The sequence below is a fragment of the Paenibacillus paludis genome (assembly GCF_042610515.1).
Classification (GTDB): domain Bacteria; phylum Bacillota; class Bacilli; order Paenibacillales; family Paenibacillaceae; genus Paenibacillus_AQ.
In genome coordinates, this window is sequence record NZ_JBGJZP010000001.1 from 575,653 (window position 1) to 633,323 (window position 57,671).

Consider the following 57,671-nt stretch of genomic DNA (forward strand, 5'->3'; position numbering starts at 1 on the left):
GCCCCGGCCCAGCTCGTCAATAATAATAAGGCTGCGCGATGTTGCTTTCTCAGTCATGACCTGAATATCAGCCATCTCCACCATAAAGGTGCTCTGTCCGCCAATCAGGTCATCCGCCGCTCCAATCCGTGTAAAGATCCGGTCTATCAGCGGAACCTCCGCGCTTTCTGCCGGAACGAAGCAGCCGATTTGGGCTAGAATGCAGATCAGTGCCACCTGGCGCATGTAGGTGCTTTTGCCAGCCATGTTAGGGCCGGTGATGAGCAATATATTGCCTTCATTCTTGCTCAGTGTACTGCCGTTTGCTATAAATGCAGAATCTTTCAGCACCGCTTCTACTACCGGATGCCGTCCACCTGTAAGACGCAGGTCATAACCGTCGGATAGCTTGGGTTTTACAAACCGGTGCTCGGCGCTGACCGCAGCAAGACATTGATACACATCTATTTCTGCAACCTTCTCTGCCAAGGCCTGCAGCCGGGGGATTTGTGACCCGATACGGTCCCGCAGCTCGGTAAACAGGCTGTATTCGAGATCGGTCATTTTGTCCTGGGCTTCGAGAATCAGTGCTTCTTTCTCTTTCAGCTCAGGGGTAACATAACGCTCTGCATTCGCCAAAGTCTGCTTGCGTTCATATCTTCCTTCCGGCAAGGAAGCAAGATTGGAGCGGGTAATTTCTATATAATAGCCGAAAATTTTGTTGTAGCCGATCTTCAGCGACTTGATGCCTGTAACCTGGCGCTCCTTCGCCTCCAGCTCGGCGATCCAGCGTTTGCCGCTGCTGCTCGCTTCCCGCAGCTCGTCCAGGCGCTCATGATAGCCTGTCCGGATAATTCCCCCATCCCGCACAGATACCGGCGCATCCTCGGTAATTGCCCGCTCGATATCCTCACGCAGCTCTGCACATTCATCCATGGTGGAACCGATCTCTCTCAGGGTCTCTGAACCCGATGTCAGACACATATCTTTCAGGGCCGGTATTTGCGCCAGTGACTGCTTCAGGGCATTCATGTCGCGTCCGTTGGCACTGCCGAAGGCGATGCGCCCGACGAGCCGCTCCAGATCATAGATTTCTTTCAGCGCCCCGCGCAAATCCTCACGGACAATAAACTGATTATAGAGATAATCCACAGCCTCCAGACGACGCTCAATCGGGGCCCGCTGCAGGAGCGGCTTGTCGATTCTGCGGCGCAGGAGACGCCCGCCCATCGAGGTTTCGGTGCGGTCCAGCAACCAGAGCAGCGAACCTTTTTTGGAGCGCTCGCGCACCGTTTCAGTGAGTTCCAGATTGCGGCGTGTGAACGGATCCAGAATCATATAGTTGCCAGGTTCATACGGCGAAATCTGGCTTAGCTGTCCCAGGGAACGCCGCTGGGTTTCACTCAAATAGGAAATCAGCATCGCCAGACATTTGCCCCGCTCACTCTCCAGACGCACCCAGGCCGCTTCGCCGAACTGGCGGCGGGCCAATTCCTCTTCGCGTTTCTCCCAAGGAGTGTACACGACCGGCTTCGCCAGCAGTGAGGCCTCACTGCGCAAACTCTCGAGCAGGTTAGCATCTCCGATAATCTCGGCTGGCTCATAAATGCCGATCTCGTCACGCAGCCATTCCGAACCTGAAAGAACGGAAGTGACATACAGCTCACCCGTTGTCAAATCGCAGGCAGCCAGAGCCATCATCCCGTCCTGCTCGGTCACGCAAACGAGGTAGTTGTTACTTTTGTCCGTAATAATTTTGCCGTCCATTACTGTACCCGGTGTGACTACGCGGACAATATCCCGGCGCACCATGCCCTTTGTTACGGCGGGATCATCCAGCTGCTCGCAAATCGCAACCTTGTAGCCCTTTTCGATCAAACGCTGTATGTAACCTTCCGCGGCATGGTATGGCACTCCGCACATCGGAATGCGCTCTTCGCCCCCACCCTCACGGCCGGTTAAAGTAATCTCAAGCTCTTTCGAAGCCAGAACCGCATCCTCGAAGAACATTTCATAAAAATCGCCCAGCCGGAAAAAAAGGAAAGCGTCCTTTGCCCCTTCCTTTACCTTTAAATACTGTTCTATCATCGGCGTATATTTTGCCATCATTGACCTCCATACCTATCTTCTGTGTTCTCTATTATAACAGAAACCTGCAAGGCAAAGTCACCCCGGGAAGTCACAATAAGCGAACACTAAGAGAACACCAGAGCTGGAACGCTGCCTGCATCGGATGCATTACAGATATTGTTAATTATAGCCATTGAAGATCAACATGACCATATGATGTGCTTTTTCAATAATTTGCTGTAAAATTATAAAGGAATTATTATACATTACTGAAACTGAAGGAGGTACAAGCTTGATACGCAAACTGAATGAAGCCGACCGGGAGGATTTGATGGAACTGGTAGGCAAAAATCCGGCTATCAATTTATACATTATCGGAGACGTGGAAAATTTCGGGTTCGAGCAGGATTTCATGGAGCTTTGGGGAGAAAGCGACTCCGTAGACGGGCCGTTAAAGGCGGTGATACTGCGTTTCTACGGAAGTTATTTGCCATATTCAGAGGGGCCTTTTGATGCGGAGGGTTTTGCGGAACTGCTGCGCAGAAACAAAAACGCCGAAATGATCTCCGGCTCTTTAGAGGTCGTGCGGACACTCAGTAAATGGTTGAATATCCGGCAGGAAAAAGAGATGCTTTTCGCCGAGCTGACAGAGATGAATGAGGAAATCCGTACAGCGGCATCCGCTCCTGTGCCCATCCAAAAAGCCACGACACAGGATGTGGATGCCATTTGTACATTGACGGATGTTATTTCAGAGTTCACCAGCAGTCCGGAGGACGCGCGTAAAACCCTGCATAAAACGCTGGAAAGCGGAACCGGCCGCACCTACTTCGTGGAACAGAACGGGGAAGTAATTGCAACCGCGTCAACCGCGGCGGAAAATTCGCGGTCAGCGATGATAGTCGCCGTAGCCACCCATCCGGAATACAGAGGACAAAAATTAGCTTCACGGGTAGTCGCACAGCTTTGTGCCGATATTCTGGCCGAGGGAAAATCGCTATGCCTTTTCTATAACAATCCTCAAGCAGGCTTAATCTACAAAAAGCTCGGTTTCCGCGATATCGACAAATGGTCCATGACTTATCTACATAAAGAAAATCAACTTACAGGCGCAGGTGCATAAGCCTCAGGGCGACAGAATTCCCAACCCGATTACTGCTGATTCTTCATGGACTCTTTCCCGGTCCACAGCGGACGGATATCCCGCGATTCATCCCAGGTCTGTTCCGCGGAGATGCAGCGGAACAGCGGTTCTACGTAAGGGGCGGCGCGCACGTAGCCGTCCAGTGCGCGAAGCTGGGCCTGCAATGGAGCCCAGGCGGCGCGCAGCGGATCTTTGCTGCCGCTGTAATAGGCGGCATGCAGCTCTTCCCGGTCCAGCGGGCGCTGCGTCAGGTCTTCATAGCGGCTCACGATCAGGTGAGCCAGGAAGACCGCGCCTTTGGCGATGACCGGGGACACCAGGAAGCTCGGCAAGGTCCGGTATTCAAAGCCGCCATGCGGCTGAATACGGAAATCGCCGAGCACCCCGTAACGCGGACGCCGCGCTGCAGCCCGGGCGTCCTCCAGCAGCAGCAGCGGCAACGCCAGATAGTTGTCGAGCGCGCGCAGCAGCGGCGCCGTCAGCCGGACGCCGCTGAAGTGCAGGTGGCCGCCGAGGGCCCAGCCCCGCAGCGGCATGCCTCCCGCCCGCCAGCGGAGCGAGCGGTCGGATACCATCCGGTCCGCCGTGGCTGCGGCGGACATCAGCTGCGCCAGCAGTGCGCGCGGTTCCCCGCGCGGCGCAGGGCGCAGCTCGGCGACCGGGAACATGCCGCGCGTTCCCGGAGGTCCGGCGTCGCAGCCCGCGACGCCGTCTACGGGCAGGAACCGCGACGCGGGCACGACGCGGCCGGAGGTTTCCCGGAGCAGGAGAAACTCCGGGTCCATGCCCATCAGCATGCCTGGACGGCCAGGCAGCTCCCGGGCCAGGTCGCGGGCCAGCGCCAGCGACGCTGTACAGTAAGGCTCCGGCAGCGGCTTGCCGGCAGGTTCTGCGAGCGGGAGGATTTGTTCCACAAGGTATCTCCTTCCGCCCATAGCCTTTAGCCGGACTTCACCGCTGTCCAGCCCCAGGCTGTATAAAGCTCTAACAGCAATTCCCCTCACCAGTCCGGCAGTTCCGCGCCGCTCCGGGCCGGGACTGTAATGCGCCTGTTCACAGGAAATTCCGTAATCTCCGGGATTTCCAGGGTCTCCATGATCTCCATGGTTATCAATTCCACCCTCATCTAGCAAGCTAACACCGGTACCCCCGGACACACTATCCCCACCGCCCGATGCATCTGGGCGGGAATTCCCCGCTGCAGCACTCATGGCCCGGCCGGTACCCAGTGGTGTGATCTCAAGCACTGCCAAGTTGAATACTTTAACCACGTATTGCTGTTTGTGTCTGTCCATATCAGGACCCTTCTTATATGTATGGCCATTTGCAACAGCTATTCTTCCGGCTTGCCCTGCATCCCTCTCCAAGCGATTCCCGCCGGCAGACAGAGCAGCCTCCAGTCCACAGCGCCGCAGCCGGAGCTCTTGTTGCTCCGGAGTTAGCTGCAGGTACTCCTTTAACCCTTCATTCACGCTGGCTCCTCCCTAGTGGTTCGTTCCCCTAACTTTAGATCTTCCAGTTCTTGATGCTGAAAAATAAATAAAAAATAAAAAGGAGGGCATTCGCCCTCTCGCCGCCGCCCTCACTACATATAATGGATTATAACCCACCCGATATTCAGTTGGCGGCGGCGCATTCCTTCCTTACAGCTCATCATCCAGGGCGTCAGGATCCAGATCATCGAAATCAAAGCTTTCACCGTCGAAATCGTAATCCTTGTCTTCCGGATCATCCGTTTGATCAGTGACAAACACGCGAACCTTGGTCTCAGCCACCAGTTCTGCTTCGAATTCCCGCTCTACGCGAAGTGTTACACTGCCGCCGCCCGGAGAGACACCGGCTTCCACACAATTTGGTTCCTGCGTTGCCTCCGCAGAGACCTCTACCGTGGAAGCACGGTGTCTCGGATCCAGATACGACAGCGGAATGAGCTCCACGTAGGAGACCGTTTCCTTGGCTACCTCGGTCTGCTTGTTTTTGTCGTACGAATACCAGATGTTCACATCGTAAGTACCGATTACTTCGATTCCGTTTCCGGCGGCAACCGCTTCGTACTGGTGGTTAATAATCCAAGCCCCCAGAATACTTGTCGGATGATGTGGCGGAGTCACGGTATGAGTTGCGGTAGAGAACTTACGACCTTTGCCGCAAATTGCCTTCGTAATGATCTCCCTTGTTTGACGTTTATGACTTAATGACATCTTTAAACCTCCTCCATACAATCATTCACTATCAAGTGTATGCACGTTCTGGGCATTTGTTGATTGTTAGAGTAGAAATAAATTTGGGTAAGCCCTCCATGCGCCCCGTTATAAGATTCATAGTTCATTTTATTGCAATAATCCCCTGGTTATGAGTACATAGCAAAAAACGGACAGCCCACAGGCAACCGTAGACCTTCCGTCAAGTCGTAACTCCACTCCTGCTATTACAGCCCGTTATTCTTCTTACCAGAAAGGCAAAGACACCCGCAGCAACCGCCTGCGGGTGTCTTCATACGAGGTGTTATAACGGTATTACCCGCATAATCCCCAAATCTCGGTGCCTGCTGAGATCAATGAAATCCTCATCAATATTAACCAATGGCCGCAGCGGATCATGCGCGAGAATCATGATGATTTTGCCTATCCGCCCATCCGAGAGCACTACTTCATTGCCTATCATTGACTGCATCAGCTTATTGATAAAGACACTGCAAATATAAGGGTCAAGCTTGCCGTAGACATTATCCTCCATCTGCCTCAAAACCTCATATAAAGGCGAGGCCTTCCGGTAGTAGCGGTCAGAAGTCATCGCATGGAAAATATCCACCACAGCAACTATTTTACTGAAATCAGTAATCCGGTGGCCCAGAACACCAAAAGGGTATCCGCTGCCATCCATGCGTTCATGATGCTGCAGCGCAACGAGTGCCTGCATATGATTGGTGCCGACCGTGTCCCTGATCATCTCGTATCCGATAGTGGTATGCTTTTTCATCATCGCAAGCTCTTCTTCATTCAGGGGTCCGGGCTTGGACAGAATTTCAGCAGGTATCATAATTTTCCCGATATCATGAAGCGTTGCGGCAATGGTCAGCATACTTAGTTCTTCCGGTTTCAGCTTGAGCCACTTCCCCAGAAGTGTAGACAAAATTCCGACTGCAACATTATGTCTGTATGTATAATCATCCTTGGACTGCAACGCAGCCAATATTCCGTAAAAATCGTTTTTCTCACTAACCCGCTGGATAAAGGGAATGACTTCATTGCGCAGCTCAATCATGGGCAGCCGTTTGCTCTTGTTAAAACGTAGTTGCTCAAAGATACTCTCCATCGCAGACGTACACTCGTCAACCGCAATCTGATAGAAAGCTGCACTGTCCACTTGAACCACATCATGCGGCTCGAGAAAGATCTTGTGCTGACTGATCAGACGGATATGATCACTGCTTAACAAAGTCAGTGCGGGCAGAACAAACACGCCATTATGGTTGAAGAGATTCTCAACAAGCTGTTTACCGATATATTGTTCATTGCTGTTGTTCAATAGTCCTCACCTGCCTGCGCAGAAATTCACCTATGCGAACCGTCTGCAGTAATTGGAACTTTCACTGCCCCATCTTCTAATGAATAACACATTAATCCTGTTGCCTGAACAAAAACTGAACGACGGGACAATTACCAGCTCACTTTTAGTTCTTACATATCTTATCGTTATTTTACGCAGCAATGTTAATACCTCACTGACATTTACATATTATAGATTACGAGGGGCCACGGAAAGTGGCCGGTCGTTTCAACGGTTTGGCTTCAACCGGAACCTTATGGCGTTTGGCAATTTTCAGATAAAGTGCCAGCTCCCGGCAGAGCTGCAGAATCGCAGAACGGACCTCGAACTCTTCACGGGTTTCCGGCAGCTCCATCCGCTCGAACTCCTGCTCAAGCGCATCCAGCAGCCGCTCCGTCCGTCCGGTGTATTCCTCTGCCAGTACATCATTAGAAAGCTGATCGAACAATTCGGCAACCATATCTCCATGCGGCAGCTGACGGTACACCTGGGAGAGCAATTGCATCATATTCTGGATCGACTCCAGTTGCTCCTTTCGCATATAGAAATAAATATTCCAGGCCTCATCGGGATGAATCACATGATTTTCCATTTCCCTGGACGCAGCCGTAAGTCCCCGCTGCACGGCCTCGTTCGCGCCGATAAGCTCCTTACCGTCCCATACATAACCCGGGTCCCGCAGCGTCCTTGCCATTTGTACAAATATGATCGAAAAGTACTTGTCGACCTCCTTGCGGATACCCGCAATTACCCCGCCAGTCTGCGGCATATAGATCAGATTGACCAGACCCGCCGATCCCAGACCCACTACCAGCAGCTCAATCTGCTGCAGCAGAACATGAAGTGACAGCTCAGCTTGTCCGAACACGCGGAACACGATTACCGAGCTGGTAACGATGCCCTCCTTAAAGCCCGATTTAACGATCAGCGGAAAACCGAACAGTACATACAAGCCAAGTACCCAATAATGAAAGCCCAGGGTGAAAAACAGAATACAGCCTAAAAAGAGTCCCACAAGCGAGGCTGAGAAACGCGCCATTATCGTTCGGAGACTCCTTTTACGTGTAGTTTCCACTCCGAGGATTGCAAGCAGGCCCGCGCTTTGCGCGTTGGGTATACCTATAGCTGCTGCCAGCAGAATGGACAGCAGCGTTGCCGCCGCTGTTTTGATAATTCGAAATCCCATGTAAATACCTCTCCTTGGCGTTTCATCGTTCAGGTAAAGATATAAACATGGTACAAGATTTTCCGGGGAGACACAATATGACATGTTTCTCACCGCCTCGACAACAACAGCTTCTCCACATAGACGACCATCTGGTACATCGCCGTAGCCACCGCTGCAATAATCAGCAGACTGGACATGACAAGAGTGAAATTGAACACCTGAAAACCATATATGATCAGATATCCAAGCCCCGACCTTGCGACTAAAAATTCACCGACAATTACACCCACCCAGGACATGCCAACGTTTACCTTCAAGGTTGAAACAACCGTAGGAAAGGATGCCGGCAGGATAACCTTAAAGAACTCCTGTACTCTGGTCGCCCCAAACGACCTGACCACCTTCACGAGATTCGGGTCTACGCTGCAAAAGCTGTTATATACAACAAGTGTCGTAATGAGAACAGTGATGGATAAAGTAGTGATCACGATTGCGGTAAATCCGGCACCGAACATCACGATAAAGATAGGCCCCAGCGCAACCTTAGGCATACTGTTAAACACGACCATGTACGGGTCAAGCACCGCTGATAAAAAAGGCGACCACCAGATGATCACTGCCAGCAATGTTCCAAGCAGCGTTCCGAGTACAAAGCCGACCACGGTCTCCCCTACGGTAATCCCCAAATGCGGCCAGAGGCTTCCGCTGATCATGTCTTCCCAGATCTGACGGAAGACCTTCGTCGGATAGCTGAACAGCAGTTCGTCAATCCAACCCAGCCGGGCTCCTGCTTCCCATAGCAGAAAAAACAGCAGCAGCAGACTGCCCCGCACGGCCATGACTCTGCTCTGCCAGCGTCGTTTTTTCTTCCTGTAATCGCTATGCTTCTGCTCCAGCCATTGTGCGCGGGAAGCGGTTATTTCGCTTTGCTGACTTGATTTCACACGTCTTCCCTCCCAGCCGACTCCATTTCCTTCCAGACTCCATGAAAAAGCTCCGCGAAACCGGGCAAGTCCCTCGCATACAGCGGGGGTGTATTGCGGATTTCCTCCGGAACGGTAAATATTTTACGTATTCTCCCCGGGTTCCGCTGCAGCAGAATCACCCTGCTGCTGACGGCGATTGCCTCTGACAGATCATGGGTAACCAGAACCGCCGTGGTTCCGCGGCGGCGCAGTGTCTCCGATACCAGATCCTCGAGCTGCAGCTTGATCTGATAATCAAGCGCAGAGAACGGCTCATCCAGCAACAGCAGCCCCGGGTCGGTGGCCAGTGTCCGTACCAGTGCCACACGCTGGCGCATGCCGCCGGACAGCTGTGACGGATAGGCTTGCTCCTTGCCCTCCAGCCCCATATCCTTCAGCAGCTCCAGCGTCTTTTGACGTGTGTTTTCGTTCAGATTTCCGGTGAGCTCCAGTCCAAGTAGCGCGTTGTCCAGGATCGTCCGCCATGGAAAAAGGTAATCTTGCTGGAGCATATACCCTACCTCCGGGGAGGGTCCCTTGAGACTATGTCCGTTAACGAACACTTTGCCGCGGGATGGACTGAGCAGCCCGGCAATGATCGACAGCAGTGTCGTCTTGCCGCAGCCGCTAGGCCCGACGAGACTGACGAACTCCCCTTGTTCAACACTGAGGCTGAGGTCCTCAATGGCCAGAGAAGCCTCGCGGTCACCCAGATAGGCATGCGTCACTTCCTCCAATTGCACTACTGGCAGCATATCAGCCCCTCCTAACCCTTAATCAATTTGACGAAGACAACGCCTACTTGACGTTGTCTTTCGCTTTTTCCGCAAAGCTGTTGTTCACAATTTTCTCCGCCGGAACCCGCTCTTTCAGCTCTCCGGCATTATCCATCACATCCAGCAGATTGTTCCACTCTTCGTTGTCCACGACCGGATCCACGGCATAGGTGTCCTGCTCTTTATAGCGCTTGATCGCGGAGATCACAATCTCACGCTCCGTTTTATCAAAATACGGAAGTACCGCATCGGCAATCTCTTCCGGACTATGCTCTTTCACCCATAGCTGTGCACGCTGGATTGCATTGGTAAATTTTTGCATAGTATCAGTATTTTTTTTGATATAACTCCCCTTGGACATAAAAGCCGTATAAGGAAGATAACCGCTCTCCACCCCAAAGGATGCCACCACCTGGCCCCGGTCTTCACTCTCAAAAATGGAAGCCTGCGGCTCAAACAGCTGTACATAATCACCTGTCCCGGAGGCGAAGGCACCGGCAATATTGGCGAAGTCGATATTTTGAATCAGCGTGAGATCCTTTTCGGCATCAATCCCTTTGTTAAACAAAGTAAAGGCACCCGCCATTTGCGGCATTCCCCCTTTTCTTTGTCCGAGGAAGGTCGACCCCTTTACTTTATCCCAGTTAAAGTCCGCATCCGGTTTGCGGGCGAACAGGAATGTACCGTCCCGCTGGGTCAGCTGGGCAAAAGTGATAACGGGATCATCCGCTCCCTGCTGATAGACGTAAATTGAAGTTTCTGGACCAACAAGCGCCACGTCAACGGCTCCTGAGAGCAGTGCAGTCATTGTTTTGTCACCGCCGGGTATGGTCTGAAGCTCAACATCCAGCCCTTCTTCCTTGAAGAAGTTCTGGGATAATGCCACATATTCGGGCGCATAAAAGACGGATCGGGTGACTTCGCCGATCTTCACTTTTACCGCAGCCGAGTCTCCGCCGCAGCCGGCGAGCACTGAAAAACACAAGGCGAGAATCATGAGCGACAGCGACAGCTTTTTCTTGTTTTTCATTCTTCATTCTCCTTTCTTCCCGGGTCTTTTGCCCTTGCTTGCAGCATATGCGAATGCCTACGAAAAGGTTAAAGAGTATGTGTAGTATCGTTTGCGCTTCATTATAGAACTTCAAAGTGAAAGAACTGGCGAATATTTCGGTTCCTTGTATGAAATTATTTTAATGAAAGTACGATTTTCCGCATAAACACGAGATATCAGAAGAATACAAACAATAATCAATGATATATCACTATAAATCTTCATAAATCGCTTAATTCGTTAATTTTTCGTTTGTGCAAACGTTTTACCAAAATCATGCATTCGACTAAGATATCAATAAAGCGCTTATCACATCAACATACTAATGAAGCTATTTATTGGAGGGGTCCGCAACAGATGCAGCGCCAGCCTTTAACCTTGACTAACCGCCGCATGATGTGCACTTTGGCCATCGCAGGCATAACTGCTGCCCTGCTTGCCGGATGCTCTGACAACAACAGTACAAGCGCCGTCCAGCCTACCGCTTCTACGGCACCAGAACTTTCACTCGCGGCGCGTATATCGTAGGGGAGGTATGGGAGAATTCAGCTGTTTCCGTAGGGGCCTATCTGGATCAAGCATTTGATTCGGGGTTTAATTTCGGCCTGGCCGAAGCAGTGCTGAATTCTGCCAATACAGAAAAAGACAGTGGGATTGCCTTTACTCTGGAGCGAACTTATAAGCTATATTCGCAGATTTCAGGGGGAGCCTTTACAGATGCCACTTTCCTGAATAATCATGATAAGAACAGAGTTATGAGCCAGCTTGCGAACAATCCGGATCATGCCAGAATGGCCGCCGCTATTCTGCTGACCTTACCGGGCAACCCGTTTATTTATTATGGGGAAGAGATAGGAATGCTTGGAGTGAAGCCCGATGAAGGCCTCCGTGAGCCTATGAAATGGACTGCCGATGGTCAAGGAGATGGCCAGACCACCACTTGGGAGCAGGCGAAGAATAACGCCGCTAATTCCGGTGCTGATGTGGAGAGTCAGCTGCAGAACAGAGGTTCTCTGCTGGAGCATTACCGTCAGCTTATTTCCTTGCGCAATGAAGTACCTGCACTGAGAGACGGTGGAATTCGCGAATATTCTTCCGGAAACAGTGGCATTATGGCCTTCGAACGGATCACTGCCGGAAAGCAGGTATTGGTGGTTCACAATTTAACTGGCGGGACACAGAACATTCCGCTACATCCCGGCACGAACACCGTTACTTATTCTTCTATACTCAAGACGCTCCGGGGAGAAGCGGGTCTGGCGGACAGCATGCTTACACTGCCTGCTTATTCCACAATCATTCTGGAGTAAACACTGGAGATGTTTGCTGTACCCACTCATAGAGAGCAGAGCATATCTGCGCTTTCGTAACTGGAATGGCAACCATCCAGTCCTCCGCGGCTTCGCAGCTCATACGCAGCAGCCAGCCGCTGGAAGTATCTTCAATAAAAAAGGCATGCTGAAGCTTACACTCCTCTTTACTGCGTGAACACAGCTTAAGCTCTCCTTCAGCCGTTTTGTTCTTCATGACCTTCGCAAGCTGTGCGGATTGCAGCAAATCCCCTGTTTCCGCTGTCAGACATTCTGCCAAAAAACACAAGCTGTAGGTTGCGGCGCTTTCCTTTAGCTCCTCATATCTCCGTCTGGACAGATGCAGACACGGTACATCCTCTACGCTAAACTCTTCAGGCTCAAAGCAATTAAACAGATAATAACAAGCGCGCTGCACCTTCTGTGGATCGCTCAGTCTATAGACGAAGGAATCTGAGGGCTCAATGCCTGCGATCAATGTTATATCCTTATGTACCTGCAGGCAGATATCCTGCACTTGATCACCTTCACAGTATTTTAACCGGCATATTCGGTCCGCGGATGCTGCCATTTGCATCAGATCCGAAATTTCCTTCCCCGCTGGCTTATCTGGGAACAGAAAATTAGCTAAATATACCTTATCCTTTTTATTCACATTGATATATCCTTCCCGGATCCCGCTAACATTGGAATCACACTGCAATAAAAAAAGTCCCAAACTATAAAACTTGTAATCTTTATGTTATCATAAGCTAATTTTAAGGTAAAATTAAGAAACGAGGGGTATGATCTATATCATGAAATACTTGTAGCGAGGTGATTTCAAAATGAGAATGCTCATCACATTTCAGAACAAGCTTGTACCTGTGTACTTCACTACAGAAAACAAACAGCCCACCCAGAAGGTTATCCGGTTGCTGAACAGCACACTGGAGCTAAAAATCCAGAAGGGCAAAAGTGCTCTGCAGAAATGCTTAAATTCTCTGATTAGTATCGAAATTAAAGGCTCTGAAGCTATATTGCACAGTTATAGTGAAAATGATTCATTGGCGCTATCCCTCTATTAATTAGAGGGGTTGTTTTTTTGTACAGAAAAAAAGCACACCCCTTCATTAAGATGGGATGTGCTCTGCTCGCTCTATATGTTGGCCGGGTATCTGTACTTCAGCGGCATATCTTCAACTAATCCGGTGATTTCTGTTCTCTTCCTTTTCTGCCTTCTGAATCCGCAATTTGAACAACTTCACTAAGTTGCGACGAGTCTGCTCTTCGTGACAGTTGTCCAGTTTTTTAATGATAAAACGGTCGATGGACATGTCAATCGCTCCTTCTTCAATAAGTTGTATTGCCAACCTGAGGTGAGGAAATCATTTCCTTTAATCCTTGTAACACCTATATAACCGGGTCCTGTATTCCTTAAACTTTGCCCAAAAATGAAAAAAAAGCTGAGTCAAAGCGGTTTCACTACATATTGATGTTCTGCCAAAAAAACAATTCGTCCATTAAGAGATGTAGTAGCCCTGCAAAGAAAAGGCCTTTGCTGTCGAGCAAATAAAAATTTGTTTCGACTGTTATTTACAAACTAAATATTAAATGCTATATTATTGATAGTAAGTATTAAATATATATCTAAGGAGAAATCATAATGTCTAATGTACTTTTCATCAAAGCCAATAACCGCCCTGCAGATCAATCCGTAAGCGTTCAGCTTTACAACGAATTCCTGGCAAGCTACAAGGAGTCCCACCCGCAAGACGAAATCACTGAACTGGATTTGTTCGCAGAGCAACTTCCATATTATGACAACACACTGATTACCGGTGTTTATAAAGCTGCTCAAGGCTACGAAGCTACTCCTGAAGAAGCTGCCGGCGCTGCACTGGTTAAGAAATACCTGAATCAGTTCCTTGCCGCTGACAAGGTAGTATTTGCTTTCCCGCTCTGGAACATGACTGTTCCGGCTGTACTTCATACTTACATCGACTACCTGAACCAGGCAGGTACCACATTCAAATACACTGCTGAAGGTCCAGTTGGCTTGCTGACTGACAAAAAAGCTGCTGTACTCAATGCCAGAGGCGGCATCTATTCCGAAGGACCGGCAGCAAGCGCTGAAATGGCTGTTAACTTCATCATGGGCAACCTGAACTTCTGGGGCTTCAAAGATACTACTCAAGTGATTATTGAAGGCCACAACCAGAACCCTGCACAATCCGCAGAAATCATCGCGAGCGGTTTGCAACTGGCCAAGACTGCTGCTGCATCGTTCTAAGAACACACCAGTATTAAAGGTCCGGTTCTAAAGATAGACATCCGCACTTTAATTAGGTATATGCATTGCAATTAGCCGGACTTTTATTTATATATAGCAAGGGCGCAGCTTCTCTGGAGCTGCGCCTTTGCGTTACAAGAGGGTCTCCTTACAGCCATTCTAAGGCTTCAAGGGACCCTCTTGTTCAGGTTACTGTTGCTTAATTATACTGTTCCTCAATATTCCTCCAGCTCCCGGCGCCAGCCGGAATTTCTGGAACGGGAAGGCGCTGCCTTGGTCGCAGCGGCTGCTGTTTTCCGCTTCTGCTTCACCTCTTTGCTGCTCTGGTATAGCAGCTCCTTCTGGGTTTTGCGGTAATTCAGCAGCCGTTTCTCTTCCAGCGCACCGTTTGATACTGCCGCAAGAACTGCGCAGCCCTCTTCGCGTTCATGTCTGCAATCGCTAAAGCGGCAATCTGCTGCCAGACTGCTGATATCCCCGAATGCAAGATCAAGTCCGCCTTCATCCTCCCACAGCTGCAGTTCGCGCATTCCCGGGGTATCGACAATGATACCGCCGTCCGGGAGGATGAACAGTTCCCGGTGAGTGGTCGTGTGCCGCCCCCGGCTGTCCCCTTCCCTGACATCCTGAGTGAGCTGCAGGGTTGCTCCGCTAAGCCAGTTAACCAGCGTTGACTTCCCGCAGCCCGAGGAGCCGGTCAGGGCCACTGTCTGACCGCTGCCAATATAGGGCAGCAGTTTATCCCGCCCGTCTCCGAGCAAGGCGCTGACTGCGTACACGGCCACTCCGGGTGCTGCCCGCTCCATCTCTGCAATTTTGCTCTCTGCATCATCACACAAATCCGCTTTGGTCAGCAGGATTACCGGGTTTGCCCCGCTGTTCCAGGCCATGATCAAATATCTTTCCATCCGCCGGACATTAAAATCGTCATTTAACGCACTGACAAGGAATAAAGTGTCTACGTTGGAGGCCACAATCTGTTCCTCATTTGTATTTCCCGCCACCTTCCGCGAAATCACACTTTGCCGGGGCAGCACGCCATGAATAACGGCATGTTCTCCACCATCCATCATCGCCAGCGACACCCAGTCACCGATTGCCGGATAATCCCCGGAATCGGTTAAGGTATGTCTGAGCCTGCCTGCCAGCTCACCCCAGGTTTCTCCCGTTTCCGTCATAACCCTGTACTTGCTGCCGAAATCGCCGACAATTCTGCCGGGTACAAATGTTTTGTTTTCCAGACTTTGATGCAGTTCGTTCCACTTGTTCATCCAGGTTTCATTCCAGCCATATTGTACTATTGTCATCTAAATCCTCCTGATTGTTTAGTTCGTACACTCCCGGCCTGGCTTCGAAAGAAGCCGGCGGCGGAAATAAATCACTTCGTTTGACTAACGTGTATTACGGGAACACAAAAAGCCGCCGGAATCCTCATTCCGGCGGCGGACTTCACAGAAACTCTCCCCTGCACTATGGCAAGGGACAATTTCTGTGAAGTCAAGATCAGAGCATGCTATTCCTCCTCCGAAGAGGAGAACCAGCACATTTCTGAGCGTGAATCCGGTATGCACGAATACAATAACCGTATCCGTACTTACCGATCCACGCAAAAAAGCCGCCGGAACACATACGGTTCCCGGCGGCTCTAAAAGGCATCGTAGAGCTTACCCGCAAAGCTGCGTGTTACTTACACTGCAGCTGCTGTTCCCGGAAGACACGTATCCACAACAGTTGTTACCAATCGCGCAATTGCAATATAAACTGTCATATAACATCGTCTCCTTCCGAACTAATATGCTGTAATAATAAACTTGCCGGCAGCATATTGTCAACAGCAAAGCTAAAGAATTCCCTTCAACTCATCAAGCTCATGGATGGTTTTCCATGGATGCACATCCAGCTTGTCATCCCATTCATGATTACGCTTCAGCCAGATTGTTTCCATACCTGCCTTGCCTGCACCCCAGATATCGTTCACCGGATGATCGCCGATGAACAGCGTCTGTTCCGCTGTTGTGCCCAGACGCTCCAGTGCAAGACGGTAAATAGCCGGATCCGGCTTGCTGATTCCGGCTTCGCCGGAAATGACTATCGTCTTAAAGAAGCCGCGCAGTCCAAGAAGATCGATTTTGCCATATTGGATCTGTTTCTTGCCGTTCGTAACCAGACCAAGAATATACCCCTGCTCCCGGCAGTAGTTCAAAATATCTTCGGCGTACTTCATAAGCGCTCCGTGCCCGGTGTAGGTCTCATCATAATAGGCCCGGATGTCCGCAGCCGACACAGCCTTCTCCCATGGCAGCACCTCGCTGAGCTCGGCAAAAAAACCGTCCTTGTCCCGGTACCCGTCGGCATCACGCACAATAATATCCTCAACTACCCGCCGTGCTTCTTCCGGCTGCAAATGCCCGAGGAAATCACTTACAAATTGTTCGCTGAAACTGCGGAAGGTTGAATCACGGTCCATGAGCGTGTTATCCAGATCAAACAGAAGTGCTTGTACTTTGTTCATGCAATAATTCTCCTAATCTATGAATTCTTCCGGAACGTGTTACCAGAAATTCATTGTACTATGCCAGCATGAACAAAGAAAAGACCGTTCTGCTGACAGGCGCCTCAGTGCCCCTCAACTGAACAGTCTTCCTCGTGTTAAGTGTAAATCGTTCATTCATTCAAAATGCTCCGGCCGATGGGTCAGCATCATCTCTTCCTCCGTGATGTACAGGGGAAATGGCGGTGTTTCTTTCAGATAACGTTCAGTGTGCAGCAGGCGGTAATGAACCTCCGGCAGCCAGGTGTCCTCAAGCAGCGGCAGCTTGCCTGTGTCGTTGATATAATTATCCACAGCCGACTGAACCATATCAATATAATAAGGCACCATCTTGTCAGCTTCCTCAAAAATTTCGAACGTTTCCCGCGACATGTAAAACTTCTGATGAGGCACTCCGCCCAAATATCTCTTGAGCCGGATAAGGTCAATGCTCTTATCCTCCAGAATCAGTGCGGTACGGTTGATCGGAGCAGGCATATCTTCTTCAAATTGCCTAACAGCTTGCTTGATCTGCGGCAAAGTAACAGTGAGATGAACGGGAGGTGTATTTTTTTTCGCGCGTTTGAATATCATACTGAAAGTCTCCTTTCGAAGTATATGTCAGATAACGCTTACAATTCCAGTTTATTCGTTATTCGGACATTTAATCAGTCGAACCTTCAATTGTCACAAAAAATCCCCATATATTAGATCATTATTTGACATTTTCCCAGTGAGTCCACATCTCCGGCGGGTTAAGCTCGTATTTGTCATTTTCCCGGTACATAAACTGGTGCATGATGAACTCCCGGCGGATCGTGGCATAATCCTCATGGAATGGTTTGATAAACTCGTTGATTTCTTTTTCCGTATACACCACACCGGGTTCAAGCTTCTCAACCATATATTGCAGTGCGATCAGCTTCTTCTTGTATTGTGCGGGAATCTGGCGCAGCCGGCCGTCTTTGGCAAAAAAGTTGCGCAGCACTGAGTCCTTCAGACTCTTTTCTGTAGATAACTCGTCCATATCTTCTGCCCCCTTGGCAAAAATAAATTTAAGCGATGCCTCTGAACCGGCCTTGATAAACTCGGGGTTCAGCGAAAAGTAAACCGTATTCTTGTCTCTGCGCTCCTTGATCATTGCGGCCTCACGGAGCTTGGCGGCATGATGTGTTACGGTAGGCTGTGATAAATTAAGTTTCTCCGCCAGCGCCTGTCCGTGCACCTCCCCCTTGGACAGCAGCAGCAGCATGCGCAGGCGTGTCGGGTCGGATAAAGCTTTATGGTAATTCACAATTTTCTCCAGCTGCATCGGGGTCACTCTCCTATAACATTTGCAAGCAATTTTTACGATTAAACTATGTTTAGATATATATCTAATTATACTCTAATCCAATCTCCAGAGCAATAACGATTAGCTGAATATGCTGCACAGATAGCAAAAACATTAAATTTAAGGTACGATTTAGAGAAAAGAAAGTATACACCAGGAGGTTGCCATCCATATGAAAGACGTCATTATTATCGGGGCAGGTCCGTGCGGGCTTTCGGCCGCAATGGAATGCCAGCGCCAAGGGCTGTCCAGCCTGATTATTGAAAAAAACTTTATTGTCCACTCCATTTATCTGTATCCGACCAGCATGCAGTTCTTCAGCACAACCTCTTTATTGGAGATTGGCGATGTGCCTTTTACCTCACCCAATGACAAGCCTTACCGCCATGAAGCACTCGTCTATTACCGCCGCGCCGCCGAGCAGCATGGACTCGATATTGCCGCTTACGAAGAAGCGCTCTCAGTCGAACGTCTGGAGGACGGAAGTTTCGCTGTACATACGATCACTAAACGGGGGGAACAGCTAACCCATGCAGCCTCAAACGTGGTGATCTCCACTGGTTACTTCGACCAGCCCAATATGATCGGCATCCCCGGGGAGGAGCTCCCTAAGGTCACGCACTATTTCGGTGAAGCCCATCCCTATACGGGGATGAAGGTTACTGTCATCGGCGGCAGCAATTCTGCTGTGGATGCGGCACTTGAGTTAATGCGGGTGGGCGCTTCCGTAGATATGGTCTACCGGGGAGCCAGCATTTCGCAGAACATCAAACCGTGGGTACGGCCTATCTTTGAAAGCATGGTAGCTAAAGAAAAGATAACGCTCCATCTGGAATCACGGGTAACCGAAATTACACCTGGTTCAGTCATTGTTACTAAATCAAACGGTGAGACGCTTGAACTCGACAATGATTTTGTACTCGCCTTAACCGGCTTCCGCCCCAGCAGGACACTTCTGTCTTCCGCAGGGGCAATAATGGACGACGAACAGGATAAACCTGCCTATAACCCGTCCACGATGGAAACTAACATCCCGGGACTTTATGTAGCCGGTGTTATCGCCTCCGGACGCAATGCCAATGAGGTATTCATCGAAACCGGCCGGGGCCACGGGAAGTTGATTGCAGATCACATCATTTCAAAACGGCTTACTTAGAATAAGGAGTGTTTCGTTACGATGGATATCACCTCGCTCCTCCTGCTGGGCCTCGCAGCCCTCGGCATTATCAGCAGCAATTCGCCGGTAACGATCGCAATGGTTGTGCTGCTGCTGCTGAGGGTGCTTGGACTGCAGCAAGCTTTTCCGTGGCTCGAAAAGTATGGCCTGACTGTCGGGATCATCATCCTTACCATCGGCGTGATGACTCCGCTGGCGAGCGGTAAAATATCGCTGCAAATGATCTGGCATTCGTTTTACCACTGGAAATCGCTGCTTGCCATTGGGATCGGTATCCTTGTTGCCTATTTGGGTGGACGTGGAGCAGTGCTTATGGGCAGCCAGCCTACGATCGTTGCCGGCCTGCTGATAGGTACGGTTATCGGTGTGGCTTTCTTCAAGGGCGTACCCGTAGGTCCGCTGATCGCGGCAGGTATCCTCTCCCTGCTGATTGGACGTGGATAATGGTTTAAAGATGGAGACAGGCAGGCCACTCTGCTCACTGTAAGCGGAGTGGCCTGCCTGTTTGGTATGTCGGGAAGCGGATGAAGCTTATAAACCTGTTCCCTCAACCCGGTATTTTTCCTCGAGTTCTGAGCGGTAATGGGGGTCATAGCGAATGAGCTTGGGAAGTGAGCAATCGACCATTACGCTGTCGCTGCCGTCCGGATGAGTGCTCGTTGGCTCAGTTAGGGCCTGTTCTTTGACTCTTCTAATGACCTCCTCGTCTATTTCTACCGTTTCCTCATCCACACTTTCTGCATCAACAATGCTAAGCGGGACGAGCACTGTTTTACAGATCTCCATGCCACAGTGATCTATGAATGACACATGAATGCTCAAGCTGACTAAGCCGCAATCCATAGGCTGGATTGTATAGATCCCTAATAAAAGGTCATTTGGTATTTCGGGCTGCTCAATAATGACTCTGCCACTGGTATCCTGTGGATAGCCCTTTGCTTTCCCGTCCCAATGGATCCCTGATGGAAGCTGCAGTTCAAGTACCGCTTGCTTCCCTCCGCCAAGTGGCTCCAAATGGACCCAGAGGTGATTCATTCCCTCTTCATTCTCCAGCACAGACTTTGCAAGACGCACCTCGATCGTGATTGCCGCTCCAGTCATGGGGTGTTGCCTCCCTTCAGCAGCCGGTTCACCGTTTCAACCAGCTCGGACTTTAGTTCTGCAGATATGCGCGGACTAACCGTAAGCATCACATCTTCATTAATGACTAGGGTCTCATTGCGGAAAATATGCTCCGTTTGGTAGAAACGCAGACGATCGCCAATCTTAGCCACTTCCTCCGCAGGCAATCCCGCAAGCTTCTCTTGAATATCTGCCAGACTCTCCCCGCTTTTGGACAAGGTGAGGATCGCCCGCAAATATTCCAGATGCCGGTCGGTATAGACCCGTTTGTTGCCGGATAATTCCAGCGGTGGCAGAAGCCCGATTTGCGTATAGTACCGTATCGTTCTTAGATTCATATCCGGCTCTTCTCTCTGAAGAAGTTCGGCAAGCTGTTTGCCGGTATAGGTATTCATCCAACCATCCTCCCGTTCGCAAAAATGATTTAAACTTCCGACATCAGTTACACTTCACTGTTATAGTTACAGTATACTGTAACTTAAATTCAAATGCAAAGAAAAAGCGGTTCCCGAAGGAACCGCATAGCAGTAAACACTATTCAAGCATCCAGCCGTTGTACATTGAACAGCCGGGCGTAACTTCCGTCAAGCGCCATAAGCCCTTCGTGGGTCCCCCGCTCGGTGATCTCTCCATTCTCCAGCACAACAATCTGGTCTGCATGGGTAATCGTGGACAGTCTGTGGGCGACAATCAGCGTTGTGCGCTCGGATGAAAGCGACTGGAGCGCCTGCTGGATCAGATGCTCCGATTCCAGGTCCAGTGCCGAGGTAGCCTCGTCAAGAATAAGCACCTTCGGGTCCTTGAGAAATACCCGCGCAATCGCCACGCGCTGTTTCTGGCCTCCCGACAGCTTCACCCCCCGCTCTCCTACCTCAGTATCATAGCCATCAGGAAGCTGCATGATGAAATCATGCGCGTTAGCCGCCTGTGCTGCGGAGACAATTTCCGCCTCACCAGCTGCCGGATTGCCGAAGAGAATATTCTCGCGCACCGAACCGCTGAACAGGAAATTATCCTGCAGTACCATGCCGACAGTCCGCCGCAGACTCTCCTGCGTCAGCCCCCGGATATCATGCCCGTCCATTCGCAGATTGCCTTCACTGATATCATAGAACCGCGGGATCAGACTGATTAGAGAGGACTTTCCCCCGCCGCTCATCCCTACAAAGGCCACCGTCTGTCCGGGGTTTATCCGCAGATTAATATCCTTCAGCACATATTCGTTCTCATCGCCATATTTGAACCATACCTGATCGAACTCTATATCTCCTGTCGGATTGTTCAGCGGCTTTGCTCCAGGCTGATCGACGATATCGTAAGGTTCGTCCAATAGCTCCATGACCCGCTCCAGCGATGCGGATGCCTGAGTCAACACGGTGGACGAATTGATCAGCCGCCGCAGCGGGGCATACATCCGGTCCAGGTAACCGAAAAAGGCAACAAAGGTACCCAGCGTCAGATTGCCGTGTATCACCTGATATCCCCCATAACCGATCACAAGCAGCGGTGCGATGTCCGTTAAGGTATTGATAATAGCAAAAGTAACGGCGTTCCAGCGCGTTTGGGCCATCGCCTTTTCCAGAAACTTGCCGTTGATAGCCTCAAATTGCTTCTGGTCCACCCGCTCCATCGTGAAGCTGCGGATAATCGCAATGCCCTGAATCCGCTCATGCAAATAGCCTTGAATCGCTGCCAGCGCCTGGGAACGGTCCTTGGTCAGCAGCTTGAGCCGCTTATAAAGTGTGTTCACGGCAATGCCGTACAGCGGCAGGATGGCTATGGATACGAGCGCCAGCACCGGATTGAGGTAGAACATGAAACCTAGTGCAAAGACGAGCGTGAACATATCCAGCCAGACGTTCATCATCCCGACTTCCACGAGATTCTTTGACTGCTCCACATCATTGATGAATCTGGATATGGCCTCGCCTACCTTTGTATTCTGATAGTAACGCAGTGACAGGCGCTGCAAGTGGCTGTACAGCTTGTTGCGCATGTCGAACAGCACTTTACTTGTGATCAGCTGTGCAAAATACTGACGGAAATACTCAACAGGACCTCTGACAATGACAAACAGGAATAATGCGCCTCCGAGGACATACATCAGTTTCGAGACACGTTCCGCGACAGTCAGTACGGAGTTGCTCAGAAGATCATCCACCACATATTTCAGAATCAGCGGCAGTGTTAGCGGAATGCTAAATTTGATCATGCCGATAATCAGCGTCAGCACAATCCATTTCATATAAGGCCGGACAAAAACAAAATAAGATTTCCATTGTTTCACAGATGGTTACGCCCTTTCTCTTCACCTTGTTGACTGGGTACTGTTGACATTTGCGCTCCACAGTGTTTTTATATTTTTAAGTCCATAAGTACGATTGCAGTACCTGAACTTCAGGAGGATAACGATGTCTAGACAATTTGTGACAGAAGCGGTCATGATGGCAATTTATGGCCAGCTTCTCATCCCGCAAAGCCCTGTAGAATATATAGTGCCCTATACAACCATCATGGAATTGTACGAACTGCGGGACAGTGACGAGCCGTTAATGAACCGGGCGGATGATGATCAGCACGTCAAATTGAAGATCCGTGAACTGATCGCCTATTTCGAGGAACCGCTCAATTCCAAGAAGATCAACCGCTGTCTGGCTGTTCCATGGGCCAAGAGCTCCGGCATTCTGCTCGGAGGGCAGGCACAGATCACCATCATCAACAGCATTGATAATGCTACATACGGAGAGCTGTTTGATCCGATCGAAACCGAGCTGCTGCTCTCTTCCCAGCGTGAGAAAGTACCGATTCTGACCGATCAGTTCGAGCTTATTCAGCGCATCATCGAAGGCGGAGTCCCCGTCCAGGTGTATGACATTGATGACTTTGATTTCGCTATGGAGGAAGAGACCTTCCGCAGCTCGCCCTAATGACGTTTTAGGATTTATAGGCCCAACCTTATAGATTCTTGTATCCGTAAATTCTCTTTCTGAAAAAGCCCCTGCCTTTTGGCAAGGGCTTTTTCAGATAGTAACCTTTGCTGTAGCATAACCAGTCTGCACTGGGCAGAATTACTGCTGCACTCCACCGGCCACCGGCAGTAGCTCATACTGGTAGTCGATATCATCCTCAGCCTCCACATAGACAATGGATAGGCTGTATCCCTCCATATACCACAAGTCCTGCTCTTCCATATAAAAAATCAGGCCTCCCTGCTCAGTCTGCACAGCAGGACGTCCCGGCAGTTCGGTGGCTATTCCCAGTGAAAACCCGGGATGCAGTCCTCCTCCTGAACTGTAACGGGGAAATAACCGGATATGCCCCCCTGTCTGCAGATCTAATTCCCGCTTAAACCAGGCGGCGGCTTCTGGGCTGATTACCATCTTCATGTCTTTTAGCTCCTCCCGTTTCTTCTTATCATACTGAAAAAAAGTCCTCATTCCAAATTATCGCAACGTATTTTATCATACTGCTAATTCGAAATTTGTTCAAAATTATATTTGACAATTCTTAACGGCGGATGATAAACTCTGAACATAACGAAGCGTCTTCAAGTTATTACCAAAACTAAGGAAAGGGTGAGCGCGGTGTTTAACCTTGTTAAAGTTGATTTTTATACTATTGTCGGCAACTGTACACAACTGAATACCAAAGCAGCCCAAGTAGTGGAAAGCACCTGAAGAATCATGTATGTAACGCGTACATCTTGATTTCAGGTTATGCAAGTCTCTTCCATGTCTCTGTGCTGTCTTAGCACCGTGGACATGATAACTGCTGTATATCACAGGCATATCATCCGTTTTCGGATGATATGCCTTTTTGTATGCTGTTAAGAGCTGAACCACTATTCGCACCATTCCAACAGCCGGCAATCAATTCAATACGAAAGGAAGGGATTTCCCTTGTTCTCCGTTCTCCGAAATCTCGGTTGGTTCTTCCGCCGGGAGAAAAGGCGCTACACAGTAGGCCTGATTTTATTAATTGTAGTTGGTGTGCTTGAACTGCTGCCTCCTCGTCTGCTCGGCAATGCCATTGACGAGATCGTACGCGGCTCGATAACCGCCGGTTCCCTAATGAAGTATATTGGCCTGATCGTCCTCATGCTTCTAATTATTTATTGGATCACCTACATATGGATGCATAAGCTGTTCGGGGGTTCCAACCTTGTGGAGCGTCTGCTCCGCTCCCGCTTTATGAATCATCTTATGACGATGACGCCTTCCTTCTTCGAGCGCAACCGTACCGGTGACCTCATGGCCCGGGCAACCAATGATATCCGTGCCGTATCGGCAACCGTCGGCTTCGGGATGCTGACTCTGGTGGATTCAACGGTTTACCTTACCGTTGTGCTGCTGGCCATGGGCTTTCTGGTCAGCTGGAAGCTGACACTCGCGGCAGTGCTGCCGCTTCCGCTGATCGCCATCGCCATGATTTACTATGGCAAGGCCATTCATGACCGGTACAGCCTGGCACAGGATGCCTTCGGAGATATGAACGACCAGGTACTGGAATCTGTATCCGGTATTCGTGTGATCCGGGCCTACGTACAGGAACGTATGGACGAGAAACGATTCTCCGACATTACGGAGGATGTATACCGCAAAAATATGGCGGTAGCCCGTGTTGATGCCTTTTTTGAACCAACGATCCGCTTTTGTGTGGGACTAAGCTATATTATCGCGCTTACCTACGGCATTTATCTTGTATTCCGCAATCAAATTACACTTGGAGATTTGGTTTCCTTCAATATGTATCTGGGGATGATCGTGTGGCCGATGTTCGCGATCGGTGAGCTGATCAATATTATGCAGCGCGGCGGAGCATCCCTTGAACGGATTGATGAGACGCTGAATTCCCGTCCCGATGTTGAGGATATTGCTCATCCGGTTCCGGTTGAACACCCGACGCGTATTGAGCTGAAGGATGTAACGTTCCGTTACCCCACTTCGACCATCGACAATCTTAGCGGCGTCAGCTTCTCCCTCTCCCAGGGACAGACGCTCGGGGTAGTCGGACGCACAGGCAGCGGCAAATCGACCTTGCTGAAACAGCTGCTTCATGAATATCCGTCCGGTAAAGGTGACATCCTGATCTCCGGTGTGCCGATTGGGCAAATCGCCCTCGACCGCCTGCACGGCTGGATGGGTTATGTGCCGCAGGAGCAAATTCTGTTCTCCAAATCGGTTCGTGAGAACATCCAGTTCGGGTACAATAACGCCAGCGACGAACGGATTATGGAAGCCATCACGGCAGCGGCTTTCCAGAATGACCTGGGTACCTTGTCTGACGGCCTGGATACCTTAGTGGGTGAACGCGGTGTCTCTCTTTCCGGAGGCCAGAAACAACGCGTTTCGATCTCCAGAGCCTTTATCGCAAATCCCGATATTCTGATCTTGGATGATGCGCTTTCTGCCGTTGACGCACGTACAGAAGCCAAAATTATCGAGAACATCCGCTCGGAGCGTGCCGGCAAAACCACGCTGATCTCCACTCACCGTCTCTCTGCTATTGAGCATGCCGATCTGATCGTTGTACTGGATAACGGACATATAACAGAGCGGGGCACGCATCAGGAGCTGCTGAACATGAACGGCTGGTATCGTGAGCAGTTCGACCGCCAGCAGGTGGAGAACAATTTAACGAATGAATAAATGATGAGCATAGGCTTTTTGAAGCTCCCTAAAAACGTTTAGGAGGTGTCACCGTTGACACAAAGTACGGGCAAACGCCTGCTGCAGTACGCATTAACTGCCAAAAAAACATTTATCGCAGCACTACTGCTGCTTACTATCGGAGTGGCAGCCGAGCTGGCAGGGCCTTTTATCGCCAAGAGCATGATCGACAATCATCTGCTGGCCATAGAGAAGCCCTACTTCCAGACGGACTCTTCCAAGGATGCCGCTGAATATAATAATTCCTTCTACAAACGCGGTGACCGGTTTGCCGAAGGCGAAGCCAAAGGCCAGGAAATCCGCCTGCTACAGGTCGGAAAAAGCTTCTACTTCATCAATGAAGCCGTAGCGCAGCCTGCAGGCGAGCGGACCTTCCGTGACGGAGAGATGCATATCCAATACGGAGACACTCTGAGTGTATATCCTGCCGAGAAGCTCTCGGCAAATGAATTATTCGCTTTTTACAAACCTGAATTCCCCGGCATTTATAAACTGGTAGGACTGTACGCGATATTCCTGGTCATCTCGATCATAGCGGAATTCGGTAAAACCTACTGGCTGCAATCGTCGGCCAATCAGGTCATCCGCAAGCTGCGGACCGATGTGTACGCCCATATCCAGCGGCTGCCGGTTTATTTCTTCGACAATCTGCCTGCGGGTAAGGTCGTCTCCCGGGTTACGAACGATACGGAAGCGGTCAAGGATCTGTTCATAGCCGTATTATCCAACTTCAGCACAGGGATTATCAATATCATCGGCGTTTATGTCGCCCTGTTCCTGCTGGATATTCACCTCGGACTGGTCAGTCTGTTCATTGTCCCGATTGTGATCCTCTGGATCGTGCTGTACCGCAAAGTTGCCACCAAATATAATACCATCATCCGTTCGCGGCTTAGTGAGATCAACGCCATCATCAATGAATCGATTCAAGGGATGTCAATCATCCGCATTTTCCGCCGCCAGAAGCAGAGCAGTGAAGAATTCGAGCGCCTGAACGATGATTATCTGAAATATCAGAATAAAATGCTCAACCTGAATGCCTTCACTTCGCACAACCTGGTGAACTCGCTGCGCAGCCTCTCCTTTGTACTGGTATTATGGTACTTTGGATTCGGCAGCCTGGATGGCTCTACCTTTGTGTCGCTGGGTGTGCTGTACGCCTTCGTCGACGTGCTCGGACGGATGTTCCAGCCAATTACCGGGATGGTCAACCAACTGGCCAATCTGGATTCCTCGATGGTCTCTGCCGGCCGCGTATTTACACTTATGGATGAACCCGGCGAACCGGTGACCGATGGTTCCATGCCGCGTTACAAGGGAGATGTGGTGTTTAAAGACGTTTCCTTTGCTTACAAAAAAGACTTCGTCCTGCGCGACATTTCATTTGAGGCCCGCTCTGGTGAAACTGTCGCTCTGGTGGGACATACCGGCTCCGGTAAAAGCTCGATCATCAATCTCCTGTTCCGCTTCTATGATCCGCAGCGCGGAAGCATTACCATTGATGGTCAAGAAGTTAAAGATCTGCCGAAGCAGTGGCTGCGAAGCCATATGGGAATTGTGCTTCAGGATCCTTACTTGTTCACAGGGACCATCGCTTCCAATGTCAGTCTCGGGGACGAGCGGATCACACGGGAGCGGGTGGAACGGGCACTGCGGGAAGTCGGTGCGGATAAGCTGCTGTCTCATCTGCCCAAGGGCTTCGACGAACCGGTGGTGGAGAAAGGCAGCACGCTTTCGGCCGGCCAGCGTCAGCTGATTTCATTTGCCCGGGCGTTGTCCTTTGATCCGGCCATTCTTATCCTGGATGAAGCGACCTCCAACATCGATACGGAGACAGAAAGCATCATTCAGGAAGCGCTGGAGGTGCTGAAGAAAGGCCGCACCACCTTCATCATCGCTCACCGCTTATCCACGATCCGCAGTGCGGATCAGATTCTTGTTCTGCATCACGGTGAAATCGTTGAGCGCGGCAGCCATGATGAGCTCATGGCGCTGGGTGGTCGCTACTTCCGCATGTACCAGCTTCAACTTGGTGCCGGTGCGGAAAACGGAGCTGCGGCCGGCTCGGCTTCCGCATCTTCTTCTGCCTCGGCCGCAGCCCTGCAGCCTTCGTTCAAGCAGGGCTAGTGATTCAACTGCTTCTCCCCAAAAAGAGACAGTTCCTCATATATTGAGGAGCCTGTCTCTTTTTAATTTACTTAATAGTAATACTTCCTGATTTACTTTTGACTTGCAGTAAATTCTCCCCATTGCCAATAGTTCCATCTACATTCTTGTCTGTATTCTTCGTGGGCAAGAGCTTCTTCAAGTGAACCGTCGTATCTCCTTTTGCATTATCCACTGCTACTTTCAAGTTGGATGGCTCAGTTTGATACCCTACTTGAATATCTCCAGTTGATGTTTCGACTCTCATCTCACCTTTTTCCACAACCCCGCCAAGAACGATTTCGCCACTTTTAGAATAAAGATTCATAACAGAACTGGTTACATTTTTAAAATAAAGGTCATTCCCCCTGGCAGCTACGTCTATTCTATCAAATAAGCTATCCTTTACATTCAGGTCCCCTTCTATGAGATTTAGGTCCCCCGAATCTGCTTCAACTTGATTAAATTTCACGCTGCCTGCTTTATTTTCAACGATTAAATTATGGGTTGCCAACGTTCGAATATTGATATCTCCATCATTGTTGACCATTCTGACTCTTTCTACTGTATTTTTGGGAATTAAGACTGTGATAGTTCCCTCTTTATGAAAAGAAAAAGCTGAAAAGGCCCCGCCAATTTGCTTATCTTGTTGTATCACCAAGTTATTAGAATTACGTGTCACTACAACAGGAGCCTTCTGCTTGTCCGTCTGATAACCCACAATGTCTACATGAACTTGATTGTCTGTTGATTCCTTCACTACAAGATCCCATGAATCATTATTCATTTCAATACTCTGAATTTCATTCGCTGGGAAGTCTTCTGTCAACTCAAAATCTTGAGCTCCACCTTGCAAGCCAACAACAAGGATTCCCACCAGAACAACCGCCATCGATATCCAAATCCACTTATTAGTTTTCATGGTTTATGCAACATCCGTTCTGTCAATTTTTCGATAGGATAAATAAGCTACGGCCAACCCTAACAAGCAGAAAACTATAGGTACGCCGATAAATTGAAACATGGATACAGAACTGCTCCCATCCGAAATCATAGAATTCAGCAGAATCCCTAAGATTACTGAACTAGTAATTGTTGTGGCTGTAGATTTTTTACGCATCCCGAAAGACAATGGAATAAGACTTAAGCCAGCTGTCATTGCCGAAGCCGTAAGAATGGCTGGGAAGGTAGCCAACACATCTTCTTTTGATGCAGCTGTTTCAAAAAAATGAGCTGCCGGATTTAATAACACTGTCAATATTTCAATGATGAAGGTGGAAATCACTACACATGTGAAACAGAAGACTAATACGATCATCAACTTTGCTTGCATCACTTTTTTGCGTTGGATGGGATAGGTAAATAACAATTGAATGGTCTTATTCTTATATTCATCAATCACAAGTCTGGAAATAATGATGCCTGAAAAAACAACAAAGGTAACGCGAATAAAGATGTTAGCCAGTGACATAAAGGCTGTAAAATCTAAAAACATTGGTTCATCCTGAGCATTTGACATGACAGCCATTCCTGCAACCATTCCAAATATAATCATCATACTAATCACGGCCCTAATACTATATCCCGCCAGATTATTTCTCTTCCATTCAATCTTCATTAGTCTAAGCATGTTGTCTGCCTCCATGACTAAGATCCAGGAAATACTCTTCTAAGTTGCTTTGCTGTGTTCCGATACGATTTACAACGATATTATTGAGCACCAGCTCTTTATTAATGACCGATTGAGATACATCTTGTTGATAGACCCGGATGGTTTCCAGATCAACCGCTTCATAGTCATGGATGTTTAATTTTCTCTCCAGCACAAGTGAAGCCTGCTTACTGTCAGTCACTTTTATCTCCAGGTATTCAACATTTTCGCTGATGATTTCACTCATCTTAACTTCCTTAATTAATTGTCCATGATTAATGATTCCGATCGTATCTGCAATCGATTCAATCTCTGAAACAATATGGCTGGAGACTAAAATTGTCATACCGCACTCCTTCTTAAGCTTCAGCAAAAGCATGCGAATATCCTTAATTCCCACAGGGTCTAAACCATTAATCGGTTCGTCCAGAATCAAGATCTCAGGCTTTGTGAGGATGGCTCTGGCAATACCCAATCGCTGTTTCATTCCTAAAGAAAACTCATGTACTTTTTTATCCTCCACACCGGTTAAGCCAACCGTTTCTAAGACTTCATGAATCCGCTCCTCAGCATGAATCTGCGTATAATCACAATGATATTGTAAGTTTTCGGCAGCCGTTAACCGTTCATAAAAAACGGGATATTCAATGATACTGCCGATATGTCCCAAGTATTGAAAAGAGGTTTGTAACACAGGTTGATTGAGTACAAAAATCTCGCCGGATGTTGGCTTCACCAAATTAAGAATCATTTTCATTATTGTTGTTTTTCCCGCACCGTTTGGTCCTAAGAAACCGTAGATTTCACCAGATTCAATATGCATGGTTACATTTGACACTATTTCGTTTCCCTTATAAACCTTTGATAGTTGGTTAATCATGATCATGGTCCCCATTGTTCCCCGCCTCTCGTTCTATATAAAATTCCACAACTCCAAACCACGATAACGATGGAGTGTAGTTTATTGTTGTAGCACTTTTACAGCATAAGGCTTTTGCCCTCCATTCAAGAGCCTCATCGCACCAAATGTCCTTTAACCTTCATAGACGGTACTTTTTCATACAAAAAAAAGCGCTAACAGCCATATAAGATATAGCTGCAGCACTTCGTATGTAACTCAAAACTCATTTTTCCTTAACGCTTCCATCTTTTCAAGGGTTTCCTTTTGCAGTCTTCTTGAAACTGAACAACTTTCATCATTATCAAACAAGACCAGCTTGTTCTTTTTATCCACGGATCTAATATTAGCTAAATTAACTACAAATGCCCGGTGGCAACGGAACAGACGTTCATCATAACCTGCAATTTCATTTAATTCAGCGTAAAAATCAAGAACTTTGGATTTTGTTATTAATCTTATTTTATGTGCAATTTCCATGGTCTCAAAATAAAGGATATCGGAAAATGGAATTTGGAAGCTGGTATACTTATTCTCAAATGAAAAGTTATCAGAACTTACCGGAATCGTCCGGCGCGAATCAGCAATCAAAAGACACTCTGTAACCTTTTCAATAAATTCTGTTTCCGGTAAATCCTTTTCAATAAAATCTAAAGCAGCCACTCGATATGTAAAAGTTATTGGCGCTAACTCGGAATGTGTGGTAACAATAACAATCGTCCCAAAAGGATCTTTTTTCCGGATCTCCTTAGCAACCTCCAACCCCTTCTGATCCTCATGATTGATCTGCAAATCAAGAAAATATAATTGATGGTCAGCCACTTTCTCGATCTGCGATAACAGATCATCAGGTCTTGCGGTCGAAATTAAACTCCGGTAACGGATCTGATGCTTCAGCGCTAATGTTTTGATGAGCCGTTCTAAACGCTGCTGCTGAATTAAATTATCTTCTAAAATAAATATATTCATTTCTGTTCTCCAGTCTTTCTTAATGTAAGCGTCTGTGAGAATAGGCCAGATTGGAGCGCTGTTTCTAATGACGCAAAGTTATTTTCTTTTAAAATTTGCTGCACATTATATAAACCTAATCCGCGTCCCTTGCCTTTTGAGGAATATCCGCGTTCTCCCAGCCGTCGCAAATTGACTTCCTCCCCGCAACTATTTTCAATTCTTATCAGTTGTATGTCCGTATCCTCCAATAACACAATGCCAATCTTTGATTCTTCCGTATCTGTTGCTGCTTCAATCGCATTATCCAGTAGTATGGAGAGAATCCTTGTAAATGAAATCAACTCCATTTGAATGGCGTGAACGGGTTCTTCAATTTCCAAAGCAACATCAATTTTCATTTGCTGGGCGATTAAAATTTTGGCGGCGAGAATACTTTTGATCTCTGATACATGCAGGTTGCGCAGCTTGACAAAGCTATACTCATTCTTACGCATCAATTGCCCCGTTGGCTTAACTGTTTGTTCATATACCTGCTTGACTTGATCCCAATCTTCCCGATGAATCCCTTCCTCCAGAGTCAATAGGATATTCGCATAGTCATGACGGAAGCTTCTGAATTCATCATAAATTTTTTCGAGCTGCGTCGCATAATCTGTTAGTTGTATCAATTGCTCATTTTTAGATTTTTCAATTTCTCTTTTCCGGATATGATTGTATTGAAACTGCATATACAGCAAAGCAATGATAAATAGCAGCCACATCCCTAATAATAATGTTCGATGAAATGAGTTGAAATCACCAGTCTTATTACCAATGGATAAAATCGGATAGACCGAAAGGATAATGATGATTAAAAGAATGATCACCGGAAAAAGAATCACTTTGCTGGAGTCCCGCAGAATTTCTTTATTGAGCTGTGGAACATAGTGGCGTACCACTCTTAGGCCGATCTCATTCATTATGGGTGGCGCCATAGCTGTAAAAAGATAAGGAAGATAGTCTATATTAACCGATGATTGTCTAAAAACAAACTCAATTAAGTTTGTAATCGGATCTGCTGCGAGATAACCTAAAAATGAATTCATGACCAAGGCATACGCCCCGTAAAACACACCCAATGAGGTAAACGTTTTTTGATTTTTAATATAAGACATGCCCACAAAACAGAAAAATAGGGCAACGGCCCCCCATACTCCGATAAAATATGTAGAAACTACTCCAATGCTTATGAATATCATTAGCCAGATTGTTATTTCTTTGACACTAAAGTGATAGCGGGAAACGGATTGATAAATAAAAAAAAAGCTTACGATTTGAATTATCATTATGAAATGAATCATTTTAAACACCACCAGTCTTCACACGAAAAATCCCCTTTACCACCAATTGTCATATTAACTTAATGATACTCTCCAGTCTATCACTATACTTCCCTTAGTCCTGTTAAATTGTATTTGTGTACAGAACATTTGTTCTATATAATGAAAACTAATACATATGATTGGAGTGATCGATAATGATTACCTACAACATAAGCAAGAAGCAGGCTAGACTTTTTTTGCTGCAGCATCAGGGGCTGATCGCCGGTGGTCTTCCTGGCGGCAAGACAGGTATTTATGAATTCGTTCGCCATGTAGGATGTATTCAATATGATCCGCTGAATATTGCCGGGCATAATCATGAGCTTGTGCTTCAGGCACGGATTCCCGGCTTTATTCCCGCTCAAGCCAATGAGCTTCTGTACCAGGACAGGCTGCTGATCGACGGCTGGGACAAGAACATGTCGATCTATTGCACGGAGGACTGGCCCTGCTTCCAGCGGCTGAGGGAAGCAGCCTCCGGGCATCACCAGGGAAATGAACCTTTGAAAGCAACGGTGCTGCAAGTCCGTGATGCGCTGAGTCAGCGCGGCCCCCTCTCTTCTCTGGACCTGGAAGGTAAAGAGAAGATTAACTGGGCCTGGGCCCCTGCCAGATTGTCGCGGGCAGCTCTGGAAACCATGTACTTCCGGGGTGAAGTGTCCATTCATCACCGTGTGCACACCCGCCGCTACTACGATTTCACGTCACGACTGCTGCCGGAGCAGGTCGTTACAGCAGCCGATCCCAATCCCACGACTGAACAATACCATGACTGGTACGTGCTGCGGCGCATTGGCAGCATCGGACTCCAGTGGAATAAATCAGGTGACGGATGGCTTGGCATATCCGGTCTGAAGAGCAAAGAGCGGACCGCGGCAGTGCAGCGTCTGCTGCAGAATGACAGCCTGCGCGAGGTGCACGTGGAGGGTATTAAGCTGCCGCTTTACATGCGGACAATGGATGCGCCCGAGCTTGAAGCTGTGCTGCAGCTGGGGGAAGAGGCAGAAGATCCCGGAAGCAGATTCTCTCCGGGAAGTTTCGCCGCTGCTCTGGCTCCCTTGGACAATCTGTTGTGGGACAGAGAACTGATCCGGCAGCTGTTCGGATTTCATTACCGCTGGGAGGTATACAAACCTGTGGTGGAACGGGAATATGGTTACTACGTGCTTCCGCTCCTGTACGGTGACCGTTTTATCGGCCGGTTTGAGCCGGTCATGAACAGAAAAAGCGGCATCCTTACCATTACCCGCTGGTGGTGGGAGCCTGAAGAGGTGCTTACTGCAGAAATGATACCCGCACTGCGGCAGGTTCTGTCTTCCCTAGCGCGCTGCACAGGAGCATCCGCTATTCAATTTGCCCCGGAGGTAATCAAGGCATGTGGACTTGAAGCGCTGGAGACAGCAAATCTGTAGCACAGCTCCTCATTAAACACAAAAGAAACTCTCCTATGGACAGCATTTCTGCTATCCGGGAGAGTCTCTTTGCTCTACTATGTATACATGTTAGCGAAGCGGTTTCTGCACGATGTAATCTACAAAACCCTGGGTGATCAGTTGACCGTCATATATTCGCTGCAGCACCCTGTCTTCCTTATACAGCAACTTCATCCCGCTGAACAATTCATCCGGTTCTGTAGCGGTATAGTAAGAGTGGATCACCGGCAGATCATCGTCAAACTGCTCGTATTGGTTCTGTCCAAGATCGCCGCCTTCACCACAGCGGAAATCATTCACCGTCAAAAAGTTAACAAACATGATCCCGCCAGGCTTCAGCACTCTCTTCATTTCTTCTATGGATTGTGCGACCTCCAATTTCCTCATATGAAAGATAGAATTATAGGAGTAGACGAAGCTGAATGACTCATCATCAAAGGCAAGCTGCCGCATATCCCCTTGCTGTATATCCAGTTCATAGCCCTTCTCTGCAGCCCAGGTCTGAGCTATATCTATTTGCTCCGGATTACAGTCTATGCCGCTGGCCACATACCCATACTGGGCGAATAAGCCAAGTGGAGGGCTGTCTCCACCTGCTCCGCAATCCAGCACAGTCCGTTCGAGGTCACTTTCATTACAGAAACTAAGGTATCTGTACAGTGGAATTTGCTTATAAACTTCATTCACATTAAATCCTCCTCCTCAAGTCCCAATTTCGTGTACATCTCCGTGCAGTAGCCCTGCAGCTTGATTTCCAATCTTCTGGCCTTGTTCTTGAAACGCTTCAGCTCACGGATCATGTGGGCCCTGCCGGCCGGAGTGAAGGTCTCCTGAATACGCTCCTTAAAATAGTCATGGACAATATGGTTGCGCTGCTTCCAGACTGCTTGCAGCTGCACCGTCTCCTCTTCCGAGAATGGAAAATGATGCTGGATTTCTTTGATGAGCTGGCCGAGTGAATTGCTGAGTTTGCGCTGATACAGATCTGCGAGATCCGCTTCAGTAGGTGTCTTCCCCTGAGACAGCTTCGTAAGCAGCAGCAGATTGGTCAACTGCTGCTCCAGAGCCTGACAATAATAGACTGCCAGCCCGAAATAAGCAAATAGCTCTTTGGATTGTTCACTCTCCGGTATTTGTGTATCCTTCATCTTTCCTCCCGTTTCTCTCTCTTCGTTTTTCAGAAAATGAATTTAAATGGCTTCACGCCAAGTCTGTTTATCACAAGTTTTTGTTAACATCCATTCGGCTGGTGCGGTACAAATAAAAGCCGGTCAGCACAGAAATGTAGGCCAGCGTATGGGCGAAGGAACCCAGCAGTGATGAAGCAGGCAGATCATCCGCGTTCATCAAAGCATCCATAACCGGTGACACCGGCGGCAGCAGGATAGGCATGACAGGACCCGGGACAAGCTCCTGCAGTTGGGTACCCCCTATAGACAGCGTGATAATGATCAGCATTGATCCCGCAGCATAGCTATTTTTGGAAACCCAGGAGGACTGCAAATAGAGCGAGATTGCAATTCCCAGGAACCCGAGCAGCGCATGTCCGGCTAAAGCAAGAAATAAACGGTACCCTCCCACGGGATCACTAAAATTCCCCGTAACTATAGGATACATCACAATCACGAAGCTGAGCAGCAGAGTAAGCACCCCCATTGTCAGCATTTCCCCAATGCTGTGCTTAACCGCACTTCGAAGATGAACCACAGCTACCTGCCGCTGCACCGCCTGCTCATGATTCAGAAAGCTCAGTCCCAGCCAGGCACAACCGACGAACAACATCACTGCCGACGCCGCATAGCTGTTCATCACCGGGTTAGGCTTATAGGAGTAGAGAATCAGCACAGCGATCAGAGTTCCGGCAACGGGAGCGAAATACCGCTGAGAAAAGGTATAACTGCGTAGAAAATACGCGATCAGCGATCTCATAAAGGTTGTACCTCCTGGACAGTCTTCGGGTCCATCCATTGCATAAGCCCTGATAAGCCGCGGCGCCGTTCTATAGAGATCACCGATCCGCCCGCATCAAGCACAACCCTGAGACATTGATCTGTCCATTCCCTTTCCACAGTTAAACCGGAACATTCCATCCCGTACTCATCCCGAACCGCTTCTATAGAGATCAACCACGGCATCTCCGCCAAAGCCGATTTTTGTTGAGGAGCAATAGCTGTGCACATTATGTATGTGGAAGGCTTATCCTGCAGACTCGCTGTTTCTGATACCTTCATGACCGTTTGGCCTGCTTGAAGCACATGTACGCCATCGGCAAGGGTTTCCACACAAAGCGGCTCATGAACGGAGAATACCATCGCTGTACCGCCTTGCTTCAACTCTTGAAGAAGTTCAATCAGCGTATGCTGTGCCGGAAGATCCAGGCCGGACATAGGCTCGTCAAGCAGCAGCAATTCTGGCTTCGGAAGCAGACTTTGAATCAGATTCACCTTTTGCAGCATTCCTTTAGAGAAGCTGGTCATAGGATACGTCCGGAACTGCTCCAGATGAAAAGCCTCCAGCAGCGCTGTTATGCGCTCTTGCAGTCCCGCCTCCGGCATCCCGCCGATCCGGCCCATACTGCGTAAGTACTGTTCAGCAGAAAATTTAAGACCCGGGAAAGCCTCGGGTGCATAACCAATCGAAATCGTCCCCTTGCTGCGTTGGATTGTCCCGGAAGTAAGCTGGGTAAGTCCAGCTAAAATGGAGAGCAGCGTACTTTTGCCGGAACCGTTACGTCCGATCAAAGCCAGAGCCGTTCCACTTTCCACCGTGAGTGAGACTTCACGTAAAACTGGGCGTCCTCCATAAACCTTGGTAGCCCGGGTAAGTTCAATCAAAGGACCGCTGCGGTCCGTCAATCGGTGTTCACTAATACTTCGAAACGCCATTCGGCTGTCTTCCCCCTTAGCCAGAAGCCAAGCTTGCTTAGCGCATCTAATGGACAACTGGTTCTTCCACTCTATAATTCGCCGGAACTGCACTAAATTCCTTTGAGAAAGAACAGATTGAGGATCCATTCTATACAAAAAAACCAGAACCCTCAGTATAATTACTGCGTTGGTCTGGTCTTGTATAGTCTGCTGCAAAACAGCAATTTTAAATTTACGCGTATACCTCAACGACATCGCTGATTAAACGGCAAGCTAATGCGGCATTGCGGCAGGAATCGATGCATTCCTGGCAATGAGTATGCTCATGTCTGCTGCTCTCGTCGGCACAACGTTCGCAGATTTCAGCACATAAGCGAAGGATTTCCGCTACAAATGGACTTTGGCGGGTCATTGCCTGAACGGCGAAGGAACAAATGTCCGCGCATTCCCGGTCAAGCCGGATGCTCTCCCGCAGTGATGCTAGATCATATTCTTTCAGGCTTGAGACATAGCTGTAGTTACAGGCGTTCATACATTTTATACAAGCGTCAATGCACTCCTGATATTGAATTCGGGTCATAGCCTAAAACCTCCTGCAATTATTATAGGGTATGCCTATCTATTAACCTGCAAGAAAAGGAACGAACCAATTCCCCTGTCAAAGGAAGCTTGATTAAAGGCTCCTCTTCACTGTACCCGGCCGGATCAATGTACGTTTCTCCAGCTGAAGCAGCCTGCTGCGCAGCTCGCTTGATGAGAAGTGCTCACCGATAAATACAGCAACATCAGGGACATCGCCCTGAGGAGTTATTTTCATGAAATCGGCTTCCCTGTAGGCATATTGGAACAGAAAACGGCTCGCAGTGTCATTAAAAGTTACGATCCCCTTAGCCCGGTAAACATCCCGTGGAAGCTCCTTAACGAACTGCTCGAACTCCTCACTGTTCACCGCACGTTTAAAATAATGGGTATATGCCATTACATGGTCATGGGTATGATGGGATTCTCCCCCATTCTCCGTATTCAAACCGCCGACCGCCGGACCGGCTGCTTCATCCTCTGCATCCTCCTCAGGACGGGCCTCCGCATGAACTCCGCCGACGCTGCCAAGCAGCACTTCCGGCTCCAATTCACAGCGCACCGCAGGCATGATCTGGGCGTAGGCGTTCCATTTGCGCAGCACGGCGGATATCTCTTCCGCTTCCTCTGTGGTTACGCGGTCGGTTTTGTTCAGTATCAGCACGGACGCGCAGCGGATCTGCTCCTGCATCAGCCTGTAGGTAGCGCCCTGCTGGGACCGGTACAGCTCCAGCAAATGTGCGGTATCCACAACGGTAATCAGCCCTTTAAGCTCTACCAGCTGATACAGCGAGGTTTCGGTAACGGCATCTACGATTTCCAGCGGGTTCGCCGCACCTGTCGCTTCAATGATAACAACATCGGGTGATTCTTTCTTTACCAGCGTAGTCAGTTCCGTACTGAGATCACCGCGGCTTGTGCAGCAGATGCAGCCACCCAGCATTTCTGCCATCGGTACGGATTGTTCGACCAGCAGCCCGTCAAGGTTCACCTCGCCAAGCTCGTTCATGATAACTGCCGGTCTGAGTCCCTGTGTCTTCCAGTGATCCAGCAGCCTTTGCAGCAGAGTCGTCTTGCCGCTCCCCAGAAACCCTGACAATATGTAAACTGGCAATGCCTGTTCCAAGTTTCATCTCTCCCAACAAAATTCCGTTATGGTAGCGAGTGTACTACAAGTGCCCATATGCACGCAAGGAGGCCGGAGTTGAGCGGGGGATTTCGACTTCGGTCAAGGCCGCAGCTTGTCTTTGACTAATCCTTCCCCTAATATGGGGTAAAGAAGGATTAGGCTGAGCCCAAGCTGTCTCGTTGGACAGCTGGCAGCCATAATGAATGATGAAGGAGTTGGTCTGCATGTCATCTGTAGAGGAACACCGGCGTGAAGCGCCCCAAACGGTGGCCTGCCATATTATAACGGTCTCGGACACGCGTACCCTGGAGACTGACACCGGAGGCGCCCTGATAGAATCTATGCTTAAAGAGGCTGGATTTGTTGTCACGGGCCGCGACATCGTCAAGGACGATTACGAAGATATCCGCGAGCTGATCTACAAAAGCTCCGTGCACTCCGGCATAGAAGCCGTACTGCTGACCGGGGGAACAGGAATTTCACCGCGGGATACCACTTACGAAGCCGTTGCTTCCCTGCTTGACAAGTCGCTGCCGGGCTTCGGGGAGATTTTCCGGCTGCTGAGCTTCACGGATGATATCGGCTCTGCTGCGATCCTCAGCCGGGCTATAGCCGGGACGATCGGCAACACGGCTATCTTCTCCATGCCCGGTTCCACCGGTGCAATTAAGCTGGCCATGGAACGGCTGATTATTCCCGAGCTGCGCCATGTCATGCGTGAAATATATAAACAGCCGTAACTGGAGTATAGGACAGAGTAATGGAATGCCCATATTTACTGGAGCATGGACAAATGAGCAATCCCATATTTACACTTACTCTGTCAGAGATGAGATGTGCACTATCTCCGGCTCCATGCGCGGCAAGAAGCGATAACAGCTCTTCCAAATCATAATAATGCTGCCCTCAAAGGTGAAAGAACAAATGCGTGCACGGTATTCACGCGGTGTTCTTTCGCCTTTTTCAGCTGTGGAAAAATCCATTGACAACCGGGGCTGTGAAATTTATAATATTGAACACTTTACGCGAAAGTGGTTTTTGATTAACCAAATGGTTAATCGGAAAGGAACGAGATGAGCTCACTCTTAACCTTGCAACGCAAGATCAAAACCGTCATCAGTCCGTATCATGAACTGCTGTGCAGTCTGCATGTGCTGCATCAGCCTCAGCATCATCCGAAACGGCTGCATTGGGCCAGGGAACTTACAGCGCAAATGCCGCACTCGTTGTGCGAGGAGATTCAGACTATCGGGAGGATATCGGACGGATGGCTGTCCCTGATGACACCAGTTCGTCCCGGCTCCTCCTTGACATGCTCAGAAGGCATCGCACTGCTCAAGAGTCTGCCCGATGCAGAATTTATGCACCATTTGCTGAACAGCAAGGTCTCGCTTGGAACGATTCTTGAATGGCAGCAGGGCAGGTTAGCAAACCCTCACGGAGAACAGCCGGATGAAGCCGGGCTGTATCTGCTGAAGAATCTGAAAGACGTCCGCCACCTGCTGCTTGCTGTGCTGGAGACCTACGAGAGGGAGTATTTCCGCAAGGAATGGGATTACATCGCCCCGTGGATCAGCACAGCCGCCACACAGTTTCAGGCAGATGTAATCCTCTCAGCCGAAAAGGCACTGAATTCGCTGCACCCGCGCCTGCTCGCCGGGAGCGGAACCTTTACCGCCCAGAAGGCAGTCACCTACTATTTCCCCTATGATCGTCTGCAGCAGGTGTATGTATTGCCTTCAACCTTCATCCACCCGCATCTGCTAATGGACTGGAGCGAGGATACACTGACCCTTCCGCTGGCCGTGGATATTCCCGGCCTGCCTTACAGCGAAGCACCTCCAGAGGATCTGCTGCGCCAGTTGAAGGCGCTCGGTGATGGAAGCCGCCTGCGAATTCTAAAGCTGCTGTGGCAGGCTCCGCATTGCACGAAACAACTGGCCCCGCTTCTCGGCATCTCAGAAGCGGCTGTATCGAAGCAGTTGAAGCAACTGGTTGAGGCCGGACTGGCGGGTTCCGAGCGGAAAGGCAATTACTTGTTCTACTTCTGCAACAAGGAAGCCTTTGACAGTCTGATCAACTTGCAAAGGCAGTTTTTCGAACAATAACGCCGATTACTGAAAAAGGAGTTGTTTCTTTGTGTGGCAAACCGCAATCGCAACCGCAGTCAGGAACCAGAGATCCAATCTGAGAGCTTACCCCTGGACCTTTACCTTCGGTCATATTATTGAAGGAGGCTATCTTGTCCTAATTTCTTATTTCTCGTATTACTATTTGATCCGGGGCGAACTGGATGCACAGTTCTCTGTTTTTGCAGGCAGCAGCAACTACCTGGCCTATGTAATCATCGGAGGGGCACTAAGCATTTTCTCCACCAGCATGATCATGAATGTCTCCCGCGCGCTGATGACAGAATGGCGGGAAGGAACCCTGGAAGCGCTGCTGCTCTCCCCCTCCAGACGGAACGGATATTTTCTGGGCAACGCCGCCCAGCAGCTGTACCGCAGCGGTTTTGAACTGGTCACGATCCTGTTGTTCGGATATCTGGCAGGCCTTCGGCTCCCCACCCCCCATCTGCTGTCGGTATTGACCAGCGGACTGCTTTTCTTGCTGTCCTGCTATGCGATGGCTCTGGTGCTGGGAAGCATCATGCTGTACACAAGAGATACATACATCGTACAAAACACTTTTTTTGCGGTAACTACGCTGCTCTGCGGATTTCAGTTCCCGCGGCAATATTTGCCCGGTTATCTGCAGCAGGCAGCCGAGATTTTTCCGCTGACCTCTGCACTTGAGCTTCTGCGCAGCAGTCTGCTTACCGGGGAGGAAGTTGGACTGAGTGATGTTCCCCTGGTCCTGCTGCTGTCGTTCCTTTACATCGCAGTAGGCTTATGGTGCAACCGGCGCGTGGAGCGTGGAATGTTTGAGCGATTTTAGCCAGTGAAGGAGTGAATAGCAAATGATTCAAATGAATGAGGTTACCAAAACGTACGAAACAAGGAACAGAACCGGCTTATTCCGCTCCGAGCTAAAGAGAGTGACTGCCGTTAAAAACCTGTCGCTGAACATTGATAAAGGGGAAATTGTCGGATTGCTGGGACTGAATGGTGCTGGCAAAACGACAACCATCCGTATGTTATCCACCCTGCTTGATCCCACCTCAGGGGATATTCAGATTGACGGCGTCTCTTTGGCCGGAAACCGGCGTGATGTGCAGCAGAAGGTCAACATGATAGCCGGTGGAGAACGGATGCTCTACTGGAGACTCACAGGAAGAGAAAACCTGCAATATTTCGGCAAATTATACGGTCTCAGTGCTTCCAAAATTCGTGTGGAAAGTGATCGACTGCTTGCTGAAGTCGGCCTGACTGAAGCCGCAGACCAGCCTGTGGAGCAATATTCCAAAGGAATGAAGCAGCGCCTGCAGATTGCCCGCGGTCTAATCAATGACCCGCAATATTTATTTCTCGATGAGCCGACACTCGGGCTGGATGCGCCTATTGCCAGGCAGCTGCGCGGCACTGTGCGGCAGCTTGCCAAAGAGCAAGGCAAAGGCATCCTCCTGACCAGCCATTATTTGCAGGAGGTTGAAGAGCTCTGTGACCGGGTGTATGTACTGAATCGCGGAGAGCTGCTGCTGTGCGACAGGCCGGAGGCGATTGTCCGGCAGGTTGCCGGATCGCAGACCGCCCATCTCGATGTCACCGGTTGGGATGAAGCCATGCGCCCGCAACTGCTGGAGCATCTGGGCCAGCTGGGCCATCCGGCAGAGCTTGCGGGCAGCTGCCGAAGCGATGAATCCTCATTTGGGAGCGATGCCTTCTACCGCATCTCCGTGCAGACCCCTTCCGCCGACAGGCTGATTACGGAGCTGCTGCCTTGGACCGCAGCAAACGGTCTGGTGATCACCGGTTTTTCCTGCGACAAGCCCAATCTGGAGGATGCGATCATTTTGCTCTCGGAAGGAAGGGTGTCATGAGGCCCGGTGGTTTATGGCTGACGGTTGCAGCTGAGCTGCGCAAGCAGCACCAGAACCGTACGAAGGGCCGGACTGTGTTTTTCTCCCTGCTGTTTTGGCCGGCACTCGCCTTTTTGACTTCCTATTATTCGATGAAGCCTTATCGCAGCGGAGAGGGTTCCATGCTCTCGCAGGTTATCCCTGATGGCAGAATCCCCCTATTTTTGCTGAGCGGTTATCTGGTCTTTCAGCTGTTCTGGACAGCGGTAGAATCAGCATGGCTGTTCGAATTGGAGCGCAAAGGCGGAACGGTGGAGACCGTCTTCCTGACCCCGTCCTCGAAGATGGGTTTTCTGTACGGGCGTTCTCTGTATTCTCTGCTTCACGGCATCTGGATGTTCGCCTCCTTTTCACTGCTCACCTTCATCTTTGTAGCGGATATGTCCTCTGTAAACTGGCTCGCGCTGCTGATGGTCCTCCTGGTAACGCTGGCAGCGGCCATAGTCTGGGGAGCCTTGCTCTGCGCGGTATCCTTGTTCTCCAGGGAATCTTCGTTTCTGTACTATATCTTCCAGGCACCGATGCAGCTGTTCGGGGGCGTGCGCATACCGCCTGCGGTCTTTCCGGCCTGGGCTACAGGATTATCTGCACTGTTCCCGGTCACCTACAGCTTGATTCTGGTGCGCGGGGCACTATATAACGACATCGGCACAGGCTGGTGGTGGTCGCTCGTCATCCTGATTATCGGCAGCCTCGCGCTGATCGGCTGCACCCGCTACACACTGTACCGGGCAGAAAGACATGCCAGAATGAAAGGCAACTGGACTTTATTTTGATACTATCGAAGCATTACACGTGATAGTGTTTAGCTCACCTCATACACAAGAAATACAGATAGAAACAGGCCAGCCGGGAATCGGGCTGGCCTGTTTCTATCTGTTGCGGGATCTTCCTCAGTTTGAGGTTTATTGCATTTCACCACAGATTCAATGGGCACCCATATGTCCCCAAAGTCCGTTAAAGAACGCTTTTACCTTTTTAGAATATTTGCCCCTCTCTTTATCCATCGAGGTGTACACAATTGGAATTCCGGCTTTGTTGCCCGTTTCTGATTCTGTCACAGACGTTTCTCCTGGTGCGACCGCTCCATATACGTCCGGAATATTGCCTCTTAGCTCTGCCCGGATGGTGAATGATTGATCTGCATCATGTTGTGAAGGCTGGTTAGCGCCTGTCAGCACAGTTCCTACAGTCCAAACGGCAGCAAGCCATCCAGTAATATAGCGCTTCATATCCGATACCCCCTAAGCCAAGTATTCTTAGATCCTGTTAACTATAGGATGGCTGGGGGTTCAAAAAATATACAGCAGGATTAGAGCAGCGGGGGATCCGTATGTACATCCTTATCGGGATCCGTGGTTATCCAGCGTGTGAAGACAACCTTTAATCCCGCTCTTGTAGGAGCGCAGACGTGAGGACCTGCCTGTACACCGGACTCATAAGGAAAACGGGCGACCCGCAGGGTCCGCCAGGGATGCGACTGCGTTCTGGCTCTGATGATAACTGCATCCTTCATGCGCGAAGCGCGGAAAGTTATGGTCTCTCCGGCCCATTCTGCCACGGGAGACAACGACCAGTCGGAGTATCCGTCAGTTACAACTGCACCGGCATGAGGCACGCCATCATTCATCTCTATGCCTGCTTTAATCCAGACTGTAGGGCTATGCCACAGCATAATTCCCGCCTGATCGTATAGTTCTGTGATGCCCTGCAATGAAAAGCTGATTTCAACCGCTTCTCCATCTTTCCATGGAACCAGCAGTGCATGCCCGTTGTCATGCTGAAATTCATACATCGTTTTTTGCCAATAATCGCTGCCCTCTACTGCTTCGACAATCAATTGATCGCCCTGTACAGTACAGCTCTTCGGTTCATTGGTCCATATCCCATCCTGCCAGTTGTTCGTCTTTACCATTTAGGCACCTCCACTTTCCGTTTTCACATCAGCCATTAACTTGCTAGGCACAAATTACCATAACAACAATATAACCTAACATTGCGGCGGTATGAAGCTTATAAATGCTGTAAGTTTGATTCTGTGCAAATAAACCCGGCAGAAGAATCCGCCGGGCTTTGTGCTTAATTTTCTTTTATATAGTGAAAAATAATATATATAATGGCTTACAGGTTGACTCGATCTTACAAGTCTGGATGCTCGTGTTTCGCTTTCAGACGGTTCCAGCGGCGTTGTACTTCGTTCTCGAAGCTGCGCAGTGCAGGCTCGTTCTCAGGCTTCAGGAGATGGCGGGTTTTGCCCATCGTCTTCAGCCAAGCCGAGACCTCTACCCGTTTATTCTTGTCTTCCGGATTGTACGTAATATTCGTCGCTCCTTGCTCTACTTCGTAGAGCGGGAAGAAACAAGACTCGACAGCCAGGGATACGATGTCGGTTCCATCCTTGTCTTCGGACATCCAGTTCAGCGGGCAGGCAATCAGAATCTTGCCATAGACCAGACCTTCATTCTGAGCATACCATTGTGCTTTGGCCGCTTTCTTCAGCAGATCCTGCGGGTAAGCCTCACAGCCGGTGAACACATAAGGAATGTTCGTAGCCGCCATAATTTGCGCGGTGTCTTTATGCTGTGTTACTTTGCCCTGCTGGGTTTTCCCGATGCTGGATGTCGAAGTACGGTGTCCGAGCGGCGTAGAATACGATTGCTGTGCGCCTGTATTCATATAACCTTCGTTATCGTACTCTACGATGATCATCTTGTGGCCGCGCAGCGCTGCGCCGATGGCCGGTCCCATACCAATATCCATACCGCCATCGCCGGTAACCATGACAAAGGTAAAGTCCTCTTGCAGGCCCAGTCCATCCAGCTCGCCGCGGCGTTTGCGTTCCCAGAACATTTCCACGACACCGGACAGCGTAGCTGCACCGTTCTGGAAGAGGTTATGAATAAACGTTGATTTATGGGAGGAGTACGGATAACCTGTTGTGGTTACCATTGCGCAGCCCGTGTGGTAGAGCGCTACGATATCTCCTTCAATCCCTTTGAAGAACAGCTCCAGGCCCGAGAAAATACCGCAGCCCGGACAAGCACCATGACCCGGTGACAACCGTCTAGGCTTCTTCATCAGGCTACGGACCGGAGGCACCTTCACACTCAGCTTGCCGGTCACTTCATCCTGCTTCACTGTAATCAGGCCGGTCTTGAGCGACTCGAAATTCATCGGTTTCAGCAAACGTTTCGGAGCTTTTTCCGCTTCACCAGGATTATGTCCATAATAATCGAACGGCACTTCTACGCGATCCGCGACCACAGCGTCCATGGCGAGCTGGAAGAAATGATGTCCATCTTCAGCGAAGAAATCCTTACCACCCAGTCCATAAATGCGGCTGATTACCTTGGTAGTGGTGTTGCCGTAAGTGAACAGGGCCGCCTTAATTTCGTTGACCATATTGCCGCCGTGTCCGCCAACAGAGTCAGCACGGTCCCCGACAGTGATCGCTTTAACGTTCTTCAACGCTTCGGCAATTTGCTTCTGCGGGAAAGGACGAATCATATTCGGCGAGATCGCACCGGCTTTGATGCCTTGCAGGCGAAGCTGATCTACCACGTCCTTGATAATTTCGGAAGCGGAGTTCATCAGGAATACCGCTACGTCGGCATCCTCCATCCGGTATTCCTCAATCATAGGGTAATGGCGTCCGGTCAGCTCAGCAAATTCCTGGGCGATTTCCTCGAACACTTCACCAGCATTGTACATCGCTACCGATTGCTGGTAACGGTTGTTGATATAATCCGGTTCATTCATATAAGGACCTACCGTAACCGGATTGTTGCGGTCCAACGTATCGGTAAAACCGGTTGGCGGCTGTTCGCCTACGAACTTCTGAACATCCTCGCGGTGGGCGAAAGCCTGCACACGGCGTTTCTGGTGGGAGGTGAAATAACCGTCAGAAGCAACCATAACCGGAAGGCGGACCTTGGCATGCTCTGCCAGCTTCAGCGCCATCAGGTTCATGTCGTAGACGGACTGCGGATCACGGCACATCAGGATCGGCCAGCCGGTGTTCAGGGCAAAATACAAATCCGAATGGTCGCCATGAATATTCAGCGGACCAGAAATGGAGCGGCAGACCAGGTTCATGACCATAGGCATCCGCGTACCGGCTTGTACAGGCAATTGCTCCAGCATGAACATATAGCCTTGAGCACTGGTCGCGTTGAATACGCGTCCGCCTGCTGTAGAAGCACCATAACAAATCCCTGCCGAGCTGTGCTCGCCATCCGAAGGAACCAGCATAATGTCATGCTGTCCGCTTGCTTTCATCGTATCAAGGAACTGGGCAACCTCCGTCGACGGGGAGATCGGGAAATAACCCATGACATGGTAATTAATCTGATGTGCGGCATATGCCGCCATTTCATTTCCTGATTCATACAGGAATTTCTGTTCCACCTTGGCGGAACCTACTTCTTTTTCATAATCAATAGCCACTGTTCATTCCACCTTTCTTCAGAAGATTAAGACTGCGATATAAGATCGAATTGATGGTGCACCGTGTGACTGTCCGCATAGCCTTCCTTCTCACGCAGAATGGACAGCGCAGAGGTCGGACAGGCGCCTACACATTTCAGGCAGCCCTTGCAATATTGATAGTCAATGCCCAGCAGGAACATTTGCGAGCGGCCTTTGCGGTCGAGCCGTTCTTCCCAGACAAAACACTGATCGGGGCAAACAGTATCGCACTGTGCACAGTGGATGCAGGATTCATTCTCATATGCAGGAATCATTCCGGAACGGGAAATACTCAGATTCTTGAGGAAGCTGCTGCCCGGGTTAATGATGGTTCCCCCCATCGGCTGGGTCTCATAGCCCAGCGCTGAAATGTCGGAACGTACATATTCCGGCATGCTTTCGCCCTCCGGTAGCTCGAAGTCCATAAACTTCACTTCATTGAAGCCCCGTTCAAAGGTGGTAATTGCCGATTGTACAGCTTGCGGATATTTTTTGCCAAGAGATTTCTCAATTACGCCCTTCATGGTTTCGGTATCCAGGAAAGGACAAAGCCGGAACAACGCACCCAGCATCGCCATATTGACCCGGTTCTTTTCTTTCAGGGCAATGCTTGTCGCATCGATCACCGCGATCGTGCCTGCCTTCATCTTGAGCAGCTCTTTCAGCTCCTCCGGCGTCTTGGCCGAATTCACAAGAACGGTACTGTGCTCATAAATGCCGCTTGTCACATTGACGGTTTTGGCTAGTGCTTCATGAAAAACCCCAACGACGTGTGGACGCTCAACCGGCGACGTATCGCGGATATGTGTGTCCAAATCACAGAAACGGATATGGGCCTTTACTGCTGACCCCTTCTTCTCCGAGCCGTAAGACGAAAAACTGACGCCGTTCAGACCCGCGCCCACCACGCCCGCTTCCGCGAGCATCTTACCGGCCAGATTCGCTCCCAGCCCTCCAATGGACTCCAGACGAATCTCAAAGAAACCGAGATCGTTCAATTTTGGTAATTGTACCACCGACATAACCCCTTCCTTAGTGTCAAGTAGAATAACATCCTTTTGACTTTTTCAACGATTGTAACTTGAATTTGCAAGTCGCGAAGTGACATATCTTGCATTTTCCACGCATTGGGAATCACATTTATTTATGGATTTTAGATGATTTCTTTATACGCGACAGAGTGGCGTTACTTTAATAGAAGGTAATCTGCCATACAAGCAACAATATATGAAAATTGTGTGAAAAATCCGTGTTTCCCAAGGTTTTTGTGGATACAAGGTCACCCTTAATTTAGCAATAAAATTAAAAATTAAGATGTTAAATTTATCACATTAATCATGATAAATATCACAGTTAACTACTCTCCCCAGCGAAAAACGGGTCTGAAAATCGTAAAAGCCCATCCGGAGATGGGCCAGGATTGCTGTAATTCTCAAAGGTATACGGGTATTACATGAGTTAGATGGGTTATTGGTTGAATGATAAGTTCACTCGGCACTGGGTAGCCCCCACCAAAGAAAAACCTTAAAAGGCACGAAGCCAATCAAGGTCTTTCGTAAATCATGAAAAAAGTTTAATCATATTCAACCAATACTTCTCTATCTACGGATTGTGCCTGATGAAGTAGTTCAAATATACTTCGATAGACCTCTAGTGTCTCTTGATCTAATTCTGTTTTATTGACACTTTGAAGACCGTTCAACGCATCGCCTAAATCAGGTATTCTCCATGGCGTCTCTTCAAACCAACCAGTATCCGTATGATAGTAATATGAGAGCCCACTCCATCCGTTTTCATTAGGTTGTATAGCCGCCATAATCGAATCAAAATAACCAATCCAAGCCTTAATCTGAACTTTTTGACCCTCGGAATTCTGGAAATAGAAGATGATCTCCGGTTCACCCTCAAATCCAGTATAAAAGTCTTTAACTATTTCCATTTGACACCTCCTATTCTTATGGGGCAGGCCAATGACCTGAATCTAAGATTTCTTGTTGTTCAGGCGTCGCTGTTCCATTTTGTCTCGCTCTTACAGCATCCTGCCACTGTTTCATAGATGTCCATTGATTCTCGCTCGTCAAAATATGTTCCTGTTTTCTTGTTGTTTGGCTTCCTGGAGTCGTTCTTGTAACAACCCAAGTATTTCCTTGATCCACAGGTGCACCAGGAGTTCTTGTATGCCAACGTGCTTCATACTTATAAGTTCCATCAGACCAAGTATATTTTGTTTGATCGTATCCATTCTTAGCCTGTTCTACCTTTACAGCATTACTAGGGATTTTTATTGGACTTGAATCTATAAGATTTCCCGTCCCCTAAGTAGTAATCTTAAACTCTACTAAAGGAAAAGGTGATAACCATTTTACCAATTACCACCATTATATCATCCGGCTTTGAGTTCTGTTAGAGGACTCGCCGCCCTGTATTCAGTTTTGTTCTTCATCATGCTGTAGATGATGTTCACAAGCCTTCTCATGACGCATATAAGGGCTTGCTTCTTGGTCTTGCCTTCTGCTAGCTTTCGTTGGTAGAACTCGTACATGAGCGGATTACGCTGTGTCTTGTTCTTCCCTTTGGCTACTTGGATTTGCTGAACGGCTAGGTTATGGAAGATGCTGTTTAGTGCCCGATTGCCTTGACCGCTTGCTTGGTCTTTGCCCTTGCCACCCGAACTAAAACGGACAGGTGCGATTCCGGCAAAACGGGCTAGCTTGTCTGCATTGGCAAAGCGGTTAATATCTCCGATTTCAGCCACCAGTTCCGCCGCTGTGACGATGTTGATACCATCCATCGACTCTAACTTATATTCTGTTTGTGACAACACCTGACGAAGTTGTTCTTACGTCTGCTTAATTAGTTCTCGGCTTCTCCGCATATCGTGAACCATATTTACAACTAGGAAATCCCTATGTTCTTGGTAGTTCCTCTTTGTTGCTCCATCTTGCTTGACCACTTCTAATATTCTTCTGCCTTACGAGTAGAGCAAGTATTATGGCTTGCTTTGCGAAGATACATAGCTAGTTCCTCCACCCCCACCGATAATAGATGATGTGGTGCAGGGTACTTCTCCCAAAACGCAAGAGCTGCTTTCCCATCAATGTCACAGAAGAACTTCTTGTAAGATGGATAATGATAACTTAATTGCTGATGAAGCTGATTCTTGAGCATAGCGGCGTGTTTGACGATCGAATTACGTCTTGCTACCACTTGCCCCATTGTCCAATATATGTACTGCGGATTTGCTTCCGGCAGTTCGTCCAATCTTGCAAGCAATACCTTGGCGATGCAAAACGCATCCCAACTGTCGCTCTTTTGCGTAGTCGCATTACTCATGCGCTCGTTATAGGATAATGCGGAATTGACTTCCTTGACGATTTGTTTATTCTCGACTAGGTGAACGGCTACTGCTCTGCCGTTGCCGCCCGTATCCTCTAAACCATAGACAGGGGTCAAGCCTTTTGGTGTATGCTTCTTGACGAACTTCATTAACTCGTCAAAAGCAGACGGTTTGTTCTCGATTTGAATTTCAGCTAGCTTCTCATTCCAACAATTGATAATAACTGCGGTATGTTGAGCCTTATGTAAATCCATTCCGACATAAATATGCGTTTGTTTGTAGTGTGACAAAAGAATTCACCCCTGTATATGGATTCTGTGTTGGTATGACGGGGTTAAAGAATGGGTGCAACCTCAGTTCGAGCGTTAACCTTTCGGTTCGCAATGGCACGCAAGCATCTCCATTCAGTTCCGTCAAAGGATGGCTTGATGTAAGCCCTCCGCTTCTATATCTCCATAACGGTATATACCACTATAAAAATCACGTCTGTCCAAGATTCGTTTGACTTGTACTTTCGTAAACAAACTGCCTTGCTGTGTCTTAAAACCTTCTTCGTTCAATGATTCTGCGATTCGAGTAAGAGTCCATGTTGGATGCTGTTCCTTAATCTCAAATGCTCTACGGACAGTCAGCGCTTGCTTCTCGTCCACTTGGATATACTTCTGACCTTTCTTAGCTGTGTATCCAAAGGTGGCTCTCCCTCCGGCATAGCCACCCTGCTCTGCTTTCTTGTTTCGCCCCCGACCTAACTTAAGGGCAATCTCCAAGCGTTGGTATTGGTCAAGCAACTCCATTAGTCCATTAATCAGGAAATCGTTCGGGTCTTTCTTGTGGATGCTGTAAGTCGGTTGTTCAATACTCCGAACATCTACTCCATGCTTCTTAAACTCTCGATGTACCAACACTTTCACAATATCAGACCGCCATAAACGGCTTGTATTGAGGACAACTACAGTATCAATGGATTGACTTGTCAGAGCGGTTAACATGCTCTGAAAACCGATTCTATCCACTTCAAGGGCTTCCTCATCGACCTTCGCCCCACTGATACCTTCATCGCTATATATGGTAATCAGATTCCATCCTTGCTCCTGACAATAGGATCGGATTTCATCCTGTTGGTACGCTAAACTGTAGCCATCCTTGGCTTGTCCTTGTGTCGAAACTCTGACATATCCAATGACATTCATGCTATTTCCTCCCCACCGTTACAGAAATTCAGATTTATGTAACGCCTAGTAGATACAACGTCATTATATATCACCTAAGCGATACAATCAATCACTTTCCATTACTGATATTCAGGAAGTATAATAGGAGGAACATTACCTGTACGAAAGTTGGTGTCTTCATTGCCTGTCGTTGTTCGACTAAAAGAAATATTAGCTGAGAGGAACATGTCTCAGCGTGAATTAGCAAGATTAGCAGGTTTACGTCCTAATACCATCAGTCATTTGTGTTCCAAAGAGGTAGACAGGGTGCATCTCAGTACGTTCGATATTATCTGTAAGACCTTAAACATCAGCCTGAACGAACTTCTTGTATTGGAAGATGACTAATCTGACCGCATAAAACTGCACAAGGAAGTGTAATAGCTTCCTTCCATTGCTTCGCCGCTAGTCCATCCAAGTCAATTACTTCCTGTGAGTTCATTTGATTCTGAATTCGCTTCCGATAGTACGGTGTCGTATCCTGCGGTAACAGTTCTCCTAGTTGAATCTCCTGAACTAGCCGCCCCACCTTAGGTGTGAATTTGAATACATCCGTTAGCACAGCACACAGATACTTGCTATTAAACTGGGGCGGATACTGAACCAGTGAAGCAAGCGGTATCTTCTCTTTCGGTACATACACAATCTCCATCCTCGTTCGCTCCCCCTCGATGTTCTGCCGCCTTCTCTCCAATAACTCACGCTTCTTGTCATACACCCGACAATAGCCATCTTCTTGACGCTGATGCTTACCGTTGTAATAGCGAGTGCCCTTGAAGATTCGCAACTTACGCCCCTTCGTAGACATCGTAAACAAGTCCTTTATTAGAACTGGTATATCGAAGGCTACGTCACATCTCACGAACAACACTTGATTCGCATAGTCTCGGATTTGTTCGAGCCAACCACGAAAGTAAACAAGCGACTTCGGATAGACTTCAATTCTCAGCGTGTTCTTTCGAGTTTTCGGAGCAAAGACTAACTTGTAGGAGATATGCAGGAAGTGTTCTCCTGTATTGATTCTGATACGGTATTGAAATCCTCTATCCCCCACCGTCATTCTTACTCCGTAGAAATGGCAGATACGCTTGTGGAACTCATTGAAGAAGTCCCAATAGACATCTGTAAAGTCAATAACAATACGGTCTATCGAAACTTGTACGTCTTTCATGTTCAGCCCCCAACCGAAATTTTTTAACGAATTTCGGACTATATTAGAGGGCAAGGTGGCTAGCCTTACAACGTTGCCTTACCTGTATATATTGACTGGTCGTCACCAGATTTCTTTCCTGCACCGTAATCATCGTTGCAATGGTCGGTTATGTTGCGGACAAAGTAACCTCAAATGTTCACCGCTCTTACTATAGTTGTCGTTGTGTCCATCGTTAAAGTTGCGATTTATGACCTTCTCACCGTACCTATCGTTGTATAGTAATCTACAGTTGCGAATGAATTTGAAAAAACCGTAAGAAAACGAAGATAACAAAAAACAGGTCAATCATGGTAGTATCTGACCATAATCGACCTGTTCGATGTATCGAAATAGCGTTATTTAGGTTATAAAATTAAAGCATTATGTGCGTACAAAGGAAATGAAGAAATTCTTGTAGCGGTATTACATGGGTTAAGTGTGTTATTGGTTGAATTAACGAATCATTCGGCACTGGGTAGCCCCCAAAAAAAAGAAATCCCCGATTTACATCAGGGATTGTAGGATATTTTCTTTAGTTTACTTTCGACATAGCGGCAAGATAGTCATTGAATACTTCATAAAAATCTGAATTTGTTTGTAGCTGTACATGTTGGGTCATTACCGTATCACCACTTGAGTAATCCAATACTTCAACGTATGCAGTATTTGTTTCCCAAAGTGTAATTAAGCCAATGAACTTTTCAGGTAAGTAATGATGTACAGTAATACTAGGATTATCGGAAGTTTTTGCATCCACGACATTTACTTCTTCCGTTTCAACACCCTTTTCTTGTAATTTCCCCTTTACTTCAATTATCCAATTTTGAAAATTATCTAGCATTACTTCTCACCTACTATTTTTATGTTTGTTGCAGAAGGCATTTCTGGTAGTGGCTCACCTTTTTTAGCCGCCAACCTGCCTTCAAGCGAATTTGGTCCAACTATTTTTGCCCAACCATCATTTGTTTGTTTCAAAGCTGACGTTGGGACATCAAACTCAACGTACACTGAACCTGGCTTTGCTTGTTTTCCAAATGCATTAGCATCCGCCGGATTAGCAACATGCGATGTTCCTGTGTAACTCTCAGGCACTTTTCCTGTTTTCACCATAGTATCGTATTCTGCCTTGGACATCCATCTTCCTACTGTGGTTTGAGCAATTTTACCCGTGCCCTCAGCTATCTTCCCTCCGCTCTTGATACCCTCAACAACTTCTGACTGTTTAGGCTTCGTAGCAGACCTCGTTACACTGATCTCGCTCTCTGCTTGAGCCATTCTCTTTAAACCGATCCCACTGCTCATCACATTTATCGTCACTGCTGCGTAGGCTTCTGCCATCTTTGGATCGGTGACTTCTTCCTTATACATTTGCAATGCTTCTTTTACTGTAAATCCTTTATCAGCCATATCGTAAGCAAATTGCAACGAATCTACTGTACCGCCAAATCCTTTAGTTACTTTAATTTGGGCATCCTTAAGAATCGCAGAAGTTACTTTCCCTTTATTTAACTTCACCGCATCTATGATGTATAAAACTTTCTCCAAGCTTTTCAAAGACGAGCCTGTGTCGGAAATGAACTTTAGTTCATTCGCTGTGACACTATACTCCATAGCGACCGAAGCGCTTGCTCTGTCGATGATCTCATTTTTCTTGATGTATGTTGAAGATGAATCTACTTTAACCGTCATATTTGTTCGTCCAATGATTACCTTGCTGACCGTTGAATAATTGATGGTATTCGTCGAAAAATTCTCACTAACTTCTACGCGCTTAGAATCTGGCGCTTTTATTCCGACTTTCGTTAAAGCTTGTTTCCACTCCGCTTCATTAGCATAGCCTTTCGATGTCCCTTGCACCACAATCTTTGTAATTTCCTTGGCTTGAAACTGCAGCGGGGTAACTACGGATTGTTTAGCGTCTTTGGCTGTTCGTACAGTGGTCGCCTGATCACGTATCGCTCTCTTCTCTGCCTCAGTTTCAGCTTTATAATAAGCATTTGTCAAAGCAATAATCTTAGCCTGCGCTTCAACATTTAGCTTCTCGTCGCCTTTCGCCCAATGTCCTGTCGGATCGAGGAACCGAATCGGATCATTATTCGCATAGGTGTACAAATTTAGACTTAAAGGATTATTATCTTCTCCCCAATAGCTATCTTCTGATATGAAACGTCCCACATATGGATCGTAATAACGGGCACGCAGATAGTACAGGCTTGTCTCCCCATCCAAAAATTCGCCGCCATAACGGATGGACTCGGCATAGATCTCGATGGTAAGTGTTGGACTGCCAAATGCGTCATATTCATACTGATTCTGAACTTCTCCGGTAGAGGATACAGTTTGAACGACATCTCCATGTCCGTTGTACAGATAGTATGCATATTGCTTTGCCCCATCCATTCTGGCAATATAGTTGATCCCACGAATGTAACGGGTCATTACCTTGCCTGTACTGTCCATTTCCAACACAACATGTTGACGGTCATAGACATAATTCGTTTCTTTAGCTGTATTTCCTGCTTTGGAGCTCTGCACCACCTTCTGCGTCCGAAGACCATCTCCGTCATATTGGTAATTAACAGTAACTCGTTCTGCATCTCTAACCTTAATCACTTTCTTTAAACGGTTGAAACCATCATAGGTTTGGGTCACTTTTTCCAGCAGATTATTAATTTCCTGTGTCCCGTACGTTTCTCCTCCGGTAGTTTGGTGCATGTCAGATTTATGAGGCTGAATATAACTGGTCCGCTCACTGACCTCATTACCGTTTGCATCGTAAAGATATTCTACGGCTTTGAATAACACTTCTTTCCCAGTTGCATCAAGCATTCGTTCTTCTAGTTTCATTAACTGGTTACTGGATGAATATAAATACTGGCTTTTCTTTAATTTGAATTCTAAAGCCTTTTTGGTACCAGGATTAATGTAACTGCTAGGCTGGTTGGAGGTGTAGGTCTCCAGCATAGAATTACGGTTGCTTGCTCCATCGTAAGCATACACTGTCGTCTTTCCTGGCATCTCTACCTGTACAATTCGCCCAGATTCATCATAGCCATATTTTGTTGTACCGTAGCTATCAGTCTTGGAGACTTGTCTACCGGTGTCATCATAAGTGTAGCGGTAACTTGATACCTCTGAACCGTTGCTGCGTTTATTGATTAGAGTAAGCAGACGGTTGCTATAATCGTAACTATATACTTCCTTAACACCGTCTTCATATTGTACAGCGGTTCTGTTGCCACTTTTATCATAGGTATAAACGGTTTCTTTATTGTCATAGGCAACTTTGCTCATCCGGCTGGAAGAGTCATAATAGTAGGTCGTTACAAACCCTGCTGTATCCGTTACCGTCTCAATGTTTCCAATGTCATCATAGGTATAACTAATTCGGGTTTTGCCATCTTTCGTAATCTTCAGCAGTTGACTCCGCGAATTATAGGAATAAATGGAGGCTCCACTCTCATCAGTCATACTGATCCGGTTACCTGCTTCATCATAACTGTAATTGATTTGATCTCCAGTTTCCTTCACCTTGGTTTGAGTCAATAAGTTGCGATTATCATAAGAATATAGGGTATGCTGCCCCAAACGATCGATCATTTGTGCTTTATTAAGCGCCAGATCATAGAAGTAGCTCATAGTCTGATTGGAAGCATCTGTAACGGAGTGAAGAAGCCCGAAAGAATAATAACTGTACTGGGTTACTTTACCTCGTCCATCTTTCATAAACAGCTTGCTGCCCATAAGGTCATACCCGTAGCTAACCTCTATTCCTTTACCATCAATTACTTTGGTCAAATGATTTGCGTTATCATACTCGTACCGGATTGTAACACCCAAAGCATCGGTTTGCTGTATAAGATTGCCCACAGCGTTCAACTGGTAAGCAGTCGTAGCTTTAGCGTTACCAAATTTTACGGCTAATACCGGATCGATAAAAACAATCATTCTGTTAGCTAAATCATAACGATAGACATTCCCATACTGTGCATCATCCGTTTTTCCAGCAGCGTACCCATTAGCATCTATTTTCTTAATGATATTGCCGTTGGCGTCATAGATGTTTTTACTAATCACAGTATCATCAGGGGCTATTGTCAATACCAAACGATTTAATTTGTCATAAGTATATGACATTCTATTTCCTTTGGCGTTGATCGCTGTCGTTTTATTGCCAGCCGCATCATATTCAGTGGTGAATTTCTTTCCTTCCGAATCGGTTGTCACTGTCAAACGATTCAGTGAATCATAGCTATATTTGGTTACAGCACCTCGTTCATTCCGATCTGAGATTTTATTACCCGCTGCATCATAGCT

The 57,671-nt window shown here is 48.3% G+C and carries 55 protein-coding genes and 1 pseudogene (2 of these 56 only partly in view); 17 read left to right on the forward strand and 39 right to left on the reverse strand.

Annotation, left to right across the window (positions count from 1 at the left end; genetic code table 11):
- Positions 1 to 2,085, reverse strand: the 5' portion of a protein-coding gene (mutS, locus tag ACAN56_RS02535; RefSeq protein ID WP_342440403.1) for a DNA mismatch repair protein MutS. Its footprint begins 747 nt before the window's first position; the window shows 2,085 of its 2,832 coding nt (coding positions 1–2,085); the start codon lies at positions 2,083 to 2,085; its stop codon lies beyond the left edge, outside the window.
- Positions 2,086 to 2,341: 256 nt separating this feature from the next.
- On the opposite strand from mutS, the gene ACAN56_RS02540 reads away from it, so the two are divergent.
- The gene (locus tag ACAN56_RS02540) at positions 2,342 to 3,172 is read left to right on the forward strand and encodes a GNAT family N-acetyltransferase (RefSeq protein ID WP_379140183.1); all 831 of its coding nucleotides are present in this window, start codon (positions 2,342 to 2,344) and stop codon (positions 3,170 to 3,172) included.
- Positions 3,173 to 3,201: 29 nt separating this feature from the next.
- On the opposite strand, the gene ACAN56_RS02545 is transcribed toward ACAN56_RS02540, so the two are convergent.
- From ACAN56_RS02545 to ACAN56_RS02575, 7 genes are all read right to left on the reverse strand, one after another.
- Positions 3,202 to 4,665 (reverse strand): putative amidoligase domain-containing protein, encoded by a 1,464-nt coding sequence (locus tag ACAN56_RS02545; protein ID WP_379140186.1) that lies wholly within the window; start codon positions 4,663 to 4,665, stop codon positions 3,202 to 3,204.
- A gap of 171 nt (positions 4,666 to 4,836) precedes the next feature.
- Entirely contained in the window at positions 4,837 to 5,394 is a 558-nt protein-coding gene (locus tag ACAN56_RS02550) for an outer spore coat protein CotE (protein ID WP_038593037.1), read from the reverse strand.
- A 304-nt stretch (positions 5,395 to 5,698) separates the two neighbouring features.
- Positions 5,699 to 6,721 carry an HD-GYP domain-containing protein gene (locus ACAN56_RS02555; protein ID WP_038593039.1) on the reverse strand — a complete coding sequence of 341 codons (1,023 nt, stop codon included), beginning with the start codon at positions 6,719 to 6,721 and terminating at the stop codon, positions 5,699 to 5,701.
- A 217-nt stretch (positions 6,722 to 6,938) separates the two neighbouring features.
- Positions 6,939 to 7,928, reverse strand: a complete 990-nt coding sequence (locus ACAN56_RS02560) for an aromatic acid exporter family protein (protein ID WP_379140191.1) — start codon at positions 7,926 to 7,928, stop codon at positions 6,939 to 6,941.
- Between the two features lie 89 nt (positions 7,929 to 8,017).
- Positions 8,018 to 8,806, reverse strand: coding sequence for an ABC transporter permease (locus ACAN56_RS02565; RefSeq protein WP_379140429.1), 789 nt, complete (start codon positions 8,804 to 8,806; stop codon positions 8,018 to 8,020).
- A 44-nt stretch (positions 8,807 to 8,850) separates the two neighbouring features.
- Positions 8,851 to 9,630 carry an ABC transporter ATP-binding protein gene (locus ACAN56_RS02570; protein WP_038593043.1) on the reverse strand — a complete coding sequence of 260 codons (780 nt, stop codon included), beginning with the start codon at positions 9,628 to 9,630 and terminating at the stop codon, positions 8,851 to 8,853.
- A gap of 43 nt (positions 9,631 to 9,673) precedes the next feature.
- A complete protein-coding gene (locus ACAN56_RS02575; protein WP_076109489.1) occupies positions 9,674 to 10,681 on the reverse strand; it encodes an ABC transporter substrate-binding protein in 1,008 nt (335 codons plus the stop codon).
- 378 nt (positions 10,682 to 11,059) lie between these two features.
- On the opposite strand from ACAN56_RS02575, the gene ACAN56_RS02580 reads away from it, so the two are divergent.
- Entirely contained in the window at positions 11,060 to 11,230 is a 171-nt protein-coding gene (locus tag ACAN56_RS02580; protein ID WP_156130904.1) for a hypothetical protein, read from the forward strand.
- A 41-nt stretch (positions 11,231 to 11,271) separates the two neighbouring features.
- Positions 11,272 to 12,012, forward strand: coding sequence for an alpha-amylase family glycosyl hydrolase (locus tag ACAN56_RS02585; RefSeq protein WP_256718047.1), 741 nt, complete (start codon positions 11,272 to 11,274; stop codon positions 12,010 to 12,012).
- On the opposite strand, the gene ACAN56_RS02590 is transcribed toward ACAN56_RS02585, so the two are convergent.
- Complete coding sequence (locus tag ACAN56_RS02590) at positions 11,999 to 12,667, reverse strand: hypothetical protein (protein WP_144024245.1); 669 nt, start codon at positions 12,665 to 12,667, stop codon at positions 11,999 to 12,001. The two genes, ACAN56_RS02585 and ACAN56_RS02590, sit on opposite strands and share 14 nt — an antisense overlap.
- Positions 12,668 to 12,839: 172 nt before the next feature.
- Here ACAN56_RS02590 and ACAN56_RS02595 point away from each other — a divergent pair, with 172 nt between their 5' ends.
- Positions 12,840 to 13,079 (forward strand): hypothetical protein, encoded by a 240-nt coding sequence (locus ACAN56_RS02595; protein ID WP_038593052.1) that lies wholly within the window; start codon positions 12,840 to 12,842, stop codon positions 13,077 to 13,079.
- A 111-nt stretch (positions 13,080 to 13,190) separates the two neighbouring features.
- On the opposite strand, the gene ACAN56_RS02600 is transcribed toward ACAN56_RS02595, so the two are convergent.
- Positions 13,191 to 13,328, reverse strand: coding sequence for a hypothetical protein (locus tag ACAN56_RS02600; RefSeq protein ID WP_179091687.1), 138 nt, complete (start codon positions 13,326 to 13,328; stop codon positions 13,191 to 13,193).
- A 329-nt stretch (positions 13,329 to 13,657) separates the two neighbouring features.
- Between ACAN56_RS02600 and ACAN56_RS02605 the strand changes: the two genes are divergently transcribed.
- Positions 13,658 to 14,284, forward strand: a complete 627-nt coding sequence (locus ACAN56_RS02605) for an FMN-dependent NADH-azoreductase (RefSeq protein WP_038593055.1) — start codon at positions 13,658 to 13,660, stop codon at positions 14,282 to 14,284.
- 215 nt (positions 14,285 to 14,499) lie between these two features.
- Here the strand turns inward: ACAN56_RS02605 and rsgA are convergent, their stop codons facing one another.
- The 4 genes from rsgA to ACAN56_RS02625 all read right to left on the reverse strand — a co-directional run bounded on the left by rsgA (position 14,500) and on the right by ACAN56_RS02625 (position 18,126).
- Positions 14,500 to 15,591, reverse strand: coding sequence for a ribosome small subunit-dependent GTPase A (rsgA, locus tag ACAN56_RS02610; protein WP_038593058.1), 1,092 nt, complete (start codon positions 15,589 to 15,591; stop codon positions 14,500 to 14,502).
- A 533-nt stretch (positions 15,592 to 16,124) separates the two neighbouring features.
- Entirely contained in the window at positions 16,125 to 16,796 is a 672-nt protein-coding gene (locus ACAN56_RS02615) for an HAD family hydrolase (protein WP_342435768.1), read from the reverse strand.
- 156 nt (positions 16,797 to 16,952) lie between these two features.
- On the reverse strand, positions 16,953 to 17,408 hold the full coding sequence (locus ACAN56_RS02620) for a DUF3939 domain-containing protein (protein ID WP_038593064.1): 456 nt from the start codon (positions 17,406 to 17,408) through the stop codon (positions 16,953 to 16,955).
- A gap of 121 nt (positions 17,409 to 17,529) precedes the next feature.
- Positions 17,530 to 18,126 (reverse strand): DUF2087 domain-containing protein, encoded by a 597-nt coding sequence (locus tag ACAN56_RS02625; protein ID WP_038593067.1) that lies wholly within the window; start codon positions 18,124 to 18,126, stop codon positions 17,530 to 17,532.
- Positions 18,127 to 18,319: 193 nt separating this feature from the next.
- On the opposite strand from ACAN56_RS02625, the gene ACAN56_RS02630 reads away from it, so the two are divergent.
- A complete protein-coding gene (locus tag ACAN56_RS02630) occupies positions 18,320 to 19,303 on the forward strand; it encodes a YpdA family putative bacillithiol disulfide reductase (RefSeq protein ID WP_379140199.1) in 984 nt (327 codons plus the stop codon).
- Between the two features lie 21 nt (positions 19,304 to 19,324).
- Entirely contained in the window at positions 19,325 to 19,768 is a 444-nt protein-coding gene (locus ACAN56_RS02635; RefSeq protein WP_076109482.1) for a DUF441 domain-containing protein, read from the forward strand.
- An 87-nt stretch (positions 19,769 to 19,855) separates the two neighbouring features.
- On the opposite strand, the gene ACAN56_RS02640 is transcribed toward ACAN56_RS02635, so the two are convergent.
- The 3 genes from ACAN56_RS02640 to ACAN56_RS02650 form a co-directional block, all read right to left on the reverse strand.
- Positions 19,856 to 20,425, reverse strand: coding sequence for a hypothetical protein (locus tag ACAN56_RS02640; RefSeq protein WP_379140202.1), 570 nt, complete (start codon positions 20,423 to 20,425; stop codon positions 19,856 to 19,858).
- Positions 20,422 to 20,841: a MerR family transcriptional regulator gene (locus tag ACAN56_RS02645; protein WP_379140205.1), complete on the reverse strand. Its 420-nt coding sequence runs from the start codon at positions 20,839 to 20,841 to the stop codon at positions 20,422 to 20,424. The genes ACAN56_RS02640 and ACAN56_RS02645 overlap by 4 nt, the downstream gene beginning before the upstream one ends.
- A 143-nt stretch (positions 20,842 to 20,984) precedes the next feature.
- Positions 20,985 to 22,733 carry an ABC transporter ATP-binding protein gene (locus ACAN56_RS02650; RefSeq protein WP_379140207.1) on the reverse strand — a complete coding sequence of 583 codons (1,749 nt, stop codon included), beginning with the start codon at positions 22,731 to 22,733 and terminating at the stop codon, positions 20,985 to 20,987.
- Positions 22,734 to 22,857: 124 nt separating this feature from the next.
- On the opposite strand from ACAN56_RS02650, the gene ACAN56_RS02655 reads away from it, so the two are divergent.
- Positions 22,858 to 23,373: a hypothetical protein gene (locus ACAN56_RS02655; protein WP_038593085.1), complete on the forward strand. Its 516-nt coding sequence runs from the start codon at positions 22,858 to 22,860 to the stop codon at positions 23,371 to 23,373.
- 141 nt (positions 23,374 to 23,514) lie between these two features.
- On the opposite strand, the gene ACAN56_RS02660 is transcribed toward ACAN56_RS02655, so the two are convergent.
- On the reverse strand, positions 23,515 to 23,832 hold the full coding sequence (locus ACAN56_RS02660) for a HesB/YadR/YfhF family protein (protein ID WP_379140211.1): 318 nt from the start codon (positions 23,830 to 23,832) through the stop codon (positions 23,515 to 23,517).
- Between the two features lie 513 nt (positions 23,833 to 24,345).
- On the opposite strand from ACAN56_RS02660, the gene ACAN56_RS02665 reads away from it, so the two are divergent.
- On the forward strand, positions 24,346 to 26,094 hold the full coding sequence (locus ACAN56_RS02665) for an ABC transporter ATP-binding protein (protein WP_076109476.1): 1,749 nt from the start codon (positions 24,346 to 24,348) through the stop codon (positions 26,092 to 26,094).
- 54 nt (positions 26,095 to 26,148) lie between these two features.
- The gene (locus ACAN56_RS02670; protein ID WP_156130905.1) at positions 26,149 to 28,242 is read left to right on the forward strand and encodes an ABC transporter ATP-binding protein; all 2,094 of its coding nucleotides are present in this window, start codon (positions 26,149 to 26,151) and stop codon (positions 28,240 to 28,242) included.
- Positions 28,243 to 28,309: 67 nt separating this feature from the next.
- Here ACAN56_RS02670 and ACAN56_RS02675 read toward each other — a convergent pair whose 3' ends face one another.
- The 5 genes from ACAN56_RS02675 to ACAN56_RS02695 all read right to left on the reverse strand — a co-directional run bounded on the left by ACAN56_RS02675 (position 28,310) and on the right by ACAN56_RS02695 (position 33,100).
- A complete protein-coding gene (locus ACAN56_RS02675) occupies positions 28,310 to 29,182 on the reverse strand; it encodes a DUF4097 family beta strand repeat-containing protein (RefSeq protein WP_379140214.1) in 873 nt (290 codons plus the stop codon).
- 3 nt (positions 29,183 to 29,185) lie between these two features.
- The gene (locus ACAN56_RS02680; protein WP_379140216.1) at positions 29,186 to 29,890 is read right to left on the reverse strand and encodes an ABC transporter permease; all 705 of its coding nucleotides are present in this window, start codon (positions 29,888 to 29,890) and stop codon (positions 29,186 to 29,188) included.
- Positions 29,883 to 30,806 (reverse strand): ABC transporter ATP-binding protein, encoded by a 924-nt coding sequence (locus ACAN56_RS02685; RefSeq protein WP_379140218.1) that lies wholly within the window; start codon positions 30,804 to 30,806, stop codon positions 29,883 to 29,885. Before ACAN56_RS02685 ends, ACAN56_RS02680 begins: the two co-directional genes overlap by 8 nt.
- Positions 30,807 to 31,028: 222 nt before the next feature.
- On the reverse strand, positions 31,029 to 31,778 hold the full coding sequence (locus ACAN56_RS02690; protein WP_038593104.1) for a response regulator transcription factor: 750 nt from the start codon (positions 31,776 to 31,778) through the stop codon (positions 31,029 to 31,031).
- Complete coding sequence (locus ACAN56_RS02695; RefSeq protein WP_379140221.1) at positions 31,775 to 33,100, reverse strand: sensor histidine kinase; 1,326 nt, start codon at positions 33,098 to 33,100, stop codon at positions 31,775 to 31,777. The genes ACAN56_RS02690 and ACAN56_RS02695 overlap by 4 nt, the downstream gene beginning before the upstream one ends.
- 176 nt (positions 33,101 to 33,276) lie before the next feature.
- On the opposite strand from ACAN56_RS02695, the gene ACAN56_RS02700 reads away from it, so the two are divergent.
- Positions 33,277 to 34,533, forward strand: coding sequence for a winged helix-turn-helix domain-containing protein (locus ACAN56_RS02700; protein ID WP_379140225.1), 1,257 nt, complete (start codon positions 33,277 to 33,279; stop codon positions 34,531 to 34,533).
- A gap of 90 nt (positions 34,534 to 34,623) precedes the next feature.
- Here ACAN56_RS02700 and ACAN56_RS02705 read toward each other — a convergent pair whose 3' ends face one another.
- The 6 genes from ACAN56_RS02705 to ACAN56_RS02730 all read right to left on the reverse strand — a co-directional run bounded on the left by ACAN56_RS02705 (position 34,624) and on the right by ACAN56_RS02730 (position 39,126).
- Positions 34,624 to 35,241: a class I SAM-dependent methyltransferase gene (locus tag ACAN56_RS02705; RefSeq protein ID WP_379140228.1), complete on the reverse strand. Its 618-nt coding sequence runs from the start codon at positions 35,239 to 35,241 to the stop codon at positions 34,624 to 34,626.
- The gene (locus ACAN56_RS02710; protein ID WP_038593114.1) at positions 35,238 to 35,702 is read right to left on the reverse strand and encodes a hypothetical protein; all 465 of its coding nucleotides are present in this window, start codon (positions 35,700 to 35,702) and stop codon (positions 35,238 to 35,240) included. The genes ACAN56_RS02705 and ACAN56_RS02710 overlap by 4 nt, the downstream gene beginning before the upstream one ends.
- Positions 35,703 to 35,772: 70 nt before the next feature.
- Positions 35,773 to 36,483 (reverse strand): hypothetical protein, encoded by a 711-nt coding sequence (locus tag ACAN56_RS02715; RefSeq protein WP_379140231.1) that lies wholly within the window; start codon positions 36,481 to 36,483, stop codon positions 35,773 to 35,775.
- A complete protein-coding gene (locus tag ACAN56_RS02720; protein ID WP_379140233.1) occupies positions 36,480 to 37,439 on the reverse strand; it encodes an ATP-binding cassette domain-containing protein in 960 nt (319 codons plus the stop codon). Before ACAN56_RS02720 ends, ACAN56_RS02715 begins: the two co-directional genes overlap by 4 nt.
- Before the next feature lie 214 nt (positions 37,440 to 37,653).
- Positions 37,654 to 38,001, reverse strand: coding sequence for a four-helix bundle copper-binding protein (locus ACAN56_RS02725; RefSeq protein ID WP_038593119.1), 348 nt, complete (start codon positions 37,999 to 38,001; stop codon positions 37,654 to 37,656).
- A gap of 93 nt (positions 38,002 to 38,094) precedes the next feature.
- Entirely contained in the window at positions 38,095 to 39,126 is a 1,032-nt protein-coding gene (locus ACAN56_RS02730; RefSeq protein ID WP_379140236.1) for a CobW family GTP-binding protein, read from the reverse strand.
- A 227-nt stretch (positions 39,127 to 39,353) separates the two neighbouring features.
- Between ACAN56_RS02730 and ACAN56_RS02735 the strand changes: the two genes are divergently transcribed.
- From ACAN56_RS02735 to ACAN56_RS02755, 5 genes are all read left to right on the forward strand, one after another.
- Positions 39,354 to 39,869 carry a MogA/MoaB family molybdenum cofactor biosynthesis protein gene (locus ACAN56_RS02735; RefSeq protein ID WP_379140238.1) on the forward strand — a complete coding sequence of 172 codons (516 nt, stop codon included), beginning with the start codon at positions 39,354 to 39,356 and terminating at the stop codon, positions 39,867 to 39,869.
- Positions 39,870 to 40,202: 333 nt separating this feature from the next.
- Positions 40,203 to 41,237: an ArsR/SmtB family transcription factor gene (locus ACAN56_RS02740; RefSeq protein ID WP_379140240.1), complete on the forward strand. Its 1,035-nt coding sequence runs from the start codon at positions 40,203 to 40,205 to the stop codon at positions 41,235 to 41,237.
- A 31-nt stretch (positions 41,238 to 41,268) separates the two neighbouring features.
- On the forward strand, positions 41,269 to 42,066 hold the full coding sequence (locus ACAN56_RS02745; protein WP_038593125.1) for an ABC transporter permease: 798 nt from the start codon (positions 41,269 to 41,271) through the stop codon (positions 42,064 to 42,066).
- Positions 42,067 to 42,088: 22 nt separating this feature from the next.
- Positions 42,089 to 43,108, forward strand: coding sequence for an ABC transporter ATP-binding protein (locus tag ACAN56_RS02750; protein WP_038593127.1), 1,020 nt, complete (start codon positions 42,089 to 42,091; stop codon positions 43,106 to 43,108).
- Complete coding sequence (locus tag ACAN56_RS02755) at positions 43,105 to 43,923, forward strand: ABC transporter permease (RefSeq protein ID WP_038593130.1); 819 nt, start codon at positions 43,105 to 43,107, stop codon at positions 43,921 to 43,923. The genes ACAN56_RS02750 and ACAN56_RS02755 overlap by 4 nt, the downstream gene beginning before the upstream one ends.
- Positions 43,924 to 44,073: 150 nt before the next feature.
- On the opposite strand, the gene ACAN56_RS02760 is transcribed toward ACAN56_RS02755, so the two are convergent.
- The 7 genes and pseudogenes from ACAN56_RS02760 to ACAN56_RS02790 all read right to left on the reverse strand — a co-directional run bounded on the left by ACAN56_RS02760 (position 44,074) and on the right by ACAN56_RS02790 (position 52,141).
- Complete coding sequence (locus ACAN56_RS02760) at positions 44,074 to 44,379, reverse strand: hypothetical protein (protein WP_038593132.1); 306 nt, start codon at positions 44,377 to 44,379, stop codon at positions 44,074 to 44,076.
- An 80-nt stretch (positions 44,380 to 44,459) separates the two neighbouring features.
- The gene (locus ACAN56_RS02765) at positions 44,460 to 45,062 is read right to left on the reverse strand and encodes a DUF1349 domain-containing protein (protein ID WP_379140244.1); all 603 of its coding nucleotides are present in this window, start codon (positions 45,060 to 45,062) and stop codon (positions 44,460 to 44,462) included.
- Between the two features lie 224 nt (positions 45,063 to 45,286).
- Entirely contained in the window at positions 45,287 to 47,593 is a 2,307-nt protein-coding gene (locus ACAN56_RS02770) for a thiamine pyrophosphate-dependent enzyme (protein WP_342435790.1), read from the reverse strand.
- A gap of 26 nt (positions 47,594 to 47,619) precedes the next feature.
- Positions 47,620 to 48,630 carry a 2-oxoacid:acceptor oxidoreductase family protein gene (locus ACAN56_RS02775; protein WP_038600037.1) on the reverse strand — a complete coding sequence of 337 codons (1,011 nt, stop codon included), beginning with the start codon at positions 48,628 to 48,630 and terminating at the stop codon, positions 47,620 to 47,622.
- Between the two features lie 557 nt (positions 48,631 to 49,187).
- Positions 49,188 to 49,553 (reverse strand): dihydroorotate dehydrogenase (quinone), encoded by a 366-nt coding sequence (locus ACAN56_RS02780; RefSeq protein WP_379140247.1) that lies wholly within the window; start codon positions 49,551 to 49,553, stop codon positions 49,188 to 49,190.
- A gap of 444 nt (positions 49,554 to 49,997) precedes the next feature.
- Positions 49,998 to 51,205 (reverse strand): annotated as a pseudogene (locus ACAN56_RS02785) (IS110 family RNA-guided transposase).
- Positions 51,206 to 51,364: 159 nt separating this feature from the next.
- Positions 51,365 to 52,141: a recombinase family protein gene (locus tag ACAN56_RS02790; RefSeq protein WP_379140249.1), complete on the reverse strand. Its 777-nt coding sequence runs from the start codon at positions 52,139 to 52,141 to the stop codon at positions 51,365 to 51,367.
- A gap of 207 nt (positions 52,142 to 52,348) precedes the next feature.
- On the opposite strand from ACAN56_RS02790, the gene ACAN56_RS02795 reads away from it, so the two are divergent.
- Positions 52,349 to 52,510, forward strand: a complete 162-nt coding sequence (locus ACAN56_RS02795; RefSeq protein WP_379140251.1) for a helix-turn-helix domain-containing protein — start codon at positions 52,349 to 52,351, stop codon at positions 52,508 to 52,510.
- On the opposite strand, the gene ACAN56_RS02800 is transcribed toward ACAN56_RS02795, so the two are convergent.
- The 3 genes from ACAN56_RS02800 to ACAN56_RS02810 form a co-directional block, all read right to left on the reverse strand.
- Positions 52,473 to 53,333 carry a replication initiation factor family protein gene (locus ACAN56_RS02800; RefSeq protein WP_379140253.1) on the reverse strand — a complete coding sequence of 287 codons (861 nt, stop codon included), beginning with the start codon at positions 53,331 to 53,333 and terminating at the stop codon, positions 52,473 to 52,475. The two genes, ACAN56_RS02795 and ACAN56_RS02800, sit on opposite strands and share 38 nt — an antisense overlap.
- 553 nt (positions 53,334 to 53,886) lie before the next feature.
- Positions 53,887 to 54,195 (reverse strand): immunity protein TriTu family protein, encoded by a 309-nt coding sequence (locus ACAN56_RS02805; RefSeq protein WP_379140255.1) that lies wholly within the window; start codon positions 54,193 to 54,195, stop codon positions 53,887 to 53,889.
- A protein-coding gene (locus ACAN56_RS02810; RefSeq protein ID WP_379140257.1) for a TreTu family toxin crosses the window boundary here: on the reverse strand, positions 54,195 to 57,671 show its final stretch. The gene runs 6,186 nt beyond the window's last position; 3,477 of the gene's 9,663 nt are visible here — the last part of the coding sequence; its start codon lies off the right edge, out of view; the stop codon is at positions 54,195 to 54,197. Before ACAN56_RS02810 ends, ACAN56_RS02805 begins: the two co-directional genes overlap by 1 nt.

Excerpts from the sequence above, each read along its gene's own strand:
- ACAN56_RS02800 (WP_379140253.1), bottom strand. The coding sequence starts at position 53,333 with ATGAAAGACGTACAAGTTTCGATAGACCGTATTGTTATTGACTTTACA.
- ACAN56_RS02580 (WP_156130904.1), top strand. The coding sequence starts at position 11,060 with ATGCAGCGCCAGCCTTTAACCTTGACTAACCGCCGCATGATGTGCACT.
- ACAN56_RS02685 (WP_379140218.1), bottom strand. The coding sequence starts at position 30,806 with ATGGGGACCATGATCATGATTAACCAACTATCAAAGGTTTATAAGGGA.
- ACAN56_RS02645 (WP_379140205.1), bottom strand. The coding sequence starts at position 20,841 with ATGAATACCTATACCGGCAAACAGCTTGCCGAACTTCTTCAGAGAGAA.
- ACAN56_RS02725 (WP_038593119.1), bottom strand. The coding sequence starts at position 38,001 with ATGACCCGAATTCAATATCAGGAGTGCATTGACGCTTGTATAAAATGT.
- ACAN56_RS02575 (WP_076109489.1), bottom strand. The coding sequence starts at position 10,681 with ATGAAAAACAAGAAAAAGCTGTCGCTGTCGCTCATGATTCTCGCCTTG.
- ACAN56_RS02655 (WP_038593085.1), top strand. The coding sequence starts at position 22,858 with ATGTCTAGACAATTTGTGACAGAAGCGGTCATGATGGCAATTTATGGC.
- ACAN56_RS02720 (WP_379140233.1), bottom strand. The coding sequence starts at position 37,439 with ATGGCGTTTCGAAGTATTAGTGAACACCGATTGACGGACCGCAGCGGT.
- ACAN56_RS02680 (WP_379140216.1), bottom strand. The coding sequence starts at position 29,890 with ATGCTTAGACTAATGAAGATTGAATGGAAGAGAAATAATCTGGCGGGA.
- ACAN56_RS02765 (WP_379140244.1), bottom strand. The coding sequence starts at position 45,062 with ATGGTAAAGACGAACAACTGGCAGGATGGGATATGGACCAATGAACCG.
- ACAN56_RS02595 (WP_038593052.1), top strand. The coding sequence starts at position 12,840 with ATGAGAATGCTCATCACATTTCAGAACAAGCTTGTACCTGTGTACTTC.
- ACAN56_RS02695 (WP_379140221.1), bottom strand. The coding sequence starts at position 33,100 with ATGATTCATTTCATAATGATAATTCAAATCGTAAGCTTTTTTTTTATT.
- ACAN56_RS02620 (WP_038593064.1), bottom strand. The coding sequence starts at position 17,408 with ATGATATTCAAACGCGCGAAAAAAAATACACCTCCCGTTCATCTCACT.
- rsgA (WP_038593058.1), bottom strand. The coding sequence starts at position 15,591 with ATGACAATAGTACAATATGGCTGGAATGAAACCTGGATGAACAAGTGG.
- ACAN56_RS02780 (WP_379140247.1), bottom strand. The coding sequence starts at position 49,553 with ATGGAAATAGTTAAAGACTTTTATACTGGATTTGAGGGTGAACCGGAG.
- ACAN56_RS02675 (WP_379140214.1), bottom strand. The coding sequence starts at position 29,182 with ATGAAAACTAATAAGTGGATTTGGATATCGATGGCGGTTGTTCTGGTG.
- ACAN56_RS02740 (WP_379140240.1), top strand. The coding sequence starts at position 40,203 with ATGAGCTCACTCTTAACCTTGCAACGCAAGATCAAAACCGTCATCAGT.
- ACAN56_RS02615 (WP_342435768.1), bottom strand. The coding sequence starts at position 16,796 with ATGAACAAAGTACAAGCACTTCTGTTTGATCTGGATAACACGCTCATG.
- ACAN56_RS02570 (WP_038593043.1), bottom strand. The coding sequence starts at position 9,630 with ATGCTGCCAGTAGTGCAATTGGAGGAAGTGACGCATGCCTATCTGGGT.
- ACAN56_RS02760 (WP_038593132.1), bottom strand. The coding sequence starts at position 44,379 with ATGAAGCGCTATATTACTGGATGGCTTGCTGCCGTTTGGACTGTAGGA.
- ACAN56_RS02735 (WP_379140238.1), top strand. The coding sequence starts at position 39,354 with ATGTCATCTGTAGAGGAACACCGGCGTGAAGCGCCCCAAACGGTGGCC.
- ACAN56_RS02600 (WP_179091687.1), bottom strand. The coding sequence starts at position 13,328 with ATGTCCATCGACCGTTTTATCATTAAAAAACTGGACAACTGTCACGAA.
- ACAN56_RS02560 (WP_379140191.1), bottom strand. The coding sequence starts at position 7,928 with ATGGGATTTCGAATTATCAAAACAGCGGCGGCAACGCTGCTGTCCATT.
- ACAN56_RS02715 (WP_379140231.1), bottom strand. The coding sequence starts at position 36,483 with ATGAGATCGCTGATCGCGTATTTTCTACGCAGTTATACCTTTTCTCAG.
- ACAN56_RS02795 (WP_379140251.1), top strand. The coding sequence starts at position 52,349 with ATGTCTCAGCGTGAATTAGCAAGATTAGCAGGTTTACGTCCTAATACC.
- ACAN56_RS02640 (WP_379140202.1), bottom strand. The coding sequence starts at position 20,425 with ATGACTGGAGCGGCAATCACGATCGAGGTGCGTCTTGCAAAGTCTGTG.
- ACAN56_RS02690 (WP_038593104.1), bottom strand. The coding sequence starts at position 31,778 with ATGAATATATTTATTTTAGAAGATAATTTAATTCAGCAGCAGCGTTTA.
- ACAN56_RS02635 (WP_076109482.1), top strand. The coding sequence starts at position 19,325 with ATGGATATCACCTCGCTCCTCCTGCTGGGCCTCGCAGCCCTCGGCATT.
- ACAN56_RS02660 (WP_379140211.1), bottom strand. The coding sequence starts at position 23,832 with ATGAAGATGGTAATCAGCCCAGAAGCCGCCGCCTGGTTTAAGCGGGAA.
- ACAN56_RS02700 (WP_379140225.1), top strand. The coding sequence starts at position 33,277 with ATGATTACCTACAACATAAGCAAGAAGCAGGCTAGACTTTTTTTGCTG.
- ACAN56_RS02790 (WP_379140249.1), bottom strand. The coding sequence starts at position 52,141 with ATGAATGTCATTGGATATGTCAGAGTTTCGACACAAGGACAAGCCAAG.
- ACAN56_RS02630 (WP_379140199.1), top strand. The coding sequence starts at position 18,320 with ATGAAAGACGTCATTATTATCGGGGCAGGTCCGTGCGGGCTTTCGGCC.
- ACAN56_RS02710 (WP_038593114.1), bottom strand. The coding sequence starts at position 35,702 with ATGAAGGATACACAAATACCGGAGAGTGAACAATCCAAAGAGCTATTT.
- ACAN56_RS02625 (WP_038593067.1), bottom strand. The coding sequence starts at position 18,126 with ATGCAGCTGGAGAAAATTGTGAATTACCATAAAGCTTTATCCGACCCG.
- ACAN56_RS02550 (WP_038593037.1), bottom strand. The coding sequence starts at position 5,394 with ATGTCATTAAGTCATAAACGTCAAACAAGGGAGATCATTACGAAGGCA.
- ACAN56_RS02605 (WP_038593055.1), top strand. The coding sequence starts at position 13,658 with ATGTCTAATGTACTTTTCATCAAAGCCAATAACCGCCCTGCAGATCAA.
- ACAN56_RS02805 (WP_379140255.1), bottom strand. The coding sequence starts at position 54,195 with ATGCTAGATAATTTTCAAAATTGGATAATTGAAGTAAAGGGGAAATTA.
- ACAN56_RS02750 (WP_038593127.1), top strand. The coding sequence starts at position 42,089 with ATGATTCAAATGAATGAGGTTACCAAAACGTACGAAACAAGGAACAGA.
- ACAN56_RS02755 (WP_038593130.1), top strand. The coding sequence starts at position 43,105 with ATGAGGCCCGGTGGTTTATGGCTGACGGTTGCAGCTGAGCTGCGCAAG.